At 42.7% G+C, this 57,671-nt stretch carries 46 protein-coding genes and 2 pseudogenes (2 of these 48 only partly in view); 20 read left to right on the top strand and 28 right to left on the bottom strand.

Going from position 1 to position 57,671, the window contains the following annotated elements; genetic code table 11:
* The 12 genes and pseudogenes from QK890_RS08790 to QK890_RS08845 form a co-directional block, all read right to left on the bottom strand.
* Positions 1-619: the start of a discoidin domain-containing protein gene (locus QK890_RS08790; RefSeq protein WP_032540316.1), read on the bottom strand. 1,295 nt of this gene lie to the left of the window's left edge; only the first 619 of its 1,914 coding nucleotides appear in the window; its start codon is at positions 617-619; its stop codon lies off the left edge, out of view.
* A gap of 107 nt (positions 620-726) precedes the next feature.
* Complete coding sequence (locus QK890_RS08795) at positions 727-1,848, bottom strand: BF3164 family lipoprotein (RefSeq protein WP_032540318.1); 1,122 nt, start codon at positions 1,846-1,848, stop codon at positions 727-729.
* 51 nt (positions 1,849-1,899) lie between these two features.
* Positions 1,900-3,000: a 6-bladed beta-propeller gene (locus tag QK890_RS08800; RefSeq protein ID WP_032540320.1), complete on the bottom strand. Its 1,101-nt coding sequence runs from the start codon at positions 2,998-3,000 to the stop codon at positions 1,900-1,902.
* A gap of 54 nt (positions 3,001-3,054) precedes the next feature.
* A complete protein-coding gene (locus tag QK890_RS08805; RefSeq protein ID WP_128900057.1) occupies positions 3,055-3,282 on the bottom strand; it encodes a hypothetical protein in 228 nt (75 codons plus the stop codon).
* 224 nt (positions 3,283-3,506) lie between these two features.
* Positions 3,507-4,673, bottom strand: a complete 1,167-nt coding sequence (locus QK890_RS08810; RefSeq protein WP_032531352.1) for a 6-bladed beta-propeller — start codon at positions 4,671-4,673, stop codon at positions 3,507-3,509.
* Positions 4,674-5,257: 584 nt separating this feature from the next.
* Positions 5,258-6,145, bottom strand: a complete 888-nt coding sequence (locus tag QK890_RS08815) for a DUF1573 domain-containing protein (RefSeq protein ID WP_032535541.1) — start codon at positions 6,143-6,145, stop codon at positions 5,258-5,260.
* Positions 6,142-7,320, bottom strand: coding sequence for a 6-bladed beta-propeller (locus QK890_RS08820; RefSeq protein WP_005810839.1), 1,179 nt, complete (start codon positions 7,318-7,320; stop codon positions 6,142-6,144). Before QK890_RS08820 ends, QK890_RS08815 begins: the two co-directional genes overlap by 4 nt.
* Positions 7,321-7,382: 62 nt before the next feature.
* Positions 7,383-7,676: an NVEALA domain-containing protein gene (locus tag QK890_RS08825; RefSeq protein ID WP_032531268.1), complete on the bottom strand. Its 294-nt coding sequence runs from the start codon at positions 7,674-7,676 to the stop codon at positions 7,383-7,385.
* Positions 7,677-7,810: 134 nt separating this feature from the next.
* The gene (locus QK890_RS08830) at positions 7,811-8,698 is read right to left on the bottom strand and encodes a DUF1573 domain-containing protein (protein ID WP_032540321.1); all 888 of its coding nucleotides are present in this window, start codon (positions 8,696-8,698) and stop codon (positions 7,811-7,813) included.
* Complete coding sequence (locus QK890_RS08835; protein ID WP_005779008.1) at positions 8,698-8,925, bottom strand: NVEALA domain-containing protein; 228 nt, start codon at positions 8,923-8,925, stop codon at positions 8,698-8,700. Before QK890_RS08835 ends, QK890_RS08830 begins: the two co-directional genes overlap by 1 nt.
* 65 nt (positions 8,926-8,990) lie before the next feature.
* A pseudogene (locus tag QK890_RS08840) lies at positions 8,991-9,362 on the bottom strand (hypothetical protein); the annotation flags it as partial.
* 58 nt (positions 9,363-9,420) lie between these two features.
* Entirely contained in the window at positions 9,421-9,843 is a 423-nt protein-coding gene (locus QK890_RS08845; RefSeq protein ID WP_032538175.1) for a hypothetical protein, read from the bottom strand.
* A gap of 238 nt (positions 9,844-10,081) precedes the next feature.
* Between QK890_RS08845 and QK890_RS08850 the strand changes: the two genes are divergently transcribed.
* Positions 10,082-10,147 carry a hypothetical protein gene (locus tag QK890_RS08850; RefSeq protein WP_234059408.1) on the top strand — a complete coding sequence of 22 codons (66 nt, stop codon included), beginning with the start codon at positions 10,082-10,084 and terminating at the stop codon, positions 10,145-10,147.
* Positions 10,148-10,201: 54 nt separating this feature from the next.
* Positions 10,202-10,519: a transposase gene (locus QK890_RS08855; protein ID WP_122296863.1), complete on the top strand. Its 318-nt coding sequence runs from the start codon at positions 10,202-10,204 to the stop codon at positions 10,517-10,519.
* Positions 10,520-10,573: 54 nt separating this feature from the next.
* Here the strand turns inward: QK890_RS08855 and QK890_RS08860 are convergent, their stop codons facing one another.
* The 7 genes and pseudogenes from QK890_RS08860 to folP all read right to left on the bottom strand — a co-directional run bounded on the left by QK890_RS08860 (position 10,574) and on the right by folP (position 15,750).
* On the bottom strand, positions 10,574-11,632 hold the full coding sequence (locus tag QK890_RS08860; RefSeq protein ID WP_005779014.1) for a BF3164 family lipoprotein: 1,059 nt from the start codon (positions 11,630-11,632) through the stop codon (positions 10,574-10,576).
* Between the two features lie 245 nt (positions 11,633-11,877).
* Positions 11,878-12,085 (bottom strand): annotated as a pseudogene (locus tag QK890_RS08865) (hypothetical protein); the annotation flags it as partial.
* Complete coding sequence (locus tag QK890_RS08870) at positions 12,085-12,312, bottom strand: NVEALA domain-containing protein (RefSeq protein WP_005779008.1); 228 nt, start codon at positions 12,310-12,312, stop codon at positions 12,085-12,087. The pseudogene QK890_RS08865 and the gene QK890_RS08870, both read right to left, overlap by 1 nt.
* Before the next feature lie 65 nt (positions 12,313-12,377).
* Positions 12,378-13,448, bottom strand: a complete 1,071-nt coding sequence (locus QK890_RS08875) for a hypothetical protein (RefSeq protein ID WP_005811871.1) — start codon at positions 13,446-13,448, stop codon at positions 12,378-12,380.
* Positions 13,445-13,672: a hypothetical protein gene (locus QK890_RS08880; protein ID WP_005811873.1), complete on the bottom strand. Its 228-nt coding sequence runs from the start codon at positions 13,670-13,672 to the stop codon at positions 13,445-13,447. The genes QK890_RS08875 and QK890_RS08880 overlap by 4 nt, the downstream gene beginning before the upstream one ends.
* Positions 13,673-14,091: 419 nt before the next feature.
* A complete protein-coding gene (gene cdaA / locus QK890_RS08885) occupies positions 14,092-14,856 on the bottom strand; it encodes a diadenylate cyclase CdaA (protein ID WP_005779023.1) in 765 nt (254 codons plus the stop codon).
* 33 nt (positions 14,857-14,889) lie between these two features.
* Positions 14,890-15,750 (bottom strand): dihydropteroate synthase, encoded by an 861-nt coding sequence (folP, locus tag QK890_RS08890; protein WP_032540322.1) that lies wholly within the window; start codon positions 15,748-15,750, stop codon positions 14,890-14,892.
* A gap of 110 nt (positions 15,751-15,860) precedes the next feature.
* Here folP and QK890_RS08895 point away from each other — a divergent pair, with 110 nt between their 5' ends.
* A complete protein-coding gene (locus tag QK890_RS08895; protein WP_317473375.1) occupies positions 15,861-17,873 on the top strand; it encodes an ATP-binding protein in 2,013 nt (670 codons plus the stop codon).
* Between the two features lie 77 nt (positions 17,874-17,950).
* On the opposite strand, the gene glsA is transcribed toward QK890_RS08895, so the two are convergent.
* Positions 17,951-18,916, bottom strand: coding sequence for a glutaminase A (gene glsA, locus QK890_RS08900; protein WP_005811878.1), 966 nt, complete (start codon positions 18,914-18,916; stop codon positions 17,951-17,953).
* A gap of 14 nt (positions 18,917-18,930) precedes the next feature.
* Positions 18,931-20,373: a glutamate decarboxylase gene (locus QK890_RS08905; RefSeq protein WP_005779031.1), complete on the bottom strand. Its 1,443-nt coding sequence runs from the start codon at positions 20,371-20,373 to the stop codon at positions 18,931-18,933.
* A 202-nt stretch (positions 20,374-20,575) separates the two neighbouring features.
* Between QK890_RS08905 and QK890_RS08910 the strand changes: the two genes are divergently transcribed.
* Both QK890_RS08910 and murF read left to right on the top strand, forming a co-directional pair.
* Positions 20,576-21,811 (top strand): MFS transporter, encoded by a 1,236-nt coding sequence (locus QK890_RS08910; RefSeq protein ID WP_367627306.1) that lies wholly within the window; start codon positions 20,576-20,578, stop codon positions 21,809-21,811.
* Positions 21,812-21,899: 88 nt separating this feature from the next.
* A complete protein-coding gene (gene murF / locus QK890_RS08915; RefSeq protein ID WP_032540323.1) occupies positions 21,900-23,198 on the top strand; it encodes a UDP-N-acetylmuramoyl-tripeptide--D-alanyl-D-alanine ligase in 1,299 nt (432 codons plus the stop codon).
* 4 nt (positions 23,199-23,202) lie between these two features.
* Here murF and QK890_RS08920 read toward each other — a convergent pair whose 3' ends face one another.
* Complete coding sequence (locus tag QK890_RS08920) at positions 23,203-23,595, bottom strand: VanZ family protein (RefSeq protein ID WP_005779039.1); 393 nt, start codon at positions 23,593-23,595, stop codon at positions 23,203-23,205.
* Between the two features lie 104 nt (positions 23,596-23,699).
* On the opposite strand from QK890_RS08920, the gene QK890_RS08925 reads away from it, so the two are divergent.
* Both QK890_RS08925 and QK890_RS08930 read left to right on the top strand, forming a co-directional pair.
* Complete coding sequence (locus QK890_RS08925) at positions 23,700-25,067, top strand: sodium-dependent transporter (RefSeq protein ID WP_005811883.1); 1,368 nt, start codon at positions 23,700-23,702, stop codon at positions 25,065-25,067.
* A gap of 2 nt (positions 25,068-25,069) precedes the next feature.
* Positions 25,070-25,972, top strand: a complete 903-nt coding sequence (locus QK890_RS08930) for a helix-hairpin-helix domain-containing protein (protein WP_005811885.1) — start codon at positions 25,070-25,072, stop codon at positions 25,970-25,972.
* Here QK890_RS08930 and QK890_RS08935 read toward each other — a convergent pair whose 3' ends face one another.
* The 3 genes from QK890_RS08935 to QK890_RS08945 are packed head-to-tail and all read right to left on the bottom strand — an operon-like array spanning position 25,973 to position 29,473.
* Entirely contained in the window at positions 25,973-26,623 is a 651-nt protein-coding gene (locus tag QK890_RS08935) for an ABC transporter ATP-binding protein (RefSeq protein ID WP_032540324.1), read from the bottom strand. It abuts the gene before it with no gap.
* A 4-nt stretch (positions 26,624-26,627) separates the two neighbouring features.
* Positions 26,628-27,356, bottom strand: coding sequence for a ThiF family adenylyltransferase (locus tag QK890_RS08940; protein ID WP_080715586.1), 729 nt, complete (start codon positions 27,354-27,356; stop codon positions 26,628-26,630).
* The gene (locus QK890_RS08945) at positions 27,338-29,473 is read right to left on the bottom strand and encodes a cation:proton antiporter (protein ID WP_032531108.1); all 2,136 of its coding nucleotides are present in this window, start codon (positions 29,471-29,473) and stop codon (positions 27,338-27,340) included. Before QK890_RS08945 ends, QK890_RS08940 begins: the two co-directional genes overlap by 19 nt.
* A gap of 198 nt (positions 29,474-29,671) precedes the next feature.
* On the opposite strand from QK890_RS08945, the gene QK890_RS08950 reads away from it, so the two are divergent.
* On the top strand, positions 29,672-30,682 hold the full coding sequence (locus QK890_RS08950) for an aspartate-semialdehyde dehydrogenase (RefSeq protein WP_005779051.1): 1,011 nt from the start codon (positions 29,672-29,674) through the stop codon (positions 30,680-30,682).
* Between the two features lie 54 nt (positions 30,683-30,736).
* Here QK890_RS08950 and QK890_RS08955 read toward each other — a convergent pair whose 3' ends face one another.
* From QK890_RS08955 to QK890_RS08965, 3 genes are all read right to left on the bottom strand, one after another.
* Entirely contained in the window at positions 30,737-32,596 is a 1,860-nt protein-coding gene (locus tag QK890_RS08955; RefSeq protein ID WP_032540326.1) for a RagB/SusD family nutrient uptake outer membrane protein, read from the bottom strand.
* 13 nt (positions 32,597-32,609) lie between these two features.
* Positions 32,610-36,092, bottom strand: coding sequence for a TonB-dependent receptor (locus QK890_RS08960; RefSeq protein WP_022011020.1), 3,483 nt, complete (start codon positions 36,090-36,092; stop codon positions 32,610-32,612).
* 462 nt (positions 36,093-36,554) lie between these two features.
* A complete protein-coding gene (locus QK890_RS08965; RefSeq protein WP_367627307.1) occupies positions 36,555-37,403 on the bottom strand; it encodes a hypothetical protein in 849 nt (282 codons plus the stop codon).
* Positions 37,404-38,546: 1,143 nt separating this feature from the next.
* Here QK890_RS08965 and QK890_RS08970 point away from each other — a divergent pair.
* From QK890_RS08970 to QK890_RS09025, 12 genes are all read left to right on the top strand, one after another.
* Positions 38,547-39,716 (top strand): exo-beta-N-acetylmuramidase NamZ domain-containing protein, encoded by a 1,170-nt coding sequence (locus QK890_RS08970; protein WP_005811900.1) that lies wholly within the window; start codon positions 38,547-38,549, stop codon positions 39,714-39,716.
* Between the two features lie 43 nt (positions 39,717-39,759).
* Positions 39,760-41,208 (top strand): sodium:solute symporter, encoded by a 1,449-nt coding sequence (locus QK890_RS08975; protein WP_032540327.1) that lies wholly within the window; start codon positions 39,760-39,762, stop codon positions 41,206-41,208.
* A gap of 12 nt (positions 41,209-41,220) precedes the next feature.
* Complete coding sequence (locus tag QK890_RS08980; protein WP_223129596.1) at positions 41,221-44,271, top strand: xanthan lyase; 3,051 nt, start codon at positions 41,221-41,223, stop codon at positions 44,269-44,271.
* Between the two features lie 111 nt (positions 44,272-44,382).
* Complete coding sequence (locus QK890_RS08985) at positions 44,383-46,254, top strand: PQQ-binding-like beta-propeller repeat protein (RefSeq protein WP_101604182.1); 1,872 nt, start codon at positions 44,383-44,385, stop codon at positions 46,252-46,254.
* Between the two features lie 416 nt (positions 46,255-46,670).
* Positions 46,671-48,137 carry a glycosyltransferase family A protein gene (locus tag QK890_RS08990; protein WP_005811909.1) on the top strand — a complete coding sequence of 489 codons (1,467 nt, stop codon included), beginning with the start codon at positions 46,671-46,673 and terminating at the stop codon, positions 48,135-48,137.
* Positions 48,134-49,066, top strand: a complete 933-nt coding sequence (locus QK890_RS08995; RefSeq protein ID WP_250712237.1) for a DUF4922 domain-containing protein — start codon at positions 48,134-48,136, stop codon at positions 49,064-49,066. The genes QK890_RS08990 and QK890_RS08995 overlap by 4 nt, the downstream gene beginning before the upstream one ends.
* Entirely contained in the window at positions 49,063-50,376 is a 1,314-nt protein-coding gene (locus QK890_RS09000; protein ID WP_122142933.1) for a SpoIID/LytB domain-containing protein, read from the top strand. Before QK890_RS08995 ends, QK890_RS09000 begins: the two co-directional genes overlap by 4 nt.
* A gap of 15 nt (positions 50,377-50,391) precedes the next feature.
* The gene (locus tag QK890_RS09005; RefSeq protein ID WP_005779073.1) at positions 50,392-51,690 is read left to right on the top strand and encodes an MFS transporter; all 1,299 of its coding nucleotides are present in this window, start codon (positions 50,392-50,394) and stop codon (positions 51,688-51,690) included.
* 44 nt (positions 51,691-51,734) lie between these two features.
* On the top strand, positions 51,735-53,009 hold the full coding sequence (locus QK890_RS09010; RefSeq protein ID WP_032540332.1) for an exo-beta-N-acetylmuramidase NamZ domain-containing protein: 1,275 nt from the start codon (positions 51,735-51,737) through the stop codon (positions 53,007-53,009).
* A 38-nt stretch (positions 53,010-53,047) separates the two neighbouring features.
* Positions 53,048-55,909, top strand: coding sequence for an FAD-binding and (Fe-S)-binding domain-containing protein (locus QK890_RS09015; protein WP_122330739.1), 2,862 nt, complete (start codon positions 53,048-53,050; stop codon positions 55,907-55,909).
* Positions 55,910-55,932: 23 nt separating this feature from the next.
* On the top strand, positions 55,933-57,096 hold the full coding sequence (locus QK890_RS09020; protein ID WP_032540334.1) for an acyltransferase family protein: 1,164 nt from the start codon (positions 55,933-55,935) through the stop codon (positions 57,094-57,096).
* Positions 57,093-57,671, top strand: partial view of a BadF/BadG/BcrA/BcrD ATPase family protein gene (locus tag QK890_RS09025; protein ID WP_005811925.1) — the 5' portion only. It continues 258 nt past the right edge of the window; the window shows 579 of its 837 coding nt (coding positions 1-579); the start codon lies at positions 57,093-57,095; its stop codon lies off the right edge, out of view. The genes QK890_RS09020 and QK890_RS09025 overlap by 4 nt, the downstream gene beginning before the upstream one ends.

A 57,671-nucleotide genomic window follows, 5' to 3' on the forward strand; every position in this document is an offset into this window, starting at 1 on the left:
GTATCCGAAAATCAGTATTGTAGATGTAATACAGCTTTCTCAGTTTCCCGTCAATGATCTTAGAAGCTTCAATAACATCATCCCCCTTATAAAGAGAATCGAGTAGAGTTCCATAATCTTCATAATACAATTTACGCCAATCCGATAAAGGTTCATCGGCTATTCTGTAAGGTAATATCAGTTCGCAAAAATCATCGAACGGCAAATTTCTATTCCAAGGATATTTCCTCCAAACTTCAAAAGCCAGGTCTATATTATCTATCAAATATTCCGCTGTTATCACTTGGGCGTCATATATCTTGGAGAGAGAGTCAAAGGAAATTCTGTTCCATTTATTCTTCTCCCTTTTAGATATAGGACGCCCTTCACAAACCCCAACTAATAAATGGTGAATAGAATCAAGTTCATTTCCTTCATAAGAATACCATCCCGGCATATTACGAATTAAAAAACGAGCTGCCTCCAATTTTTCCGGATCAGTTCTATAATGTTCTAATACCTTTTCAAGCTCCACGCGATTATCGCCGGCAAATTCCAAAGCATATTCCAACCGCCTATCTTTCTCCGATTGACAAGCTGCCAAAGTTAAAACTAACAGGATAAACAGTATATATTTCATAGTAAAAAAAATGCTTATTTTCTATTCAGACTTATTCATTCTAAGATATTCATGTTTTAGGATTGAATTTGACATCGGAGGCAATCCTATTATTTTAGTTGATGAATTCATAAGCCTGTGTTAGGAACCAAGAAATCATCCAGGTCTAAATAAAGCACGTCATCTATTTGGGGATTTGTCACATATAATCTATTTCGGATAGGATCTATCCACATCTGCCCAATGCTATAATCCGTCTCTATTTTTTGTATCAGATTCCCATCCCAATCATATACATGAATGATATTCATGTGTGGAGTCTCAAAACGTTCCCAACGCTCTTTTCCCCAATATACTGCATATATGTAATTGTCATCCGCCTGAACCCTTGTAAAATACGACTTTATTTTTTCATCACTTTTAAAAACAGAAAAGTCCGGTTCACCTTCCAAACGATAGCCGCTCACATGACCTGTTTCAAGATCCAGAATATTCAATTGCGCAAGATGAACCATAGCTTGCACCACTTTAGTTCCATCCGGTTTAATGGCATCATTCGAGTAGAAAAAAGACTCCGGCAGAATGGAAGCTTCATCATTCCTTATCGACTTCTTATAGCTTGAAAAGCTCTTCAGCAACTTATTCGTGTCAAGTGTCCGTTTTTGATAAGCGGGCAAAGTAGCTTCTTTATCATTAAGCGGGAACGACTGTAACTCTGTAATTAATGTATTTTCATCCTTCAGAAACATCAAATAGTATGGAGCACCTCCATTCTCCTCTCTCCAGGGATAGGAGATTTGCTTATCCATAACAGTGGTGTCCCGCTTGATCGACTGAGTTATATTCCAGATAAATAGCTTCTCTTCATTAGGAGCGAACAGTAGAGTTTTCAGATCCCCTTTTTCTTTAAAGAAATGAAAAATCGGACCCAAAGCGGCAACTTCCCCAGGACCACTTCCTCTATAACAAAAAGTGCCTATTTCTTTTCCGGTGTCTACATTAAATATATTATAAAAGCGATCCGGTAATTTAGGATTCATAAAAAACATCAGTGAGTCGTATGTGGATAGCCATCCAAAATTCGCTCCATCCAATGGAAGTATTTTCAATGTAGCTTTCTTCGTGTCTTTGATACTATCTTCAATCGTTTGAATTTTACCATTGAAGTATGCGGTGTCATCATTTTCATGACAACTAACGCAAATATTCAATATTAGTGCAAGACTAAATATCACTTTAATGATATGCATATCTTAAATTTAGTTTATATTGTGATTATTATTTAAAAATCAACAGAATAGTCATTTTAATCTCAAAAGACTAAGTATCGCAGTTTGCTCATTTATCTCCTGTTGCTGATAAGCGGACGGAAATGCATCATCCGGGAATTCATCCGTATAAACTGTGACAAATGTATTAGGGATATTAGATGAAACCGGACGTCCCATTTCCGAATATCCCGGAATATCCATCTTGGTCAAATTTCCTTGCTCTATCCGCCCATCCTTCTTAAAATAGACAGACCACATTCCCTTATTTGCTGAATTAAAAGACCAAAGAGAGAAAACAAGATTCTTTCCATCCACCGTGAAAAGACTGTATGTACACTCCTCTTTCGTCTCGTACAATTCCCGGTCCGAGCAGTGAAAATCCGCCAACATAGGCAAATTAGACTTCTGCCTCATGGTTCTTACCACTGTATCATTCACAGCATCATATTGATAATAGCTTCCATCTACCGGATTATAAATTTTTATGGTTCCATCCTCTTGAGCACACAGTGTATTCCAAGCAGAATGCACATAAGGAATCCCCTTTTCATATTCTAACAAATTCTTCACTCTTCTCCCTTTCTGATCCAGAATCCAAAGTCCCTTACAATTCTCATCTTCAGAAGGACGATGGCAGAGAAAACGGCCATCCGGCAACTCAACAACATCATTGAAAACAAGAGAATAAGGGAAGCTCAACGAATGACGAAATTCTCCATCAAAACCGTAAGAATAAATAGTCCGTTTACCCATATCACAGACATAAACACAATCTTTTCCTACGAAAAAAGAGTCCATCTCTCTATACTCTCCCGGTCCCTCACCCCGCTGACCAATCGTATTCAAAAAAGTACCATTCTTATCAAACCGGAATGCCATTTCTTGCTTTCTATCCGAAATGTAATAACAAGAATCTTTTGAAATTACATTATCGACCATACCCCAAAAATAAGGAGAAGGTAATTGCAGCCTGACAGACTCAATGGTGTCCACCAATACAGACATCGGCAGATATGGATTAGAAATAGACAGATCGACCGTCATTTCAAACCCCTTATCAATCTGTTTCTGACAAGATGAAACACAATACGTAAACAATATTCCCAATACTACTAAACTGAAGTTTCTCATAATATAAAAATTTAACCAGTAAATACTGTCAAACAGCCAATTCTCTTCTTCCTCCTATTCTTTTTTCAACCGATAACGATATAACGAATCTTTCGCCACACATGAAACGACAAAAGAAATACTTTCTTCACTATCTGTGAAAACAAATGGAAACGCATCGGCAGGAAGACTAACCAAATGGTCACAATCAGGTAATTTATATCTGTCATCAACTATAACCAGTACCGAATCTGAGCCTTCAACAAAGTTACTCGATAATTCCACATCATCAAGCTTCTTCACAAACCGAAAGTATTTATACCCCTCATGCTTTCTATATATCGAATCGATTTTAGCCGATCGAAAATAAATTTCTTCAGAAGTAGTGAGACTTTGACGTACTATTTCTGTTATCAACACCCGAACTGCATCTGAATAAAGAAGCAGATAACAAACGATTATCGTGATAGCAGACAAAGAAAAAACGAAATACCGTTTTCTATTCATAGTTATTATTTCTAAGATATCTATTCTTTTGCAGGATAATAAAATACCAATGGATTAGAATTCTCTGTCAAATTCTTCAGTTCTAAAATCCTATCCAAACTCTCATTCACTTGCCCCGATCTCACTAACGACAAAAACAAAGGCATAGTGTACATATCAAGACAGCCATACACTCCCTTCTCGTCATAAGTTATCAAATTAGGAATGATATGTACATCGTCCCCCTTCGCCCTGTACACCCAATCATCAACACACCCATTGAATATAGAACAAGAGTCCCGAGACGCACTCAATAAACCATAATAAGTTTGATAACCTTTCTGATACTTAAAAAGATAATCATTTTTCACATGAGCCAAAAATATCAAGCTATGTACCTTACCGGATTCTACTAAATACCGAAGAGTTTCTCCTTTATTCACATCTATTTTATCAAGTGTCTTTTTATCCATCCAAGCGTCCGTTACAAATTTCAGCCAGATATCTTCCCGGTCACCCTGTAAACATAATATATCCTTTGAATACAAAGGAGAAAAGCATAATTCCTTTTCCAAAGGTAAACAGAAAGGAGAATGCCCTTGAATCTGCCTCCATCCTTCATTATTAACATTTACAGAAAAATATTTTCTTTCTGTTTGCCCCCCCTTCAAATCAACTTTCCTCATCATGGCGTCTTCACCCGATTTTGAATGTAAATCTGTGTATAAATCACCCTGATTATAGTGTATATAATGGCTTTGACCTTCATCACGATTCAACGATGAAGAGCCGAAAAACTGACCGGATAAAGAATAACAATACACAATCTGCCTGGTAAAATCTAAGGCATAGACATTCCCTTCCTTATCAAGGGTAAAATCACACAGCAACGTATACTCTCCCGGACCACTCCCCTGGCTTCCGATATTATACTTAAATTCTCCGCTTCGATCAAATACGTGGAGAGCATTCAATTCTTTATCTAAAATAAGAAGCAAAGAGTCCTTTGCCAACAGTTTGTCAATATTGCCAACAATGGTATCATCATCCAAAATAATAATTTCCGGTTTTTCAAAAAGACTTGAGAATCGAAGCTCCTTTTGTATAACAATAGAATCCAAACAGATAGCTTTGTCTCCCGCCATCCTTCCTTTGTGCACACAAGAGAATAGACAAAAGCCTATAATTAAAAATAATACCGTTTTCATAAGCTAATAATTAGATTACGATCTAAAGATAAGCAATTGTACTAATATTTAAAAGAAAGTAATAAATAATAATCATTCAAACAATGTCAAAAAGAGAATCAACTTCCCCATCTTTTAGTTGATAATCGTTATTATCCCCTTCAGGAGGAAGAAAGTCTCAGTCACATTGCCAAAACGTTTCCTTTCGATAACACTTTAAAAACCCAAAAAACTTTTATTTTCCAATTGACACTTTCCAGTATTGAAAAAGAGAATAATTCCCCCATCCCCCCAAAAGAACCAACAAGGTACTGGTCTGTTGTCTCCAATGATACATAACTTATAGAATCTACAAAAGAAGAATATTTCAAAGTATCTTACACATTGGATAATAAATCAATCACAATTTGTTCTCGTAAGCGATTCTCTTTCCGATGACATGACGCACATAGAACAAATGCAATCATTATTTTTGTTTTCATTTTTTAGCCGATTATTACTTCATTAACTCCGTTTTATCATTTCCACGGAAAAGTAACCCCATTGCCTTCTAAAGCAAACTTTTTCCATAGGCTAACGTTCTCCATAATTTTTAAGGTTAACTATTAGTTTTCTTTATCAACCGCATTACCCCGAATCTTCAAACGTATTGGAGAGGTAGGAGTATTACAATATACAGTAATGGTCTTCTCAAAATGCTCAGGGAACTCAGCTTCATACTTTAATTTCAGTACCATGTTCTTACCTGGAAATACGGGATCTTTAGGATATTCTGCCATAAGACAACCACAAGATGTAATCACATCAATAATTACTAAAGGAAACTCTCCCACATTAGTTATCGTAAATTCAGCCTGAGCTCCCTGTTTCCAATCAAAATTTCCTAAGTTTACAGAAGATTTATCCAATTGTATAAGAGTATTTCGGGATTTCTCTATTTTGTTAGTATTATCTCCCTTAATAACACTCTTATACAACTCTTTCACTCTTGGATTATGAATTGGATTCCCGATAACCACAACTCTATTGTCTTTATCAAGGAGTAATGTCCGAAAATTATCGTCATCTAAAAATTCATTTATTTTATTAAGAGTATCAGGTTCATCAATATAAACAAAATAATTGAAACGAGCCTTTTTAAGAAGCTTGATAAGTTCTTCTTTATTCCGAGGGTTAAAAGCAAATATACAAGTTAATTTATGAGGAGAAACCGAATCCAATTCTTCTATAAATTTTTTCCATCCAGACAAATTAAGTTTGCAACTCAAACAACCTAAAGAATCCACATAACTTAATATTGTATAAGAGGATGCTTCTCTACTATATTTTTTTACAACCGAATCAGATACATAACAGGTAAGATCCATGCTGTCGGGATAGCAAATTATTTTCCCACTCCATTCATCCATTAAACGGATCAGTCTGTCATTTTCAGTCTCTTTACATGAAGCCAATAATACAAATATCAAAAATAAATTAACAAATCGTATCATCTCTTCAAATAATATTTTATAATAACGGGATTATCATCTTCCTTAAGTTGCTCCATCTTATGTATTTCTTCTGGAGACATGAGACGTCGATCGACAAGCCTGGACACATATTCAGGTTGACGTATAGAAAGCAAAACATTATCAACTATACCAAAACAGAAATTCATAATAAAAGGCTTTCCTTCCTTGGTCAGAAAACTTTTTTTCGTTTTCCTATTATAAATAAAGTTACTTCCGGCACCTTGAGTAGACTTTACAAAATAAACATAAACATAATCATCATTAAAGAATTTAATTAAAGGAACAAGATGATTGTTAGAATGCCTCAAAAATTGAGATCTTTCCTGTGCTTCTTTTACGATCCTCGCTCTCTCTGCATCTGAATCGACTCTTTTACCCATCGCACGCCCAGGTAAATCTTCTTCCTTTATCTCCGAATCACCAAAGTCAAGGTACATCATCGGAATAAGTTTCATTCCTTTTGTATCTATTCGATAGAAATAATAGTTAATACCATGAGGAATAAAATAAAAACTATCTCCAATTTTATAAAAACACTCTTTATCCATCGAATTTCCACTGGATATTGTACCGCTATAGTTAATATTATATATCTGTTGTGTTCCCAGATTTGCAAATGTTATTTCCTGATCTGTCCACAAAAATGGATAAGTAAAAATATATTCCTCAGAACTTAATGCCATAAGATGATCAACTGGAAATTCAGGCTTTATTTTTCTTTTGGCCAAAAACTTAAAATCAGAACTATACGTATATATTACACCATAGGGATTTAACAAATCAATTCCTTTTAGATAGGGATTAAATTTCATGTCTACTACCATATAATATTCATTAGGTCCTTGCCCTTGCATCTTTTTCGAATTACTTATAAAAGCGCCATTACCCGAGAATGTAAATATAACTTGTTCACGAGTGTAAACAGCATAAACATCTGTTTCTTTATCATACATGACTTTCCCATACTTATGTAATAAGGATGAATCATTTGTTTCTAAAGGTACAAGTTCAATTTTATCGATAAATAATGAAGCATCTTGAGAAACATTATGTACATCGACTGATATTCTTTCAACCCCATCATCCAATTTTGGATTCTTTGAAGAACATCCATAAATTAATATCAGCAATAAAACAATACTCGCTCTATTCATAACATTACATATTTTCGATGAGGTTATCCATCTTCTAAAGATAACCTCACCCATTTATTAATTTAATCACATGGTGTATGACACGAATCACGCATATAACCTGTAAATGCACAATCATCATAACGGAGCATCCAAGCAACAGAGCAATCACCCGATATTGCCCAACACTGCCCACCTTCTGCTCCACAAGTAATTACTACTTCAGGTAATTCATATGATGCCAAAGCTTCTACATTAGCTATTGCCAAAGCAGATAAGTGCATTTTCTTTTTTTGTGCTTTATACACATTATAAGTAGTAAACGATATGACTATCACTGCGATGAACGCAATCATTACTTTAACTTTCGTCTTCATTTTATTTTCTTACTTTAGTTGATTATCTTTTTATTTATTCCGCTTATCATTTCCACGGAAAAGCAATCCAATTGCCTTCTAAATCAAACTTTTTCCATAGGCTAACGTTCTCCATAATTTTTTAAGGTTAACTATTAGTTTTCTTTATCAACTGCATTACCCCGAATCTTCAAACGTATTGGAAAGGTGGGAGTATTACAATATACAGTAATGGTCTTCTCAAAATGTTCGGGATGTTCTGCACGGTAAGTAACCTGAATATCGGCAGACTTCCCCGAAGGCACAGGCTCCTTGCTGTAAGTGACGGATGTACAGCCACACGAAGCATTTATGTCCTCGATAATCAGAAGATGATCGCCAAGATTCCGCAAACTAAAAGTAGCAGTCTGGGGAGTTTTCCAATCAAAATCGCCCATTTCATCGAGGTTTTTATCCAAAACCACTTTTGTTTGGGAGGAGGTAGCGACTCCGGTTTGCTGTCCGGTAATAATTTGCAAATAAAGGTCACGCACCTTTTTATTATGGACAGGATTACCAATCGCAATCACCCTGTTCTGACTGTCCAAAAGGAAAGTTTGAAAGTTCACATCCGAAGGGAAATGATTCAAAGCATCAAAACCTCCCTTTTCATCGATAAAAACCGGATAAAGGAATCGATCTCTTTTCAATAGAAAAGAGATTTCATTTTTGTTTTTCGGATGGAAAGCAAAGAGAAAAGATACCTTTCCATTGGCCATTGTGTCGACCATAGAAATGAAATATTTCCATGTAGGAAGTTGCAATTTACAACTGGTGCAGCCCACCGAATCCACGTAAGTCATTATGGTATATTCATTTTGGGGAAATGAATAACCGGCACTGTCCTTTCCCAAAACATTGAATGTCATATCAGCGGGATAGACAATCGTTCTACCCTCCCATTCGTGGATCAAACGGGATATTTGCTGCTCTTTGGTCTCTTTACATGAGCAAAGTGCCATCAGAAAGCATAAATAGCCGATAAGTTTAATGGGCCGTCCCATTATTCTTCACGGTATACTACCTCAACTTTCAGATATGTGAACGGACAGTCCACAGATCCGTCACCGAAACAGGCTATTTCTCCATCCGGGAACGACTCTCCTGTAGCCAAAGCCTCCACATTTTGCAATAGTAAACCGGCTTCTTGTACCTTTCCTTCTTTTCTCACAGAAACAAGACCTATTAACAATAGCCCGATAAGTCCAATAGTAATTTTTGCGTTTTTCATACTCTATGTTTTTATTGCAAAGGTATGGCTTATCTCGGCCACCGCCAGTGAGAAAGACTGATTTCTCACTGATTTTTCACTGATTTCTTACTATTTTCTGAACGAAAGTGGAGTTGATAGCCTCCATTTACCAAAGTAACACCAAGATTAGCCCCTATTTTACTTAAATCGGTACGTAAATCAGTAATCAGTCGGTTCCTGCGTTCCATACAAGAATCTACATCCTCTAATTCTTTCCAGAATAGTTTTTTCAGATCTTCATTCAACAGCAAATGATCGGGTTTAAGAAATGCCAGCAATACCTCAGCAACTCGTTTTCGGAGTATACAAGTCTGTTTACGATAAGTGATACTCCTCTCCAGATAATCAAATGTAAGTCCATTGACTTCCCAAACAAATTCACCTTTTTGTTGAGCTGGCAGTTGTGATGATTCAATAAATTCAAAACAACCAGTAAATGCCATCACCACACAACAGTCAGCTCTTTCCTTCCTTCTATTCTCTTTTCAACCGATAACGATATAACGAATCTTTCACCACACATGACACAACAAAAGAGACATCCTCTTCACTATCTAGGAGAATAAATGGAAATGCATCGGCAGAAAGACTAACCAAATGTTCACAATCAGGTAATTTATATCTATCATCAACTATAACCAGTACCAAGTCTGAGCCTTCAACAAGGTTACTTGATAATTCCACATCATCAAGCTTCTTCACAAACCGAAAGTATTTATACCCCTCATGCTTCCTATATACCGAATCAATTTTAGCCGATCGAAAATAAATTTCTTTAGAAGCAGCAAGACTTTTACTCACCACTTCCGTCATTAACACCCGAACTGCATCTGAATAAAAAAACAGATAACAAACGACTATCATGATAGCGAAAAAAAACCTGACAATTCTTTCTATTCACAGTTATTGTTTTTAAGATATTTAGAAGCTGTTTTTGAATTATAAAACATTAATATAACATATTATTTATCAGCAGATTAATTAAATATCATTTCTTAACTTTATGGCTACCAAAACATAAGTTATGAGTAATTATCCAACCAACCTAACTGATAAACAGTGGTAAGTTATAAAAAATATAGTAGAAACCAAAGAAAGGAAACGAAAACATCCTTTACGTAAGATGATAAATGCTATGCTGTACCTTACTAAGACCGCCTGTCAGTGGCGAATGCTTCTCAAGGAATTTGGCCCTTGGTAAACCATTTACTTCTATTTCCGTAAATGGAAGTTGGAAAGAGTCTTTGAGGAGTTGATGCACCATCTCCGAGAATCGGTCCGAAAAGCTTTTGGCAAAGCTATCAGCCCCATAGATTCCAAAACTGTAAGAACTTCTCATCACATTGATACGCTTGGCATAATTCCGGTGGTAGTTATTCACACTGCAAACATACTCAGGCCTGATGCCGCCAAACAGTTCACAGTACCATCCAAAAGATGGATTGTGGACAGAACTTTTTCATGGTTCGAAAGTTTTAGAAGGCTCAGTAAAGACAACGAAGTACTTCCAGAAACTTCACAAACCATGATATACCTAACAATGATACAAATGATGCTTAACAGGACCAAATGATAAATTTGAATATAGGGACTTAGTCGCAGCGAAATGCCCCACTCTCTTCTGAAATTATGGAATGTTATCGAACGATACTAAAGTAGGTTCAGGCATATTACCCAATCCTATTATTTTATGCAACTTCGTGCATAAAGCTATCCGGTATATTCTTTTATCTAATAATAATTTTGCAATAGGCAATCCTTTATAGTCGAAAATTAATATTTTGTTTGCCATTGATTTATGTGGGTCTTTAAAATCATAATCACTTAATAGCTGGTCTAAATATAATACATAAATATACTTGTCATCCATTGCTAAATCTAATACTTGTCCAAAACTTCTTTCTTTACTAAACAGAAGGTCGCTGTTTTTACATTCATAAAAAGATTTATCAAAATAAAAACTCCAATCTTTTATCATGACATCGTTTTCCAAATGGTATTTTGCAAGGTATGGCAATTTGTTAGGAGTAAATACCATATTGCCCTCATAAGCAGATAAACACCCCTTTAAATTCATTCGTGACGATTGCATAGACAATTCTCCTTCAATAGGAGAATTTCCAAATCTTTGTAATGGTTGTAAATTACTATCTAACAGCGAAAAGAAACTTCCATCTTTTCCGCATAATAGCGAAACAAAATGTCTGTCATCCAATTTCACAAAGTTATAATCTGCCGGATTTAGTTCACCTTTCTTACGCTTATAAGGTACTCTATTTCTTGATAACTCTTTAATAACCATACCATCTTTACTATCATTCAAAGACATTACAGCCAAAGTTTGCGTATTGATATCGTTCAAACCAAATGTGTTTTCATGAGCGTATGTAATCATCGGTTGAAGAAATTCACCCGGACCATTTCCTAAAGATCCATAAGCATATATTTTTTTCATTCCTGAAGGTATCGAATATACACTGCAAAAGTCCTTTTGGGCGATATGGGTCATTACTAAAAAAGTATCAACACAACCAATCCATCCCATATTAATCAATAATTCTGTATCTGATTGTTCGCATTTTACTTCTATTACCTTATCGAATGTTGAGATATTCGTATTATCCCTCAAATTACAGCTCGACAATAAGCATGAAAAAATTACTATAAAAAAGAACTGTTTCTGCATAGGTTTACATACTATTAAACTACGTGTGGAAAAATTATAGACATTTGTGCCAAAACATGACACTCATTCCTTTTAAGGTGGAATCAAAAACCTTTTCCTGTTTTGATAGAATTTGCTACTTTTGCACACATCACCTCCTTTCGTATTGGTTGATAATGATGGGGTATGAGGAGCTTCATTAACAAAGGTTGCAAGTCTGTGTATGTGTATTGAAGCTTCCTTTTCTCCCTTTGAAATATGCAAATCATTATGGTATATTCATTTTGAGGAAACGAATAGTCGGCACTGCCCTTTCCCAAAACACTGAATGTTATATCAATCAGCGGGATAGACAATCGTTCTACCTTCCCATTCGTGAATCAAACGGGATATTTGCTGCTCTTTGGTCTCTTTACATGAGCAAAGTGTCATCAGAAAGCATAAATAGCCGATAAGTTTAATGGGACGGCCCATTATTCTTCACGGTATACTACCTCAACTTTCAGATATGTGAACGGACAGTCCACAGATCCGTCACCGAAACAGGCTATTTCTCCATCCGGAAACGACTCTCCTGTAGCCAAAGCCTCCACATTTTGCAATAGTAAACCGGCTTCTTGTACCTTTCCTTCTTTTCTCACAGAAACAAGACCTATTAGCAATAGCCCGATAAGTCCAATAGTAATTTTTGCGTTTTTCATACTCTATGTTTTTTTTGCAAAGGTATGGCTTATCCCGCCCACCGCCAGTGAGAAAGACTGATTTCTCACTGATTTTTCACTGATTTCTTACTATTTTCTGAACGAAAGTGGAGTTGATAGCCTCCATTTACCAAAGTAACACCAAGATTAGCCCCTATTTTCCTTAAATCAGTACGTAAATCAGTAATCAGTCGGTTCCTGCGTTCCATACAAGAATCTACATCCTCTAATTCTTTCCAGAATAGTTTTTTCAAATCTTCATTCAACAGCAAATGGCCGGGTGCTTTAAGAAATGCCAGCAATACCTCAGCAACTTGTTTTCGGAGTATACAAGTCTGTTTACGATAAGTGATACTCCTCTCCAGATAATCAAATGTAAGTCCATTGACTTCCCAAACAAATTCACTTTTTTGTTGAACAAGCGGTTGCGGCGATTTAACATGATTATCTACTATTCTGAACTTAGATAAAACTTGAACAAGAAAAAGACGAACACCCGGAACATAAAACAAACAAAAGATCAGTGAAAAAAGAACATAGCTCCAAGTCCAGATATTATTCCAATGCGCTTTTAAAATAACGCTCGCCCAAAAAGGTCTTATAAAAGCATCCATTTTTATACCATAACCGACCCCTGTACTATAGGCTAATAAAAAACAATCGGGTTCATTTAGCCCACTCGATGCCGATATCCGCTCTCCGTTCTTTAGAGAATTTGTTAGTTTTATTCCGGTCTTAGCACAGATTCCATCCATACGAAGTTTCAACTGCCATTTCTGATTCAGAGAATCTACATGAATAGGGTTTCGTTCTATCAGGAAAGATTGCTTGGCTTTCTGTATAAAAGATGTATCCGTATAAACAGTATCAATGGCAAATTGACATACATTGCAAGTCCCACTTTTATCTGTAAGGGTTACTTTCTTATGCTTTGTTTGTTTCTTTCCGGTAGCGTACGCATGATTGGGATTCAATTTTCGGAATCTACATTCCAAGTCTTCATCAATTGTACGCAACAAGAGTTTTTGTGCACTTGCATTTACAATAGGCAGACCCATACGATAAAGATAGGATCCAAAAGTAATTGTAACCCCTATCCAAAGTAAAGCAAATAAGATACTATAGATAAATTTCATTGTTCATCATTTTCTTTTGCAAAGAAAATCAAAAAAAGAGTTGATTGCAAATAAAATATAATTTTTCTACCTCCAGTTTCATCTATAAATCTTATCAATAACAGTCCGGCATTATCCAACTGAGCTACATGCAAATACACTATTGATTCATTACTCTTCACACAATTTCCCAAAGACCTTTCCCCCTGCACAAATAAGGAAGAGACCAACTTGATTTCCCCCATATCATAAACCTTTATGAACAAGATAATTACCATTTTTCATACGATCTTTACTCCGGCCCGCATACGTGGGCTCATGGGCCCGCATACCGGGGCTCATCGGCCCACGTACCCGGGCTCATGGGCACAGACATGCGGGCCCGGATAAGATTCAGACCATTTTCGCTAAAGATACTAAGGAAAACAAAATGCTTTTATAGGTATAAGCAGAAAGAACAGCCCACCCATCATGCTATATATAAATAGATTACGCTTATTTCCTTTACTAAAATGAAGGGTGGAAGATGGAAGATAGGGGTGGAAGATAAAAGCCCTTAAAAACAGCATCTTCCACCCGCTAAGAGTCTGTTTATCAGAACCAAAATTCTTAAAAGGTGGAAGATGGAAGATCGAAATGCATTTTTTGTATGAGAGCGTGATATTTAGCTTTCCTTTGTCAGCAGACTTTCAAGTTCTTCAGCACTCTGGCGAAGATAGAACTGTCCGCGCCATGCAACAGAAATTGCTCCGGTTTCTTCGGAAACGATAATGGCTAAAGCATCCGAGACTTGAGATATGCCCATTGCTGCCCGATGACGGAGTCCCAGTTCTTTGGGTATATCCAAATTATGTGACACAGGAAGAATACATCCGGCAGCTTTGATACGCTTCTTACTGATTACCATTGCACCGTCATGCAAAGGACTGTTCTTAAAGAAAATATTCTCTATCAGGCGCTGGTTGATATTGGCATCGATAATCTCACCGGTACGAATGACATCGTCAAGAGGGACATTACGTTCCATCACGATCAAGGCCCCCACCTTCTGCTTTCCCATACTGATACAGGCCATCACGATGGGCATGATATCATCATGCTGAAGTTTTTCTTTTTTATTTCCGGTAAGGAAACGTACCAAGGCACTGGCATGTTGATGCGAACCGAGCGTGAGAAGGAAACGCCTGATCTCATCCTGAAACAAAACGATCAGTGCCAATACTCCCACGCTTACCAACTTATCGAAAATAGAACCGAGGAGTTTCATCTCGAGCACTTGCGAAACAACCAGCCAGATAAGGATAAACACCAGAATACCGGTAAACACATTGATAGATCCGGAGGCTTTCATCAGCTTGTATGTATAGTAAAGCAGGAAAGCCACCAACAGGATATCAATAAAATCTTTTATGCCAAATTCAAAAAACACGGATTAAAATATTAAGAGTTAAATATTCGGATATCAGGAATGAAACGATACGCTTTTCAGTTTTTCAATCAACCGGACCGCCTCCACTGCTTCACGTACATCATGGACACGTAGTATATCGGCTCCCTTCATCAATGCCACCGTATCGAGCACAGTCGTCCCGTTGAGTGCCTCTTGCGGAGTAGCTCCGAACAAGCGATAAATCATCGATTTGCGCGAGACTCCTACCAACAAAGGCAATTCGAAGATACCGAACTCCTCCAGATGTGCCATCAGTTCGTAATTATGCTCCAGTGTTTTGCCAAAACCGAAACCGGGATCAAGAATAATATCTTTCATCCCCAAATCACGCAACTGCCGGACTTTCCGTGCAAAATACATAAAAACCTCTTTCAACAAGTTTTCATAGTGGGGTTCCTTCTGCATGTTCTGGGGAGTGCCCTGCATATGCATCATGATATAGGGAACGTTCAGACGGGCTACGGTTGGGAACATCTGCTCGTCCATCTCACCCGCCGAAATATCGTTGATAATGGCGGCTCCATACTCCTCGACACACTGCCGCGCCACTTCGGCACGGAATGTATCCACGGAAATAATAGCATCCGGGTGATTACGGTTCAATATTTCCAGCCCGGTACGCAGCCTTTGCATCTCTTCTTCCGGTGAGATATGCTCGGCATTGGAACGTGACGAATAAGCACCGATATCAATAATTGATGCACCTTCATCCAATATCTGACATGCACGCGCAGCGATCTCGGCTTCAGTCCGGCTACGGCTGCCTGCATAAAAAGAATCGGGCGTGACGTTGAGTATTCCCATGACCTGCGGAGTGGAAAGATCGAGTAAACGTCCGTTTACATTCAGACTTTTGAGAATCATTGAATCCATTTTCTGTTTTTACAGTTGATTGTCGCAAAGATAAAGAAAAATAAATGTCCTTATGCTATCTGCACACTAAAAATAAAGTTATCTTTGCAGGTATCAAGACTACTGAAACAATGTTTATCAAATTATGCCGTCACATCATATTACCTATACTGGTTTTGTTCTGCTTTCAATATCAGACAAGAGCTGAACACACGCTTACAAAGACGGACAGCGTTTTGCGTAGCTACTTCTTAAAATGTAAGGCAGAAATCAACAGTCCGGCTTTCCTGCAAATAAACGATACCCTTGCCCGCCTGTCAAAACAGAAAAAGGACAGACACATGGAAGCTGTTGCCGCTTCGCTGAAGCTGGACTATTATTATTATAAAAATGATCTCGACAGCATTCTGATTGAAGTAGAGAACGTGAAAAAGATAAGCAAACAGAATGGCCAGTTGAAATACTTCTATTTTGCCTGGGGAAGCCGGCTGATTACTTATTACATAAAGCAACATCAAACCAGTACGGCCATTTATGAGGCGCAAAAAATGCTCCGGTCGGCCGAAGCTGATAATTTCATCCCCGGAATCGTACAGTGTTATCGGGCATTGGCAACCATTTATATGACTCAGTCGAATCCCAAACTGGCATATGAGAATTTCAAAAAACAAATAGAGCTTATCGAACAAAACGGAATAGAAGACATTAACCTGCCTACCCAATACGCATCGCTTGCCCAGTGTGCCCTTGAATTGCACCAACCTGAGGATGCCCAAAAAGCGCTGGACGAAGGAAGCAAAAAGATAAAAAGTGCCTATCAGAATTTTACAATAAACAAGGCTTACATTCTGTACTACATCGAAACGAAAGAATACGATAAAGCGAAGAAAATACTTCGGAAGATGGAACAACTATTCGAAGAGGACAAAACACTTACCATCTACAGAAACGGATTATACTATGTACAGACTGAGTATTACCTGGCTACCGGAGAATATAATAAAGCGCTCGAAGTGATCGACCGGATCAAAGCCGACTCTCTCTTTTCAAACAAATACTTGAACTACAGCATCACTCAAAAAGAAGGAAATATTTACTGGGCAATGAACGATAGAGCACGGGCGGCCCAATTTTACCGGGACTACATCCTGGCTACAGATTCGATACGCACCCAGGAAATACAGAACTCTACCAGTGAGTTCTACGCCATCCTGGAGGTAGAACAGTTACAGAAAGAAAAAAGCGATTTGCTGCTTCACATGCAAGAGGAAAAGCTACAGACTATTTATACAATCCTGATCTCACTCGTTGTCGTCCTGTTAGTAGTAGCAATGATGTTCTGCCGCATTTCTAAACTGAATCAGAAATTAAAGAAGTCGGAAGCAATTGTGGTGCAACAGAACAAGGAATTGACAGAAAACGGTGAGGAGCTGCGCAAAGCCAAAGAACGTGCGGAAACTGCAAGCCAGATGAAAACAACATTCATCCAAAGTATGTCACACGAAATACGTACGCCGTTGAATGCGATTGTAGGATTCTCGCAAGTACTGAGTGCTTACTTTAAAAACGAAGATGAAACAAAAGAGTATGCCTCTATCATAGAGACAAGCAGCACTAACTTATTGCGGCTTGTGAGTGACGTACTCGACATTTCGTATCTTGATCAGTCGGAAGAATTGCCATACAATAAACCCGACGACATCAACAATTGCTGCCAGACAAGTATCGAGCGGTCAAGAGATTCTGTGAAACCGGGGGTCAGCCTTTACTTTGAGCCACAATGCAGACGGCTCACCATATTGACTAATCCGACAAGAGTAGCGCAAGTGCTGACCCATTTGCTACACAACGCAGCTAAATTTACGGATAGAGGAAGCATTATTCTGGCCTACACTATAGCGGAAAGTCCAAGCCGGATCATATACACCGTTACCGATACGGGAAAAGGCATTCCTGCAGAACAACAGGAATATGTATTCGAGCGTTTTGCCAAACTGAACGACTTTTCTCAAGGTACCGGACTGGGACTCCCGATATGCCGTATTATCGCAGAAAAGTTAGGTGGCAGCCTCATCATAGATAAGGAATATACAGGAGGATGCCGTTTTATCTTCACCCTTCCTTTGATCCGGGCCAATGTGTGAAAAGAAAAAGGTTGCCCCTCAGGCGGAAACCGCCCTCGGAGCAACCTAAACAAAAAAACGGTAAAGCGTTACCGCTACTACTCAACAATGGTTACCCTTGCACCATTGAATACATTCAACCCCAACTTGTTCATGATGTATTTAATGGCCAACTGTGCTTTCACTGAGTTGCCCGAACCATCCAAAGGAGGTGCAAAGGCAGAAATACCGAATACGCCCGGCAATACCCCCATCACACCACCACCTACACCGGTCTTGGCAGGAATACCGGAAGTATACATCCAGTCACCCGAATGTTCGTAGAAACCTACGGTGGCAATCATAGAAGTGATTTTAGGAGTCAGTTCGGCATCGAACACCTGCTTCTTGGTAACAGGATTCACACCACCATTGGCAACCGTACCGGCAGCCACCGACAACATCTGTGCAGTAACTCCCAAAGAGCACTGACGGGTATAGAGGTCGAGCGACATATTCGGATCATCATAGATGCGGTTATAATTCTTCAGCAGCCAGGCAATAGAACGGTTGTTGAAGTTGGTAGCTGTTTCCGACTTATAGAGTTCTTCAATCAGCTGTGGAGCAGAGCCGCAAAGATCGGTAATATTCTGTACAATCGCATCCCACTTCTTATCGGAATTACCAACCGGCGTCACCATGGAACAAGCAGAGATGGCTCCGGCATTGACCAACGGAGTAGACGGATGATCATTTTCCAATAAGATGGCGATGATAGAGTTGAAAGGCAGTCCGGTAGCATCCGCTCCAATCATTTCCAACACCTTCTGCGCCCCGTATTGACGGAGAATCAGAATGGCTGTATGTACTTTAGATACGGATTCGATACCGAAACGATAGTCAAAATCCCCTACGGTAATAGTTTGACCATTCAGCAAACAGACACTGATACCAAAAAGGTTCTTGTCAATATTAGCAAGATAGGGAATATAATCGGCATTCTTACCACCGGTATTACCCTTGACTTGCTCATAAGCCTGTTGTACTACCTCTTTTATTTGGGAAATAGATATTTTTTTGTCCATACCAATAATGTTATTTATTTCTTAGCAACTTGCGGTTTACCGGTATGATTAAACACTTTGGTTTCTACCGGCAGATTCTTTTCCTGGGCGATACGGGTGGTTGTCGGGTATTCCAGTTTTTCAAGTTCGGTAATAGCATTCTTGATATCTCCCAACAGCATATCGGCCATGTCCCGGCTGAATCCCTGACGAACTACCACACGCATAACCACATAATTCTCCAGTTTAGAAGGCAGTGTATATGCCGGAACCATCCAGCCGTGCTGAGCCAGTTTATCCTGCAAATCATAAAGAGTCCATTTGGCGTTCTTTGCATATTCCGGTTTCATGTACCAGATAAACAACGGGTTCACTACATCTTCAGAGTAGTTGACAAACGGAGCCATCTTAGCGATCTGGCTGTGGATATATTTAGCTATTTGCAGAGAGTTATACTGTACTTCCTTGTAACCCTGGAATCCTAAACGGATAAATTGATAATACTGTCCCAGAATCTGAGCAGCCGGACGTGAGAAGTTCAAACCTACCTGAGTAATGTTAGCTCCTAAATAGTTTACGCTGAAAGCCATTTCTTCGGGCAGATATTCTTTACCTTTCCAGACAACCCAACCTAAACCCGGATATACAAGACCGAACTTATGACCGGATACACTGATAGAGAGTACCCATTTCAGGCGGAAGTCCCACTTGGTTTCCGGATACAGGAACGGAAGGATAAAGCCACCGCTGGCGGCGTCTACGTGAATAGGAATGTCATAACCGGTCTTGGCGTTATAAGCATCGAGGGCTTTGTCAAGCGCTTCAACGTCGTCATTCAGGCCTGTCCATGTAACACCCTGGATAGGAACTACACAAATTGTATTTTCATCACACATCTTCAAGGCTTCTTCCGGATCGAGTGTGGTCTTGTCCAATGTCAGAGGAACCTGACGCATCTCAATTTGCCATAACTGCGCAAATTTCTCCCAAACTACCTGAAAGCCGGTTGAAATCACAAAGTTTGGTTTGTCAAACGGTTTGCCCTGTGCCTGACGTTTTTTACGCCAACGCAGCCAAGCTGCAACACCACCCAACATACAGGCTTCTGAAGAACCGATAGCCAGCGCACCTGTCTTCCAGGTATCTTTCTCCGGAGAATTCCACAAGTTGGCTACAATGTTGATACATTTACCATTCATTACGGCAATACGCGGGTATTCTGTCTCGTCAATATAGTTGATATTGATAGCTTCATTCATCAGCTTCGTTGCATAGTCATCCATATAAGTAGTCACGAATGTAGCAAGATTCAGACGGGGCTGAGTTTGAGCAAAAGTTTCGTCCTTCACCATCTGGTAGGCGATTTCCGGAGTCGTAGGTCCATCAGGTATTTTCTCCACCGGAGAGGGTTGCAACATTTTGTTTGAACCAAATACATCGGTTTTAGCATCACCTTTTCTGAAATTTAAATCTTCCATAATTACTCTTATTTTTAATTAGGTTTAGGCGATGGGGATTTTCCCCGTCGAATTTCCCACAACAACATCGAAAGGATATGAAAGTTCTTCGGTTTTACATTATTTGGCGTTTATTAAACACACTTTCTGCTGCTTAGATGCCGAACATTCTGACGAATCGTTTGTTCTTCACACACCTAAACTTTATAATACCTATACAACTATGCGTATTCAAACTGGCCAAGGGACTATACCCCTTATCACCCTTATCGGCATCTGGTCTATCTCGGCCCTGAATGCCCTACCCGGTCTGGCGGTTTCTCCTATTTTGGGGAAGCTATCCGTCATCTTTCCACACTCCACCGAACTGGACATACAGATGCTTTCGTCTCTGCCCTCACTACTGATTATCCCATTTATCCTTCTGGCGGGCAAACTGACCGAACGGGTCAATTTCATACATCTATTACAAGCCGGGCTTGCCATCTTTGCCTTAAGCGGAATACTTTATCTACTTTCGGGACAAATGTGGCAACTGATTGCTGTAAGTGCTTTACTGGGAGTAGGATCGGGGCTGATCGTTCCGTTGTCCACCGGCCTGATCTCAAAATACTTCACCGGTTCATATCGTGTGAAACAGTTCGGATTAAGTTCCGCCATTACGAATATAACCCTTGTGATAGCTACGGTGGTCACCGGATATCTGGCTGAAGTCAACTGGCATCTGCCATTTGTGGTCTACCTGTTGCCGATTGTCTCACTTATCCTGTCAGTATATCTGCAACGCAGCATGGCAAGCGAAGGAAGCACCTCACTTACCAATGATAAAGATACGGCAAGCCAAGAGAAGGATGTAGATACGGGAAACAGTAAATACGGCATTCATATCCGCCATCTTGCAGGAATCATGTCTGTTTACGGGCTTGCCACTTTCCTGGTACTGGTAGTCAGTTTCAACCTGCCGTTCCTGATGGAAGAATATCATTTCACCAGCGGTAACTCCGGCATTATGATCTCACTCTTTTTTCTGGCCATCATGGCTCCCGGCTTCTTTTTAAGTCGCATCGTTGGTACACTGAAGGAGAATACTAAATTCTACAGCTTCCTCAGTATCGGCATCGGGCTGGCACTGATCTGGATCTCACCCAAGGAATGGATGATAGCTCCGGGATGTATCTTGGTAGGATTGGGATACGGAGTCATTCAACCTGTTGTCTACAATCAGACAACCCACACGGCAATCCCCCGCAAAGTGACATTGGCATTGGCATTTGTGATGGCGATGAATTACCTCGCCATCCTGTTGTGCCCTTTCATTATCGATTTCTTCCAGTCGACCGTGTTTCATATCAAATCCCAACAGTTTGCTTTTGTATTCAATTTATGTATCAGCATTGTGATGCTCGTCATTTCTTATACCAAACGAAATTCGTTCCTGTTTAATGATAATCTGAAATAGAAAATGTAATTTTGCAGCAACAACAGAAGAGGGTGTTACTAAAGTCTGTGATGAGCTTTTGCAACACCCTCCGTAAAAACGGATTATTATGAAACTTTCTGCTCTCTACCAGATATTCCTGGATTGTGCCGTAGTGACCACCGACAGCCGTAACTGCCCTGAAGGTTCACTGTTTATTGCCTTGAAAGGCGAATCGTTCAACGGAAATGCTTTTGCCGCCCAGGCTTTGAAGGACGGTTGTGCCTATGCTGTGGTGGATGAAGCGAAATATGCTCCGGAAGATAATAAACACATCATACTTGTGGACAACTGTCTGCAAACCCTGCAACAACTTGCCAATTACCATCGCCGGCAGTTGGGTACGAAGGTGATCGGTATCACCGGAACCAACGGTAAGACGACGACTAAAGAATTGATTTCTGCTGTTCTGGCGAAAGCCCACAATGTGCTTTACACGGAAGGTAACCTGAACAACCACATTGGCGTACCGATGACCTTGCTTCGCCTAAAGGCGGAACACGACCTGGCAGTGATCGAGATGGGGGCTAACCATCCGGGAGAGATTAAGTTTCTGGTACATATTGCTGAACCGGATTATGGAATCATCACCAACGTGGGTAAGGCCCATTTAGAGGGTTTCGGTTCATTCGAAGGAGTGATTCGGACAAAAGGGGAATTATATGACTACCTCCGTGAGAAGGATGATTCTACCGTATTCATCCACCATGATAATGTTTATCTGATGGACATCGCACAGGGGCTGAACCTGATTCCTTACGGAAGTGAAAATTCGCTGTACGTCAACGGCCACGTAACCGGTAATTCTCCTTACCTGACTTTCGAATGGAAAGCAGGCAAAGATGGAAATTTACATCAGGTACAAACACAACTTATCGGTGAATATAACTTTCCGAATGCATTGGCTGCCGTCACGATCGGACGATTCTTTGGAGTAGAATCCTCAAAGATAGATGAAGCTTTGGCCGGATATACTCCCCGCAACAACCGTTCGCAACTAAAAAAGACCGCGGATAATACACTGATTATAGATGCTTACAATGCCAATCCGACCAGTATGATGGCCGCTCTGCAGAACTTCCGTAACATGACTGTGGAACGGAAAATGCTGATATTAGGTGATATGCGCGAGTTAGGAGCAGAAAGCGCAGCCGAACACCATAAAATTGTAGAATACCTGCAAGAGTGTTCGTTTGAAAAAGTCCTGCTGGTAGGAGAATTATTTGCATCAACCAATCCTCCCTATCCTACATATGCTAACGCACAGGAATTAATAAAGGACTTGCAAACGGAAAAACCCCAAGGCTACACCATCCTGATTAAAGGCTCAAATGGCATTAAGCTAAGTACGGTCGTAGAGTTCCTATAATAAGTTACTTTGGGTCTACCATCCGTGGACGAACTACAAAATACCCTATCAGACTGGCCAATACCGCTCCTGTGGTATTGGCTGCAAAGTCCAACCAATCTCCTCCGCGATAAGTAGTGCAATATTCCTGTAGCAATTCTACACATCCACTGAATAATACAGGACAAACGAAAGCTCCTACCCATGCATGCCATATCGGGGTATGATCTCTACGGTGTGCCCGCAAAAACTCCAGCCACAACATACCGGACATGCCGAAGTACATACAAATATGAACAATCTTATCGATATTAGGAATTTTACTGATCTCCGTTGAAGGAGGTTTAAAGAACGATAAATAGATGACCGCAAGAATAATAAAGAGCGATACGGGATATTTCTTAATATAAGATAGCATACCTAAATAAATTACAGATGAGTCGCAAATATAAGGAACATTTTCTATATTTGCACGTTTAAAACAATAAAATCTATCGAATTGTAAGATAACATACGCTTTCTATGACAAAAAAAGACAGGGGTAATTTTGGTAGTAAATTAGGTGTGATATTAGCTTCTGCAGGTTCAGCTGTCGGGCTGGGTAATATATGGAGATTCCCTTATGAAACAGGTAATCATGGAGGAGCTGCTTTTATCCTTATTTACCTGGGATGTATCCTTCTACTGGGATTACCTATTATGATAGCCGAATTCTTAATCGGACGACACTCACAAGCCAACACCGCCCGTGCCTACCAGATACTGGCTCCGGGCACTCAATGGCGTTGGGTAGGGCGAATGGGAGTTTTGGCAGGATTCCTTATTCTTGGCTATTACTCCGTAGTAGCAGGATGGACATTAGAGTATATATTTGAGGCTGTCAGCAATAGTTTTGCAGGTAAAACTCCGGCAGAGTTCATCTCTTCTTTCCAAAGCTTCTCCAGCAATCCCTGGCGTCCGGCCTTGTGGCTCACTCTGTTTTTACTCGCTACCCACTTCATCATTGTAAAAGGAGTGGAGAAGGGTATCGAAAAGTCATCCAAAATTATGATGCCGACCCTTTTCATCATTATTCTTGTATTGGTGGGATGTTCCGTCACTTTACCCGGAGCAAGCAGAGGCATCGAATTTCTACTGAAACCGGATTTCAGCAAAGTGGACGGTAACGTGTTTCTGGGAGCTATGGGACAGGCATTCTTTTCGCTTAGTCTGGGCATGGGATGTCTATGTACCTATGCTTCTTATTTCAGCAAAGACACCAACCTAACCCGGACTGCTTTCAGTGTAGGCATTATCGATACATTTGTAGCTGTACTGGCGGGATTTATCATCTTCCCTGCGGCTTTCTCGGTAGGCATCCAGCCGGATGCAGGTCCAAGCTTGATCTTCATCACCCTGCCCAATGTATTCCAACAGGCTTTCAGTGGAATACCTGTCCTGGCATACATCTTTTCGGTGATGTTTTACGTATTGTTGGCATTGGCGGCCCTTACTTCTACCATCTCGTTGCATGAAGTAGTAACGGCCTACTTACACGAAGAATTCAACTTTACCCGGGGAAAAGCGGCCCGGTTGGTGACTGCCGGTTGTATTCTGCTGGGGATACTCTGTTCACTCTCTTTGGGAGTTACCAAAGATTTCACCATATTCGGATTAGGCATGTTTGACTTATTTGACTTCGTGACCGCCAAACTGATGTTGCCGTTAGGAGGATTGCTTATCTCCATCTTTACCGGATGGTATCTGGACAAGAAGCTTGTCTGGTCGGAAATAACCAATAATGGTACACTGAAAGTACCTATCTATAAACTGATTATCTTTATTCTGAAATATGTAGCCCCGATTGCCATTTCAGTAATCTTCATCAATGAACTGGGGCTGCTGAAATAAAAATGTGGAAAAACTTCTTTTACTTTACACGTACAGAACGGCAAGGTATCCTGATACTTGCCGTTTTGTGTATACTGGTATTCATTGGCGGATGGTTGATACCCGACAAAGAGAATACCGCCACGAACGATACTGAGAAATTCAAAAAGGAATATGCAGAGTTCATGGCCTCCATACAAGAGAAAAAAGAAAGAGGATATACACACAACAGCCACTTCCGGCACCGACGGGAAATAGTTCTGGCACCTTTCGATCCTAACACAATAGATTCTACAGGATTTCTCAACTTAGGGATTCCTGCATGGATGGCAAAGAATATACTCAGATACAGAAATAAAGGAGGAAAATTCCGCCGGGTAGAAGACTTCCGGAAAGTATATGGACTGACACAAGAACAATACGCCACTCTCCAGCCTTATATCCGTATAGCTCCGATCATAGAACAAAAAGATACATTTCACCTCTACATCCGGAAAGCGGAGAAGGATACACTGAAAGACTTTAAATACGAAGCCGGAACAGTAGTCGAACTGAACCAGGCAGATACTACAGAATTGAAAAAGATTCCCGGCATCGGTAGTGGGATTGCGCGTATGATAACAGGATATCGCAAACGATTGGGTGGATTCTACGATATAGCCCAGTTGGAAGAGATACATCTCGATGTGGATAAACTCCGTCCCTGGCTCTGTGTGACAGCCGGAACGACTCAACGAATAAACCTCAACAAAGCCGGCATTGAACGACTCAGAGCTCATCCCTATATCAACTTTTATCAAGCCAAAGTAATCGTAGAATACAGAAAGAAAAAAAGAACATTGAAGAGCCTGAAACAATTATCCCTTTACGAAGAATTCACGACTCAAGATCTGGAACGGATCAGTCATTACGTCTGTTTTGAATAATCAGATGATCTTTCCATCCACCATATGAATCGTACGGTCGGTGATTTTTGCTAATGTTTCATCATGTGTCACAATCACAAAGGTTTGTCCAAACCGGTTTCTCAGGTCAAAAAAGAGTTGATGCAGTTCTTCCTTGTTATGGGTGTCCAGACTTCCCGAAGGTTCATCGGCCAGAATAACCGCCGGCTGATTGATCAATGCACGAGCTACAGCCACCCGTTGTTTTTCTCCGCCCGAAAGTTCATTAGGCTTATGTGATGCACGCTCCGTCAATCCCATAAAATCAAGTATCTCCATGGCATGTATAGAAGCTTCTTTGGTAGACACACCCGCAATAAATGCAGGGATCATCACATTTTCCAATGCCGTGAACTCAGGCAGTAATTGATGGAACTGGAACACAAAGCCAATGTGTTTGTTCCGGAAAGCAGAAAGTTCCTTCTCCTTCATCTTGCTTACGTTCGTACCATCAACATTTATCGTACCTGTATCCGGACTATCCAAAGTCCCCATAATCTGAAGCAGTGTGGTCTTTCCGGCTCCGCTGGGACCTACGATACTTACTATCTCTCCTTTGGCTATCTCCAGATCTATCCCCTTCAACACCTGCAACGAACCGAAACTCTTGGTTATACCTTCTAAATGAATCATAATCTTACAATCTTTTTATAACGTACTCTGCCAGATAACAGCCAAACACAGCCGGCATATAACTCACTGTTCCACAAGTCGATTTCTTATTTCTCTCGTCCTCCGTCAGCAATACTGCTTTCGGATCGGCTTGTTCCGTACTAAAGACGACGGGCAACTTACGTTTCACTCCCATCTTTTGCAGACGTTTGCGGACAGCTTTGCTAAGACCGCAATGATACGTATCCCAAAGATCGGCAAAACGCACCTGAGTGATATCACTTTTCGCTCCGGCACCCATACTCGATACTATCTTTATACGGCGCTGAAGAGCGTGATAAATCAAGTAACACTTCGGACTGATGGTATCAATGGCATCAACTATAAAATCGTATTTTGAGGCATCCAGCAACTCCGGTATATTTTCGTCTTTCAGATAAACAGGCAATACGTTCAACTCTATCTCCGGATTAATATCCCTGAATCTTACTTCCAGCACCTTTGCTTTCTCCATACCCAAGGTGGCATGCGTAGCCAGTAGCTGGCGGTTGATATTAGTAGGTTGCACAGTATCGGCATCCACTATCGTCATTCGGCCTACACCTGCACGGCAAATCATTTCGGCCGCATAAGCGCCTACTCCACCTAACCCAACAACCAACACATGTGATTTTCTTAAACGTTCCGTTTTCTCTTCTCCTAAAAGAAGTTTAGTTCTCTGCTGCCAGTTTTCCATCAATTCTTTTTTAACCATTTATAGAACCATTTACCTACCTTATCGTAATGCTGAGATTCGTTGTACCCCCGTGGATCAGAAAAAGAAACTATCTCCTGAGGCTCGCCAAACTGATCGGGATACAGGATGATCAAGCTGTTGTTAGAAAAATATTTGCTAAGCTGGTTGGGTAACCGCTCAAACGCAGGATCATACGAAATAGATCCGCGCCGCGCACTGATAATCACTAACAAATGATCAAAATTCACTTGCCCGGTCAGCAAAAGCAGGTCGTCCCATTCATCCAGTCTGGAAAATTCGGTGGGAGTACTTCCATACTTCTTCTTCACTAACTGCTGCAACCGCATCAGGGTCTGCTCATTGGCAAAAAAATGTACCCGACAACCCAACAGACTTCCCATACGGCAGAAATGTTCCACCCATTTAGAGAACCCGGTCTCGTATTCAGCTTTTGGGGGTACGGCAATAATGATCCGCCGAAGTGTATTGACCGGCATAAGGAACTTGGCAATAATCACTTCCCGGTGAGTACCTTTCAGCAAACTCTCAGCCAGATTACCAAAGAATGAATCGACAATATTTGCCTTACGGTGCAGACCGATTACTACGTCCGTCGCATCATACTCTTTAATGGTATGGATAATGCCTGAAGCAATATTAAGGTCGTAACGACTCACCATATTAACCGAAACATCGGCAGCGGCAGCAATCATTGCTGCTTTTTCCAGATTCCGTTTACCCTGTAACTCCTTATTTTCCGAGTTGTTATTATCATTAATTACGTTGAGTGCAATCAGTTCTTTCTTCTGTTTGGTATCTCTGATAACCAATGCGAGGTTAATCAGCTCTTCAATAGTATCCGGATTCGCTACCGGAATCAGGATTTGTTCCTGTTCTGTTTTCTCCTTGTTATCTTCGAACTGCATCTCTTCATGCAAAGCGAAACGTCGTGCAGAGCGTTCGGTCACAAGTGAGCTGATTACGCATGTAAAGAGAATCATCACCACCGTACCGTTCAGCACATCGTCATTCAGCAAACGTTCCCCATTCTCCATTATAATGCCATGCCCTATCAGCACTGCTGCCAGAGTAGCAGCCGCCTGCGCATTGCTCAAACCGAACATCATGCTCCGCTCATTGGGCTGCATACGATAAATCTTCTGTGTAATCCAGGCAGCGAGCCATTTACTCAAAGTAGCGAATACCGTCATCACTACCGCAACCTTTAAAGCTTCGCCTCCGGCAAACAAAGTGCGGACATCAATAATCATCCCCACACCAATAAGAAAATAGGGAATAAACAAAGCGTTTCCGACAAATTCCAAACGATTCATCAAAGGAGAGACATGCGGAATGAGACGATTCAGTACCAACCCTGCAAGGAAAGCCCCCAAAATGCCCTCCATGCCAACAAACTCCATCAAGCCGCTACCCAAAAACACCATTGCAAGTACAAAAACAAATTGCATCACGCTATCATCGTACTTACGGAAAAACCAACGGCCGATACGCGGAAAAAAGAATACGATCAAAAAACTCAGGAATGCAACCTTTGCCACCAGCAGAATCCAGAACATGCCGTCGACAGTCCCTTTATACATACCTCCAATGACAGCCAGAATAATCAAAGCCAAAGTAACGGTTACGGCTGTCCCCCCAATCGTTATATTTACACTTCTTAGCTTAGATAGCCCATAACGACTGATAATGGGATAGGCAATCAATGTATGGGAAGCATACATGCTGGCCAAGAGCACAGCTGTGGTAAATCCATACCCCAACAACTCCATACTGCTCCATACGCCCAATGCCATCGGAATAATAAATGTAAACCATCCGAAGACCAGCCCTTTGGTCCGGTTCTTCTTAAAATCTTCCATGTCCATCTCCAGCCCGGCCAGAAACATGATATAGTAGAGTCCCACTTTCCCAAACAGCTCAAAACTACTATCCCGTTCGAGAACATTGAAACCATATTCACCAATAACTACCCCGGCCAGAATCATACCAATGATATGGGGGATATGCAAGCGTCCCAGTATCATCGGCGCAAATAGAATAATGATCAGAACCAAGAAAAACACCCATGTAGGGTCTGTTATCGGAAGTTGTAAACTGAGATCAAACCAGTGCATATATCGGGATTTTTGTATTTAACTGCAAAATAACAAAAAAGTTATCACACCGCCAATTCATTAGGAAAGAGATTTTCAATGAGAAATCTTCTCCCTAAAATGCTTATTATATTGCAAAATGTTATAATTTTGCAGCCAAATCCTTACGATTGATTTAAATTGTAGAGGATGAGTATTCACATAAAACAAAAGAAAAAGATGAAAGTAGCTATTGTTGGCGTAAGCGGAGCCGTAGGACAAGAGTTCCTGCGCGTGCTCGATGAGAGAAATTTCCCGTTGGACGAGTTAGTTTTGTTCGGCTCTAAACGTAGTGCCGGGACCAAATATACTTTCCGCGGTAAACAGATCGAGGTCAAACTTCTGCAACACAACGATGACTTTAAAGGGGTGGACATTGCTTTCACTTCGGCCGGTGCAGGCACATCTAAGGAGTTCGAGAAAACCATTACCCAATATGGTGCGGTAATGATCGATAATTCCAGCGCTTTCCGTATGGATGCAGATGTACCTTTGGTGGTGCCCGAAGTGAATGCAGCCGATGCTAAAGATCGTCCGCGCGGCGTGATCGCTAACCCGAATTGCACAACCATCCAGATGGTTGTCGCACTGAAAGCCATCGAAGAGCTTTCTCATATAAAAACCGTGCATGTATCTACTTATCAGGCAGCCAGTGGTGCCGGCGCAGCCGCTATGGACGAACTTTATGAACAGTATCGCCAGGTTTTGGCCAATGAACCTGTCACTGTTGAGAAGTTTGCATACCAACTGGCTTTCAATCTGATTCCTCAGATTGACGTATTTACAGAAAACGGATATACAAAAGAAGAAATGAAGATGTTTAACGAAACCCGCAAAATCATGCATTCTGACGTAAAGGTTAGTGCTACTTGCGTACGTGTTCCGGCACTTCGTGCACATTCCGAAAGCATCTGGGTAGAAACAGAACGTCCTATTTCCGTAGAAGAGGCTCGTGAAGCTTTTGCCAAAGGCGAAGGATTGGTACTTCAGGACAATCCGGCAGAAAAAGACTATCCGATGCCGCTGTTCCTGGCAGGCAAAGACCCTGTTTACGTTGGCCGTATCCGCAAAGACTTGACCAATGACTGCGGACTGACTTTCTGGATTGTAGGTGACCAGATTAAGAAAGGTGCCGCACTGAACGCTGTTCAGATTGCCGAATACCTGATTAAAGAAGGAAATATCGGATAAGCCAAAATATTCATATCAAATCAAAAAAGGGGAAGCGGTGCTTCCCCTTTTTATTTACTTATTCTCCCAACCGGGAGTTTGACTCAATTTATAACCCTGATCGGCATACTGATCGATTTGTGCTTTGCCCACAGGAGCCAAATAACATTCATCGCCAAACACATCACGGGCTACCGCCTTCAGCGGAACAAAGAAGCCAACCATATCGTCAGCATTACTACCATCATAAGTAACCACGGTACCGTCCATCTTACGAACCTGATAAGCGGTATACTTTCCGTCTTTACCCTGTTCCAGATATGAAGGAAGTTCTTCTTTCAGGTTAATCCACAATCCTAACATCGTATCCGGGTATTTATTATTATCCATATAGTCGAGTTTCTTCCAACGTCTGATATCAGCCAAACGAGTATGCTCGTATACAAATTCCATACGACGTTCACGACGGATCTCCCAAATCAAAGCAGGCACATCGGCATCACGATCGGGTGCAAAAGCTTCAGTGATATCGGCAAGTTTCATCGGAGCTGTTTTCTGTACCCCTTTAGCAATAGCCTCAGCGTCCAGATCTCTATTGCGAATCGCATTGATTGAAATATCAATATCACCTTGTGTGACTGCCGCTTCTCCCATGATTGCCAACTCTGCTTTAGCTTCTATCCAGTTCAAAAGCACTTCGGAATAACGCATAACAGGAGCATCGTTGGTGTTGGTCATGCTTCCGTACTGAGGTGGTATAGTTGCAGCATTCCAGTATGTTGGCCCGGTGCGGTCGATAAATTTACAAGCGTATAAAAGCGTACTGGCCTGTACTCTCGGTTCATCCCAGAAGGTAGCTTCAAAACGGGGATCACGGGTTTTAACCATGTGTTTGATATCCAGTTTCGCGGCATCAGGCACTGCTGATGCTTCATACGGTTTACCATCATTACATAAGAATGACTTAGCCAATGCCAGATTAGGAGACGGGGACTGCCCCTCGTAACCATTCGAATAAGAAGCCACGTGATGTGTCGCATTCGCAGCATCATAGTGCCTGTACATCAACATCTCTTTGTGTCCCTTCAAGTCCTGAGAACCGAACAGGCTTCTGAAATCTCCGGAAATCGCATATTTCCCGGTACCAATCACATAATCACCCGCTTCCTTGGCAAATTCCAGATATTTTTTTGCCAATGCCTGATCTAAATTATGATATTTCTGCCAAGTGCCTTCATACAACATAATCCGGGTAATAAAGCCGGCTGCTATGTCTTTATTCAAATACATCGCACCGTCTGACAAACGAAGATTCTCAAAAGCAAACTTCAAATCGTCATAAACCTTCTCCATGACTTCAGCTCTCGGCGTCCTGTCTTTATACATTTGAGCTGCGTCTGTCTCCAAAAAAACCTTATCAAAATAGGGGACGTCTCCAAAAGACCAGACCAAACGATGATATTCGAATGCCCGGAAGAAGCGGGCAACCCCCATCCAGTGATTGTATGCTTCTTCTGTCAGATTTACTTTGCCATACATATCAAGTCTGTCGATCATCGTATTAATTTTACGTACCCATGCAAAATTCCAAGTTGCACTTCCATACTTAGTCAACCAAAGGTCGCTACCAGTAGACAAGCTGCTCGATCCCCTGCTGGACGGAACGGCATTTTCCATCACAGACTGCTTTCCTGCCCATGCGTTATCATCCGAAAAATAATATCCACGCAACGGAGCATAATCCACTCCCCATGTATTGTTATAGCCAACAAAGTAATTAGGATAACATTCATTGGCATACAGACGGAAATCTGTTTCGCTTCGCCAATAGTTCGTATCAACCGGTTTTGTCAACTGAGGACGATCTAACACATCATCGCAACTGGTGAAACTCAGTGCGGCAAGTGAAAGTAAAGTAAATATATATTTTTTCATATTCTTCTTTATTTTAGAAATTCAACTGAATACCAACGGACAAGCTCTTAAAGGTAGGAGTTCCGACACCGGTACGACCCGAATTATAATTATCTGTATTAAACATCGAAAATCCTTGTACCTCTTCCGGATCGATAGGCAGACCATTCAAATTATCCCAAGTCACAAAGTTCTCTAAAGACATATAGATACGCGCTTTCTGCATCCGCACTTTTCGTAGGATATCGGCAGGTATGGAGTAACCTATCGTGATATTTTTCATTCTCAAATAAGACATATCGAGAAGGTAACGCGACTGAGTTACCATATTCAAAGAGTTATTGGAACCGGCTAAATTGTAAGGACGCGGATAAAAAGCATCAGTACGGTCTTCCCGCCAATAATTTCCGGCAATAGCCTGAGGCATGGCACCATCCGAAGAGTTATATCCGGCAATGGCAAGAAAACCATTACCCCAAACTTCGCGTTTGCCAACACCTTGGAAGAATACAGAAAAATCAAACCCCTTATAGTCGGCTCCCAAACGGAAACCATATTCGTAGCGCGGAGTAGAATTACCGATTACTTTACGGTCACCCGGATCATCGACTGTTCCACTTCCGGAATCAATCAATCCGTCGCCATTCAAATCAGCAAATTTTACGTCACCCGGACCAAAAACAAAGTTGCCACTCTGCAAAAAGTCCTGATAAACAGGATTATCCCCTTTCAGTTTATTCACTTTTTTAGCACCTTTAGTTCCCTGAGCAACTTCTTTACCATTCAAAGCCCAAGTTGTCACAATCTGATCTCCATTATATACGAAATCATCTTTCTGATATAGACGTTCCGTCTGATATCCCCAGATCTCTCCATACTTTTTACCAACATACCAATCACTAACGACCCGGGTATCACTATATTTTGTAATCTCTGTTTCAGCATCAGACAGGGTAGCCATCGCATTTATACCTAATCCGTTAGAAAAACGGTGATTGTAATCAAGTGCGATTTCCCATCCTCTGGTTCTCAAAGATCCAAAATTTCCTTTCGGGGCTCCGGTACCAAACGCCAAAGTAACACCGGCACCCGGGACAATCATATTTTTTGTATCACGTTGATACCAGTCAACAGTTAAACCGAGTTCGCCATCCAGAAAACGTGCATCCAAGCCAACATCGACAGTCTGAATGTCCTGCCAAGTGATGTTACTTGCCACTGCACTGGGTGTACTTACATAAACCAGCTTATTTCCACTCTCGTCCAGCCAATTCAGTTGACCGGTAGACATGGTGGGGATATATAAAGAATTGGATACAGTCTGGTCACCGATAATACCCCACGACCCTCTGAATTTCAATGATGTGACAGCAGGTTTCATCCACTGCATGAAAGCTTCTTCACTTGCACGCCATCCGGCTGAAAAAGATGGGAACCATCGCCATTGCAAGTTATCCGGAAATTTGGAAGTTGCATCATAACGGAGATTAGCCTCCAATAAGTATCTATCCTTTAAAGCGTAATTGATACGTCCGAAGAACCCGAGTTGACCCTCCCAATCGTATCCTCCACTTGCCTCTTGTAAACCTACAGCGAGGTCAAACTGTGGATTGGTAATATCAGATAAGTCACCTTTCCGCGACCAGTTGTATTCTTCATCATAAGTCACCCGGTTCATGCCGACCAAGAACTTAAACGCATTATTCTTATCCACTTTCCAGTCATATGTAGTAGAAATATTCCAAGTGTCCTGATTCGTTGTCTCAGAACGTCGATACATATGGTCAGGATTCGCTCCATGAGCCGTATACTCTGTCATACCTAATTTATAGGCAGGCATTGCTCCCGGAGTTCCGGCAGCAACTGTTTCACCGGCTTCATTGACATAAATACGATTACCACTGGCATCATTTTTAGCTACTGCTCCACCCCATGAATTAAGAGCTGTATAGCGGGTACCAGGAGTTTTAAGTACATATTCATTGGCAGCATGTGTATAGTCAATATCCAACTTCCAGTTTTTCATAATATTGACCGTAGCCCCTACGTTTACATTTATATAGTTGTATGCACGTGATGCCGTATTGGCTTGAGCTACTTCCGAATGCGGGCTGCGGATAATATTTCCTTCATCATCATACCCCATCGGCATGTTCGGTCCCCAGCGGTATAAATACAACCAAGGATCAGCAGTAGTAGAGGAGGTAGCATAGGCGTATCTCTTTTCACGTTTAGAATACATGGCTCCAGCTCTCACTGTGACATATTTATTAATATCGGTACTGATTCTCAAAGAACCATTATAGCGCTTAAAATCATCATCTTTCGCCGGTTTCATCAGTCCTGTTTGATCCAGATAACCGAAGCCAATATTATAAGTCGTACGTCCGCTTTTACCATTAACCGAGAGATTATGAGTCATTGAGGGAGTCCACTCTTTAATCATATAATCATATGGATCGAAAGTTCTCAAACCAATCTTACGGTTATTAGCGTCTACATACCAGTCACGACCATACACGTAAGGATCATTAGGACCTAACTTGCCACCATACTTTTGGTCCCACTCTTTGGCTTTGACAAGACCCTCTTCAGTAATCTGAACAAATGCACCGGCTACGGTTCCTCCCACACGTTTAAAAGCTTCGACCGAATACTCCAAGGCATCAATTCCTCCCATCTCCATTTTCTTGGAAATATTCTGCCAAGAAAAGTTTCCGGAGTAGCTCACATTTATACTTTCCTGCTTAGCTCCTTTTTTAGTAGTAATCAATACAACACCAAACGCAGCTTTTGCACCATAAATAGAAGATGCTGCCGCATCTTTCAAAACTGAAATAGATTCAATATCGTCCGGATTGACCATCTGAATACTTGGAATCTCAACATTGTCCATTAAAATAAGCGGAGCGGAACCTCCGTTAATAGACCCAATCTGGCCACGGATCTTCATGGTAGGATCCGAACCAATTTCTCCACTCGGGATTACAACAGAAAGTCCCGGTGTCGTTCCTTGCAAGCCACGTCCAACATCCGCAATCGGACGGCTACTTAGTGTTTTATTCACATCTACTGAAGCCACTGCACCTGTCAGGTTCTCTTTCTTTTGAGTGCCATAACCTACAACGACAACTTCATCCAAAAGCTCACTGTCCTCTTTCAAGATGATTTTCATTGTTCTTGTAGCTTTCACTTCATGTGGCTTATAGCCCACAAATGTGACTTTCAAGACAGCCCCGGGTTTAACATTTAAACTGAATTTGCCATTAATATCTGTAATAGTACCATTTGTTGTCCCTTTCTCTGAAACACTGGCACCAATAACAGGCTCTCCGTTTGCATCAGTCACTACACCACTAATAGCTTGCGACTGTAATTGTTCTGTCACTTCATAAGCACTGCCGGAAGCAGTTGAAGCAGCCACCGCATTACCACTGCCTATAAACAAAGCAGTTATTGCCACGGCCGTAAGGAGCTTGCTGTTTGCTAGTCCTCGTTTCTTGCGATCTTCATTCATAAAAGATAGATGATTAAATTGTTTGTTAATCGATTGATTTCTCAAAATGCAGGTAAGGTAAAATTAGGAAGTGGGAATCATCCCACCACAAGAGGTTGTTTATTCATCATAGGCTTCTTGTCATTTAAAGGTTTTAATTTTTATATTATCTCTATTATTAACTGAGTTAAAGTTCCATTAGAACTTTGGTTTTCGCCAGTTTAATTAATGTCAATTAGCTTTATGGTTCTTTTAAGAGATAAATTGTCCATTATTAACAAAGGTTCAAAACCCTTCCGAGTTTCATCATAGCAAAGATATATATTATTTTAATATCAAGAACAAATATTTATTATATTTTAGATTTATATCTATATATTCACATAGAGAGTGATTTGACTTTAAGAGTTTTGGCTCATACTGACAGATAAAAATGCGGTATTTAAGAGTTCGAAACTATTATTTAGATATAGCTGTGTATTTTTAAGGTTCTTCAATGTTCATTGAATGAAATTCAATTAAGCCATTCATTGGAGTTTCTTCTATAACGTCAATCTCCACTCCAAATTCTCTGGCTACTTTACGCAAAGTATCTGAATACGCATAGGCAAGTGATCCTACAAACCGAATAGGATAATTCATATAATCGTATTGGCACATGCTACGGTTAAAGAAGCTTCGCAGATTATTGGTTAACAAATTATATACGTATTCATTGTCCATATAATCTCCTAAAAAATATGCAATCGTACCTAAAAAACGGTTAGGGAAAGGTAAATTATATACAGATTCCATCACATCATTGGCAGATATGCGAAATTTTTCATGGAATTCACTCGCCAATTCTTTGGGAGCTAACCCTTTAAGAAGATCAGCTAAAAATAGTTTTCCGAGAACAGCTCCACTGCCTTCGTCACCGAGAATATATCCTGCAGCTTTCACATTTTTGACAACGATTTTACCATCGTAAAAACATGAGTTCGATCCGGTACCTAAAATACAGGCAATTCCAGATTCACATTTGAATAGTCCTCGAGCCGCTGCCAACAAGTCACTTTCAACTTGGATAGGAGTTTTAAACTGTGCTACTAAGGAAGCACCTAAAATGTTTTTCTTTTCATATGAACTACATCCGGCACCATAATAATATACTTGGTCCAGTTTCTTTTTGAAGAAAGACTCCGGTAATCCTAGTCTGACACTTCTGCTAATTTCTCTTCTGGTCTGAAAGAAAGGGTTTAACCCCTCGGTAAACACACGTTGTACGAGATGATTGTCTTCAACCAATGCCCACTCTGTTCTTGTAGAACCACTTTCCGCAATAAGTTTCATTTCGCAGTTTTTTTTGATTTGGATACAAATATATAACATTTTTTGTAATTTAATTTATTTTGATCGGAAAGTTTTTCTATAACGCAATAACCACCCCAAAACTTTATTTATAGTTGGTAGAAAAATCCATGTGTTTTTTCTGCATATGCCGAATATTTGAGATCGTCAAAAACAATATTATCTAATATACTCTTTTATCCATAACCTAATATCCGAGAATCTTTTATATATATAATAATGTGATGATTATCTATATGCAATAGAAGTCATCAGTTCATTAGAAGACACTTTGATTTAACATAACATTGATATATTATGACTTATTTTAAAACTATCAATATCAAAAAACAGGTTGCCAGATACTTACAGGACCTGTGTTGGATTGGACGCATATTATTAGTGCTAATTAGAAGATTCACTACTCAGAACAGATGCAGATATATAAGTACACTAATTTTCATATAAGTTCTAATGGGACTTATCAGGAAGTTGGCATAAAGAACATTGCCTCATATCCTCAAGCAAACAGTAAATGACTAAACCAACAGTTCTTATACCCATATGGAAGCTTTCCTTAAAGCAAATATTATCAAAGGATTAACTTCAAATGCCAACTATATATTTAACTTCAATAATACAGCCATTAAACCAGTAGATTGCCGACAGTGTATTGAAATTCCCAGGGAGAAAAAAATAAATACTTCTCCCCCCAACAGAAGTCAATGAAGATACAGAGTAGATCAGAACTCAGTACGTGACAATTCTCATGAACTAAATGCCCCAATGAAAGAAATATATCCGGCTATGTGAATACATTTTATGAACAACTCTTAGGATATGATAATGGCACAGGCTGCGGAGAATTATACTTTAAGACATTATCAATTGCGTAAAATCCGCAATTAGGCCTCAACATCCCCGGTTGGTAATCAGGGATACTCAGCAAAATACAAAGCCCATTCTATTCCTATAACGATTTGAACCATAGAAATAGGAAGAGTTTTATATTTTACCTTATAGCTTCAGACAAAGATTCAATTTGCAAATTATTGATTATAATATAAAATATATCTGAATATATGTTTTTGATATTAAAATAAAGACTATCTTTGCTACAAAGAAATTCCTGCTAATACTATTTTTATGAAAAAGATCCTACTTATACTCACTTTATTATGCAGTACTCTCTTTTGTCAGGCACAAAAGAAGGAGGTAATTGTAGGTGCCGAGCAAACCAATGAATACTTTCCTATCCTGAAAAATAAGCGAATAGCTATTTTTTCCAATCATACCGGAATGATAGGAAACAAGCATCTTCTGGATGTTTTGCTGGAAAACAAGTTCAATGTAGTCGCTATTTTCTCTCCCGAACATGGTTTCCGAGGGAATGCCGATGCCGGTGAGCATGTATCCAGTACAGTAGATTCAAAAACAGGAGTCCCCATTCTTTCTCTCTACGATGGAAAATCCAAGAAACCCAGTGAGAGTTCCATACGAAAGTTCGACATATTGATTGTAGATATACAAGATGTAGGGCTGCGCTTCTATACTTATTACATATCCATGGTACGGCTGATGGATGCCTGTTCTGAATACAACCGCAAGGTTCTTATCCTGGATCGCCCCAATCCGAATGGGCATTATGTCGATGGACCAATATTGGATATGAAATATAAATCAGGAGTAGGCGGATTACCTATTCCCATTGTACATGGAATGACACTGGGTGAGTTAGCCCTGATGGTCAACGGTGAGGGTTGGTTGCCCTCCTCACGGACTTGTGATGTGACAGTCATTCCTTGTAAGAACTACACTCACCAGACGATGTATCGCCTGCCCATTCCTCCTTCACCTAACCTGCCGAATATGAAAGCGATCTACCTATATCCTTCTACCTGCTTCTTTGAAGCGACCCCGGTAAGTCTGGGACGCGGGACCAGTTTACCTTTCCAAGTTTACGGACATCCTAATATGACCGGATACAACTACAGTTTTACTCCTCGAAGTGTCCCAGGAGCAAAGAACCCACCACAACTCAATAAATTGTGTCATGGAGTAAATCTAAGCAATCTCAGCGACGAAGATATATGGAAAAAAGGAGTAAACCTAACCTACATAATCGATGCCTATCGTAATCTAAATATGGGGGACCATTTCTTCAGACCATTTTTTGAGTTGCTGATCGGTACGGACTATGTACGTAAAATGATAGAAGAGGGCAAAAATGCCGACGAAATAAAAGCAAGATGGAAAGAGGATGTCGAAAAGTTCAAAGTACAGCGAAAGCCTTATCTACTCTATCCAGACAATTGATTAACTCTTAACCGGAAATATTATATTCATTAATCTGAAAAGCATGACACCTATAGCGGTATTAATCACTATTGCTGCTTATTTCCTGATATTGTTTACCATTTCATACATTGCAGGAAGAAAAGCTGATAACGAAGGGTTCTTTGTGGGTAACCGCAAGTCGGCTTGGTATGTGGTAGCCTTTGCCATGATTGGTTCCAGCATATCCGGAGTCACCTTTGTATCGGTTCCCGGCATGGTTGGAGTCAGTAATTTCTCATACTTGCAAATGGTACTTGGTTTTGTAACCGGACAAATCGTTATAGCCTTTGTTTTGATACCCTTGTTCTACCGGATGAATTTGGTATCCATTTATGAGTACTTGGAGAGCCGTTTCGGGACCTCTTCTTATAAGACAGGAGCATGGTTTTTCTTCATCTCCAAAATGCTGGGAGCAGCTGTACGGTTATTCCTCGTATGCCTCACATTACAATTTCTGGTTTTCGAACCTTTTCACATGCCTTTCATCCTGAATGTCACTCTCACAGTAACATTGGTCTGGCTCTACACATTCCGTGGAGGAGTGAAATCATTGATTTGGACTGATTCACTGAAAACATTCTGTCTGGTAGTATCCGTCGTATTATGTATTTACTACATTGCCACCGATCTGCGGCTCAGTTTCACAGAGATGATTTCCAGTATCTCCGACAGTTCCCTGTCACGTATGTTCTTTTTTGACGACGTAAATGACAAACGTTACTTCTTCAAGCAGTTTCTTGCCGGTGTGTTTACAATGATAGCCATGACAGGACTCGACCAGGACATGATGCAACGTAACCTAAGCTGCAAAAACTTCAAAGACTCACAAAAGAATATGATTACCAGCGGCATCTCCCAATTTTTCATCATCCTCTTATTTCTGATGCTGGGAGTACTGCTCTACATCTTCACGTCACGCCAGGGCATCACAAATCCGGCAAAAAGTGACGAGCTTTTCCCTATGATCGCTACAGGTGGATATTTTCCAGCCATTGTGGGCATCTTGTTCATCATTGGGTTGATTTCAGCAGCTTATTCCGCAGCAGGATCAGCCCTGACAGCACTGACTACCTCGTTCACCGTAGACATACTGGGAAGCAAAGGGAAAACAGAAAAGACTGTACAAAAGATACGTAAACGAGTACATATCGGCATGGCGGTCGTCATGGGAATTGTCATCTTCGTATTCAATCTACTGAATAATACCAGCGTTATTGATGCTGTCTACATCCTTGCCAGCTATACATATGGCCCTATTTTAGGCCTGTTCGCCTTTGGCATTTTTACTAAAAAACAAGTACGTGACCGATATATCCCCCTGGTAGCCATCCTCTCACCCATCCTCTGTTTCATTTTGCAAAAGAACTCGGAGACCTGGTTCAATGGTTATCAATTCAGTTACGAACTACTGATATTTAATGCTTTGTTCACTTTTATAGGACTATGCCTCCTGATTAAGAAAACCAATTAACTTAACATCACAATGAAACCAATCCGCACTTCCCTGATTCTGCTGCTTGCAGCCGGCTTATTCCCACAAGCCGCAGCAGCGCAAGACCTGCCCAAAGACCTACGGTCCCAAGTAGGTGAGCTCCTGAATGAAACTGCCCGGAAAGAAGTTTCTATCGGGAAAATCCTTATCGATTCTATCAGTATGGAAAAAAACGAACTGATATTTTTCGCTAACATGAACTGTTCATACATTCCTTTCCGCGAAAACAACGTAGCCGAAATCTATCAGAGCGTAAAAGCGCTGCTCCCCCCAGAGTTGAGCAAACGGAAATTACAGATCCGGACAGACCACCATGCCATCGAAGAACTGATCCCCCTGGCACTTCGAAGTAAAAAGGGCAAGATGAAAACTCTGACATTCAGCCACAAAGTAGACAACCCCCTGATTACCCGGTTATCTGCTCCGTATGCCCCCACAAACGGATTACAGAACCGGCACATCGCTTTATGGCAAAGTCACGGCTTTTATTACGAACCGAAGCTAACCCGTTGGGAGTGGCAGCGTGCACGTATTTTTCAGACCGTAGAAGATCTCTACACTCAAAGCTATGTACTCCCTTTCCTTGTTCCGATGTTAGAAAATGCCGGAGCGACTGTCCTTCTTCCTCGTGAAAGAGACTGGCAGACAACTGAAATTATTGTCGACAACGATGGATGCAGAGACGGACACTCAGTTTATACAGAACAAAACGGCAGTAAGGCATGGAGCAACGGAGCCAAAACAGGATTCGCCCACCTGAGGGCAACGTACAAAGACTTTGAGAATCCCTTTTGCGAAGGCAGTTACCGCCAGACAGAAACGATTAAGAAAGGAACTGCAAGCATTGCCGAATGGATCCCCGCAATTCCCCGGTCAGGCCGATATGCTGTTTATGTCTCCTATAAAACGGTGGACAACAGTACAGACGATGCCCTATACACCGTCTATCACCAAGGCGGCACATCACAGTTCAAAGTAAACCAGCAGATGGGAGGAGGAACCTGGATCTACTTAGGCACTTTTAGTTTCAGTGCAGGCAAAACCGATCACAAAGTCGTCCTCAGCAACCAATCCTCCAAAGCGGGCCGTCTGGTGACAGCCGATGCTGTAAAAATAGGCGGTGGTTATGGAAACATCGCCCGCAGTATCTCTGAAGAAGGGAGTGTAGATTATCCCTATGAGATCAGTAACTACCCTCGTTTCTGCGAAGCAGCACGCTACTGGATGCAATGGGCAGGCATACCGGATAGCGTTTACTCAGACAGTCGCGGTAAGAACGATTATACCGATGACTATAAATCACGTGGAATTTGGGTGAACTATCTCGCCGGAGGTTCGGCTGCCAACCCCACTGAAAAAGGACTGAATATTCCCATAGACATGGCTTTCGCCTTCCATTCAGATGCCGGCACCACCTATGGTGACACCATTATCGGCACATTAGGTATTTTCCAAACCTCTGCCTATGACGGGATATATGCAAATGGCACTTCACGGTATGCCTCCCGGGACTTGTGCGACCTGATACAGTCCAACATCGTGAAAGACATCCGCACTTTGCATGAACCGGAATGGACCCGCCGCGGAATGTGGAACCAGTCCTATTATGAGGCCCGTGTGCCACGAGTACCAACCATGTTGCTTGAACTCCTGTCTCACCAGAACTTCGCCGACATGCGTTACGGACTGGATCCTCGTTTTCGTTTCACCGTCAGCCGTGCCATCTACAAAGGAATGCTGCAATTCCTCTGTTCCCAATATAAAATGGATTATGTGGTACAGCCTTTGCCCGTCGATTCTATAAGCCTGCGCTTCATAGAGGGCAACCGGATAATGCTTTCATGGCAACCGGTAGACGATCCGCTGGAACCTACCGCAAAAGCAGACCAATACATCGTATATACCCGCATTGGAGAAGGAGACTTTGATAATGGCGTGATCGTAGACACTCCGGATTACCAGACAAACATCCCTTCAGGCGTAGTTTGCAGTTTCAAAGTAACCGCCCTCAACAAGGGAGGTGAAAGTTTCCCGTCCGAAATTCTTTCTATCGGGAAAGCCCTCAACGAAAAGGGAACAGTACTGGTAGTGAACGGGTTTAGCCGAGTCAGTGGTCCGGCAGACTTTACGGCAGATGCAGACACCCTGGCCGGATTCCTTGACGAACTGGACCACGGAGTACCTTACCAGACAGACATCAGCTATATTGGTCCGATGAAAGAGTTTCGTCGACAGATCCCATGGATGGACGACGACGCCTCCGGATTCGGCGACAGCTATGGTACGCACGAGACAATGGTAATTGCCGGAAACTCATTCGACTATCCGGCTGTACATGGAGAGGCGATTCTGAAAGCAGGATATTCATTTGTATCGTGTGGTCTCACTCCCTGCTCTTCACTCAAGAAGAAAAACGGGAGAGATAGTATCGCCAACCAGACGGATGCTGCGTCAGGGGGCATTCCTGTCCTGCGGATGAACGACTACAAATACGTAGACCTGATTTTGGGTAAACAATGTCAGAGCAAGATGGGACGGGAAGGAGTAAAACCATTGGAGTTTAAGACTTTTAGCGAAGAAATGCAGAATGCCATCTCAGATTATTGCCGGACAGGGGGTAATTTCTTCGTATCGGGAGCCTATGTAGCATCGGACCTATGGGATAATCGTTTAGCGAAAGCGGACGAAAAAGACAAGAAGTTCGCGATGGAAGTATTGAAATACAAATGGCGCACAGGACAAGCCGCCCGTAACGGAAAAGTGAAAGGCGTTGCTTCCCCATTCCCTGCAATCAAGGGAAATTACACATACCATCAGGAGTTGAATCCGGAATCGTATGTCGTAGAGTCGCCCGATGCCATCGAACCGGCCGTCCGGGGAGCATTCACCGTATTGCGATATTCGGAAAACAACCTGAGTGCCGGTATAGCCTATAAAGGAGATTATAAGACCTGTGTATTGGGATTCCCGTTCGAATCGGTACGTACCCCCGAAGAGAGAGAACAGTTAATGAAAGCCATACTGGCTTTCTTTGAACAATGATAACACAGGTGGAGTAACTGCACGTATAGGGTGCATACCCTCATCAAGGCAGCAACCGTTCCACTGACAAGAAACTGAAAAGTGTAGTAATAATAAATAAAATCATCATCTATGAATAGAAGGCTTTCTATATTCGTAATCATTTTGTTTTTCCTGTTGCCTGCCGCCGTGCAGGCACAGGCAACAGGTTCTTTCCGCTTTGCACAACTGACGGACATACACCTCAGTCCCAACAACCCGAAACCGGCAGAAGATTTGAAGCGTTCTGTCGAACAGATTAACACCACGCCGGGAATAGACTTTGTATTAGTCACCGGAGACCTCACCGAAGAAGGTGACCGTGCCACCATGTTGCTTGTAAAGTCCATACTCGACCAGTTGAAGGTGAAATACTATGTCATACTGGGTAATCACGAAACCAAATGGAGCGACTCCGGATGCACCGCGTTCAGCGATATTTTCGGAGGAGAGCGATTTGAATTTGAACACAAAGGCTTCCTGTTCCTTGGATTCAATTCCGGTCCGCTAATGCGCATGGCCTACGGGCATGTAGTGCCGCAAGACATCACATGGATGAAACAGGAAATGAACAAAGCAGGGAAAGACAAGCCTGTGATTCTGGTCACCCACTACCCCATGCTGGATGGAGATGTTGACAACTGGTATGATGTCACCGATGCCGTGCGTCCCTACAATATCCGCACCTTTATCGGAGGGCACTATCACCGTAACCGTCTCCTCTCGTACGACGGGATTCCGGGCATTCTCACCCGCTCGAACCTGCGGGACAAAGATGGCATAGGCGGTTATGGCATATTTGATGTCACTCCGGATTCTATTATCACTTACGAACAGCGTATCGGTGAACCGATGAAACGGTGGGCTGCCTTGTCACTCACTAAACCTTATTACGACCGTTCCGGAAAAGCAGTGAAATATCCCAGTTTCGCGGTGAACGAAGAATATCCACAAGTGAAAGCAGACTGGTTAGTGCAGACCGGAGCCGGTATTTACTGCTCACCTGCTGTCTGGAAAGACAAAGTCTATGTCGGTGACGACTTGGGTTTTCTGACCTGCTATACCTTGAAAAGCGGACAGAAATTGTGGAATTTCCAATCCGGGAAACGTATTGTAGGCACTCCCGATGTAGCCGACGGAGTCGTCGTCTTTGGCTCTGCCGACCATAACATTTACGGTCTGGATGCCCGAACCGGTAAAGAACGTTGGCGGGTGACCGCAGGAGAACCGGTATTGGGAGCCGTAACCATTGAAAAAGGAGTTGCCTATATCGGTGCCAGCGACTCCACCTTCCGTGCCATCCACATCAAAAGCGGAAAGGTGTTGTGGAGCTATGCCGGCATCAAGGGCTATGTTGAGACAAAACCTCTGATAGAAGGAAACAAAGTCATATTCGGTGCATGGGACAATACGCTCTATGCCCTTGACAAGACTAACGGCAAGGAACTCTGGAAATGGACCGGAGGACTCACCCGCATGCACTTCTCACCCGCTGCCGTATGGCCGGTAGCTGCACACGGAAAAGTATTCATCACCGACCCGCAACGTGCCATGACTGCCATCAACCTGGAGACAGGAGAAACTGTATGGCGTACCTTCCAGTCGATGGTACGCGAAACCATCGGATTATCCGCCGACAAAAAAAGGATCTATAGCAAAACAATGAATGACAGCGTAGTCTGTTACTCCACCATCGGAGACGTCCCGAAAAAGCTCTGGGCCTCTAATGTCGGTTTCGGCTATGAACATGCCCCATCCATGCAGATGGAAAAAGACGGCGTAGTGTTCAGTAGTACCAAAGAAGGACTTATCTTTGCACTGGAAGCAAGCACCGGGCAGGTACTGTGGAAACATAAGATCGGTAATTCACTGATTAATACCGTGATTCCCGTCAGTCGCCACCAGGTACTGTTTACAGCTACCGGCGGCGAAGTGGGAAGACTCAACTGTTCTCCCCTCCCGTAATGAGGAGAATAGAGAGATTCATCCGGTAAATGCGTAGTTTAATAAATGACTCTATTTATCAACGCTTTACATTTACCGGCTTTTTCGAACGGATGTAAAAGCATTTACCTCGGCGTGTAACGGCTTTTACCCCGGCGTGTAAAACCTTTTACCCCGGCATGTAAAGCTCTTTACTCCGGTATGTAAATGGAGTGATCATGCGGAGTGAATGGAGTGATCGTGAAAAGAAACGAACGCTTTATTCCGGTTATCGGAATTATGCATCTATCGGATGAATAAAAAAGAGACTACCTGCCTTAGTGACAGGCCGGAAGACAATAAAGAGAGAAAAAAATGAAATAATAACAATAATAATCGGCAGTATCCCTCCTCCCCTCCAATGTAGGAGAGATTGTGGGAGAGGCCGTCAATCGCTTATGGAATCAACAATCAATTGCTTCATCCCCTATGCGGGAGTGGCACAAGCAGAAAAAACAGTTCAAGGATTACAGGCTACAGATTTAGTGAAGAAAATCTACCTCCTCGCCACCTCTCCCGACATCGATCCACTGCCGGGATGCGAACTGCTCTATGTGGACAAACTCACTGACAGTGCTGCCATGTACGCCATTGCTGAGCGTTCCGATGCAGACTATGCATTACTCTATACCAAACATACCACACTCGAGTTGGGCATGTTCGCACTCGAACGGATGATTCATATCGCCAAAGACTCGGGAGCCGGCATGGTATATGCCGACCACTATCAGGTGACGGAAGGTAAGCAGAGCAATGCCCCTGTCATCGACTATCAGTTCGGAAGCCTCCGTGACGATTTTGACTTCGGCTCTGTACTCCTATTCAAGGCCTCAGCCCTGAAAGAGACTGTCAAGAGGATGAAAACCAGTTACGACTTCGCCGGTCTCTATGACCTGCGCCTCAAACTATCGCAGAAATATCCGCTGGTACACATCAACGAATATCTCTACTCGGAAATAGAGAATGATACCCGCAAGAGTGGTGAAAAGATATTCGATTATGTAGACCCGAAGAATCGTGAACGGCAGATCGAAATGGAAGCAACTTGCACCGAACACCTGAAAGAGATAGGCGGTTATCTGAAACCGGAGTTTGAAAAGATAGAGTTCAGTGCCGATAACTTTGAATACGAAGCTTCCGTGATAATCCCGGTACGTAACCGCATCCGCACCATACGCGATGCCATCCGTTCGGTGCTCAGCCAAAAAACAGAATTCAAGTTCAATCTGATCGTTATCGACAATCATTCTACCGACGGCACTACCGAAGCCATCGACGAATATAAAGAGGATGACCGCCTGATTCACCTCATTCCCGAGCGTAACGACCTGGGTATCGGCGGTTGCTGGAACCTGGGCGTGTACCATCCCCTGTGCGGCAAGTTTGCCGTGCAACTGGACAGTGACGATGTATATGCTCACGAGAGAGCGCTGCAACTGATGGTCAATGCCTTCTACGAACAGAACTGTGCCATGGTAGTAGGCACCTACATGATGACAGACTTCGATATGAACATGATTCCGCCGGGCGTCATTGACCATAAAGAGTGGACCCCGGAAAACGGACGCAACAATGCGCTCCGTATTAATGGTCTGGGTGCTCCCCGTGCATTCTATACACCGATGCTCCGCGAAGTGAAAGTGCCCAATACCAGCTATGGTGAAGATTACGCATTGGGACTGAATTTCTCACGCCGCTACCAGATCGGCCGTATATACGAAGTTGTCTACCTCTGCCGCCGATGGGACGATAACTCGGACGCCTCACTCGACATTGTGAAGATGAATGGACACAACCTTTACAAAGATCGCATCCGTACCTGGGAATTGCAGGCACGGATCGCATTAAACAAAAAACAAAGATGAACAAGGAATTACAGAACCTGCTGAATGAGCAGCTCACCTCGTGGGAAATGGCGCAAAAGAATTACGATGCGTTGAAGCGTGTACGTGTAAAAGAGGTAGAAGTGAATGGCTGTCTTTACAAAGTGCAGTTCAACCCGGCACGCATTGTTTCATCGGCAGCCAAAGTAGACAGCAAGTCGATTCAGGAACGTAAGTGTTTCCTGTGTCCGGACCATCTTCCGCCAATGCAAAAGGGGATTCCTTTTGGAGACCATTATCAGATATTGGTCAATCCGTTTCCCATATTCCCCAGGCACCTGACAGTTCCCGAACTACAGCACGTCGATCAGCGCATCTTGTACCGTTTTGCTGATATGCTCGATCTGGCTGATTGTGCGGAAGATTATATTGTCTTCTACAACGGCCCCCAATGTGGCGCATCAGCCCCCGACCATATGCATTTTCAGGCCGGTAGCAAAGGCTTCCTTCCCATCGAACAAGAATGGAAGGAGAAAAGGGCAGAGAAAATAATTACCAATGAAGCTGCCACTCTATGGGCACTGGACGACTCTCCCCGTACAACACTCTTAATTGAATCGGAAAGTAAAGAGGCAGCCGTCACACTGTTCAACGCCGTATACGGAGCCATGAATCTCAAATCCGGCGAAGAGGAGCCGATGATGAATGTATTGGCATGGAAAGAACGAGGCAAACAGATTGTCTGTATCTTTCCCCGCGCCAGACACCGCCCTGCATGTTATATGGCCCAAGGGGATACCAATATACTGATCAGCCCGGCGTCAGTAGATATGGGTGGCGTTTTCATCACCCCATTGGAGAAGGACTTTGAGAAAATCACAGCAAATGATATTGCCGACATTCTCAGTGAGGTATGCTTGAAACCGGCAGACTTCCGTGCATTGATAGAACGCATAAAACAACGATCATGAAAGAACCTAAAGTACAGGTCGGCATTTTGTCCGAACCTCAAATCGAATTCATACTGCTGAACTCTTACCATATCAAAGGAAAAGAGATTGCCGGCAGACAGGTCGTGACCTATGTTGACGGACAAATCCGCTGGCAAGGACACCTTTATGACGAATTGCTGTTTGAACCCATGCACGAAGAAAGTGATGCTTTCGAATTACTGAATGTCACCATCGGCATTAACTTCCATTGGGAACGGAAAGAAGACCAACGCTTTATGGGAGCATTGAAAATCATTGTCGAGAACGAAAAGCTGACAGGGATCAATGTAATTCATGTGGAAGACTACCTGACCAGTGTCATCTCATCGGAGATGAGTGCAACGGCAAGCCTCGAACTGCTGAAGGCCCATGCAGTGATCTCAAGAAGCTGGTTATTGGCCCAAATTCATAAGAACAAAGCAATTACGGCATCTCAAAGCCTCTATTCAGCTTTCACACAGACCGACCAGGAGCTTATCAGATGGTACGACCGTGAAGATCACACCCACTTCGACGTTTGCGCCGACGACCATTGCCAGCGCTACCAAGGCATCACCCGTGCCTCAACCGAAATGGTGAGGCAAGCCATCGCTGCCACCCGCGGACAAATACTTATGTGGGAAGGAAACATTTGTGACGCCCGTTTCTCAAAATGTTGCGGCGGTGCTTTCGAAGAGTTCCAATATTGTTGGGAAGGTATCAAGCATCCGTATCTTTCCAAGCAAAGAGACAGCAAAACAGGATCCGGACTGCCCGATCTACGGGTAGAGTCCGAAGCCGACCAATGGATTCGAACCTCCCCCGAAGCTTTCTGTAACACAAAAGACAAGAAAATATTGTCTCAGGTTTTAAATAACTACGATCAGGAAACCACCGACTTCTATCGTTGGAAAATAGAGTATAAACAAGACGAACTTTCCGAGCTTATCCTGAAACGTTCGGGCATTGATTATGGACAGATACTCGACCTGATTCCGGTGGAACGGGGAACCTCCGGACGGCTTGTCAAGTTAAAAATCAGAGGGAGCAAACGGACCATGACTATCGGTAAGGAACTGGAAATACGCCGTACACTCTCTACATCTCACCTTTACAGTTCCGCTTTCGTCATCGACAAGGCAGATATCGTGGATGACGTACCGGGACGGTTTATCCTCACCGGTGCCGGATGGGGGCACGGAGTAGGACTTTGCCAAATAGGAGCAGCCGTCATGGGCGAACAAGGTTACCCATACGATACTATTTTATTGCATTACTACATCGGTGCAACGATAGATAAACTTTATTAAACACACACTCTTATCATGAAAAACAAGACCATATCACCATGGGCATGGATTCCGACCCTGTACTTTGCACAAGGATTACCTTATGTAGCCGTAATGACTATTTCGGTAATTATGTACAAGAATCTGGGTATCTCCAACACGGATATTGCACTCTACACCTCCTGGCTCTATCTGCCCTGGGTCATCAAACCCTTTTGGAGCCCGTTTGTCGACTTATTGAAAACCAAGCGCTGGTGGGTAATCAGCATGCAGTTGCTGGTTGGTGCCGGACTGGCAGGAATCGCTTTCACCATACCCATGCCAAATTTTTTCCAGACCACCCTTGCCATCTTCTGGCTGGTGGCCTTCAGTTCGGCTACGCATGACATTGCTGCCGACGGATTTTATATGCTGGCACTGAACGTACAAGACCAGGCACTTTATGTAGGGATACGCAGTACTTTCTATCGCATTGCCACAATTGCCGGACAAGGTTTGTTGGTGATGCTTGCCGGCGGCCTGGAAATATGGACAGGCAGTATTAAATACGGATGGAGCATCACCTTCTTTATCCTTGCAGGACTGTTCCTTGCTTTTTGCCTCTACCACAAATGCGTATTACCGAAACCTGACAGTGACAAAGCAGTAGTAGGTGAGAACAGCGCAAGCGCCATTTTCAATGGATTCATAGAAACCTTTGCCTCTTTTTTCCGCAAAAAACAGGCTGGAGTAGCCATCCTCTTTATGCTATTCTATCGCTTCCCTGAAGCACAGTTAGTGAAGCTCATCAACCCATTCCTGCTCGATCCTGTCGAGAAAGGCGGATTAGGACTGACTACCGCCGAAGTAGGATTGGTTTACGGAACCATCGGCATCATCGGACTGACATTAGGAGGCATCGTCGGCGGTATTTGTGCAGCCAAAGGAGGACTGCAAAAATGGTTGTGGCCAATGGCATGGAGCCTGTCGCTGACCTGCCTCACCTTTGTATATCTGGGTTACTTCCAGCCACAGAACTTTGTGATCATCAACCTGTGCGTATTTATCGAACAGTTTGGTTACGGGTTCGGATTCACAGCCTATATGCTTTACTTGATTTACTACTCTGACGGAGAACATAAGACGGCGCACTATGCCATCTGCACTGCTTTCATGGCATTAGGCATGATGCTGCCGGGCATGGCCGCCGGCTGGTTACAGGAACTGATCGGATACGAAAACTTCTTTATCTGGGTAATGGCTTGTTGTGCCGCCACAATTGCCGTATGTGCCTTCATCAAGATAGACCCCGATTATGGGAAGAAAAAAGAGAATATTGCCGAGGAGAAGAAATAAAGTTACTCCAGGCATTGGTAGGATAACTAAAAAAAGATAAGATTATGACACATAAAAGAAGTATATTGAGACTTTTGCTCATTCTTTTTATCCTTGTTTCCAATACTCCCCTTTCCCAAGGGATGGAACCAGGTGTAAAACCTCCGGGAATCCGTATCAAAACAGGTATTGAAGTCCTAAAAGAACAAAACTTCAAATGTCTTGAAGGAAAACGTGTAGGACTGATCACCAACCCGACCGGTGTAGACAATCAGTTGCGGTCCACTATCGACATTCTTCATGAAGCGCCCAATGTCAACTTAGTGGCTCTGTACGGACCGGAGCATGGTGTACGGGGTGATGTGCATGCCGGCGACAAAGTGGATAACACGAACGACCCCACTACCGGACTACCCGTTTATTCACTCTATGGCAAAACGCGTAAACCGAGCCCTGAAATGCTAAAAGACATTGATGTATTGGTATATGACATACAGGACATCGGCTGCCGCTCGTTCACCTATATCAGCACCATGGGAGTGGCTATGGAAGCTGCCGCCGAAAATGGTAAAGAGTTTATTGTCCTTGACCGCCCCAATCCGATAGGCGGATTAAAAATAGAAGGGAATCTCGTAGAAGATGGATACATATCTTTTGTCAGCCAATTTAAAATTCCGTACCTTTACGGACTTACTTGTGGCGAGCTTGCACTGATGCTCAATGGAGAACAAATGTTGGGCAGGCCATGCAACCTGCATGTTGTGAAAATGAAGGGGTGGAAGCGAAAAATGGATTATGTACAGACAGGACTCCAATGGATTCCTTCGTCCCCACACATCCCGCATCCGCATTCCGCTTTCTTCTATCCCGTTTCGGGGATACTCGGCGAACTGGGCTATATGTCGATTGGTGTGGGTTATACCATTCCGTTCCAAATGTTTGCCGCTCCTTGGATAGAGGCAGACAGATTGGCTGATAACCTGAACCGTCTGAACCTGCCGGGAGTGATATTCCGTCCGATGCACCTCAAACCCTTCTATTCGGTAGGCAAAGGGGAACATCTGCAAGGCGTACAAGTACATATTGTGGACTTTAATAAAGCTGCACTAAGCGAGATACAGTTTTACGTGATGCAGGAGATAGCTGTACTCTATCCGGGCCGGGCCGTATTCGACCATGCCGATAAAGGACGTTTCCGTATGTTCGATCTCGTCAGCGGCTCCAAAGAAGTACGCGAACGTTTCAGTCAGCGCAACCGCTGGGAAGACGTCCGCGATTATTGGTACAAAGACGTTGACGACTTCCGCCGGCTGTCGAAGAAGTATTATTTGTATAAATAAAAACTGGGACCGAGGAGTGCCCGACAAACAAAGAAACAATGAAAACGGAAAGAAACTATGACGAATTCCTGCGAGACATCAGCCGATTTATCCCACAGGATAGAATATTTACCGACGAGCTCCATCGCCTGGCATGGGGGACAGATGCGGGTTTCTACCGACTGATTCCTCTAATTGTAGTTAACTCGATCGACGACGATGAAGTATTCGAAATGATCTATCTGGCCGACAGATATAATATACCGGTAACTTTCCGCGCTGCCGGAACCAGTCTTTCGGGACAGTCCATCAGTGACTCTGTTTTGATTATAGCCGGCAAAGGCTGGGATCACTACGAACTCTCACCCGATCACGAACAGATTTACCTGGAGCCCGGTATCATCGGACAACGGGTAAACGAGATCCTCGCACCTTACGGACGTAAATTTGCTCCCGATCCGGCTTCCATAAAAAGCGCCATGGTAGGTGGAATCGTAATGAACAATGCTTCGGGCATGAACTGCGGGACACATGCCAACAGTGATAAGATGCTGCTGTCGGTACGTATCATACTCCCTGACGGATATTATCTTAATACCGCCAGCCAGGAATCCCGAGAAAACTTTGAAGAAGATCATCCCGATTTCCTCCGCCGCATCTGCGAGCTACGTGACCAGGTACGTAGCAACAAAGAACTGAGTGCACGTATCCGTTATAAATATTCAATCAAGAACGTAACAGGGTTGAATATTCTTCCCTTCCTCGTATACGATGATCCGTTCGATATTATTGCCCACCTGATGGTAGGCTCGGAGGGCACATTAGCTTTCCTTTCCGGTGTGACTATGAAAACGGAATACGACTATCCGCACAAGGCAAGCGCCATGCTCTATTTCAGCGACATCAAAGAAGCATGCCGTGCAGTGGTAGCCATGAAAAAACTCGTCAACACAGATGGGGAGTGGATTGTAAAAGGTGCGGAACTGCTCGACTGGAAATCCCTGGCTTCTGTGAATGATCCGACGGGAAAAGGGCTAACAGCCGTATTGACCGAAACCAAAGCACGCACACAGGAAGAGCTCAACCACAACATCACTGTCATCGAAGATACATTAAAGGCATTTAAAACCTACATCCCGGTCCACTTTACCGACCGTCCCGAGGAATATTCCAAATATTGGGCAATCCGTTCGGGCATTTTCCCCTCTGTAGGAGGAACCCGTCCTCCGGGAACAACCTGTCTGATTGAGGATGTGGCCTTCCACATTGAAGACCTCCCCGAGGCGACAGCCGAACTGCAACAGCTCATTGCCCGGCACGGATACGATGACGCCTGCATTTACGGTCATGCGTTAGAAGGCAATTACCACTTCATTATCAACCAGTCATTCAGTAATGAAGTTGAAATAAAACGGTATGAAGCCCTGATGAACGACATAAAAGAACTGGTAGTGGACAAATATGACGGCTCATTAAAGGCAGAACACGGCACAGGACGAAACATGGCTCCGTTCGTAAAGCAGGAATGGGGAGAAGAAGCTTTCGCTATCATGAAGGCGGTAAAACAACTCTTTGACCCCAAAGGATTATTTAATCCGGGTGTTATCTTCAACGACGACCCTCAATGCCATATCAAACATTTCAAGCCTCTCTCACCATTGGCAATAGGAGAAGGCTCCGAAGTGACACGCCAGATAGACCGGTGTATCGAATGCGGATTCTGCGAAGTGAACTGTCTCTCGTGCGGATTCACGCTCTCCTCACGCCAGCGCATTGTCATACAGAGGGAAATCTCACGCCTGAAAAAAAGCGGGGAAAATCCGCAGTTACTGGAAACACTGTCCAAGTTATACCGGTATCCGGGTAATCAGACCTGTGCCGGTGACGGCCTGTGTGCCACGTCTTGTCCGATGGGTATCAATACCGGTGACCTGACCCACCTCCTGCGTCAGGCAGAGCTACCGTCCAACAGCACCGGTTATAAGGCGGGAAAATTTGCCGCCAATCATTTCGCAGGAATAAAAAATGCCCTGCGACCGGTACTGTCACTTGCCAATACGACACACAGCCTGCTGGGAACTTCCAGGATGACTTCCATTACTCGAAAGATGCACAACGTATGGGGACTTCCGCAATGGACACCGGCCATGCCTATGAGCTATAAGATACACAAGAAGGACAACAACAAGGCACCGGATGCAAAGAACAAGGTGGTCTACTTCCCCAGTTGCATCAACCAAACTATGGGATTGGCAAAAAATTCTCCCGTAGAGCAACCTTTGGTTAACAAAATGCTCTCTCTGCTTCAGAAAGCGGGATACGAAGTCATCTTCCCGCCCAAGATGGAGAAACTCTGTTGCGGAACCATTTGGGAAAGCAAAGGTATGCTGGATATAGCCGACAGCAAATCGGCTGAACTGGAAGCCGCCTTATGGGAGGCCAGCGAACAGGGACGGTATCCGGTACTTTGCGACCAGAGCCCTTGTCTGCACCGTATGCGTGCCACTATCCAAAAGATGAAGCTATACGAACCGGCTGAATTTATCTATACGTTCCTGCGGGATAAACTGGAATTCACTCCCACAAACCGTCCCGTAGCCGTACACATCACATGTTCCATGCGTAAAATGGGATTGTCGAATACACTGATTTCACTGGCCGGACTATGTTCAACGCAAGTGCTTGTTCCGGAAGAGGTGGGTTGTTGCGGCTTTGCCGGAGATAAAGGATTCACCCGGCCGGAACTCAACACTTATGCTTTACGCAAACTGCGTCCGCAACTGGAGAAAGCAGGAATCAGTATCGGCTATTCAAACAGCCGCACCTGTGAAATCGGTTTAGCCACTAACACCGGCATCCCCTATGTATCGATTGCCTATCTGGTGGATCAGTGCACTCGTCCACGTGAAACAAAAGAATAACTTAACACTTAAATAAGAATGCAATGAATCAAACAGCCAACAAACGTCTACTTGCCCTCGATGTGTTGCGGGGTATCACTATCGCAGGAATGATTATGGTCAACAATCCCGGCAGCTGGAGCTACGTATATGCTCCCCTCGGACATGCGGCATGGATCGGTCTGACTCCGACCGACCTGGTCTTTCCTTTCTTCATGTTCATCATGGGCATTTCCACCTATATATCATTAAGAAAGTATAACTTCGAATTCAGTCATTCTGCAGCCTTGAAAATACTTAAAAGAACCATTGTGATCTTTGCCATCGGTTTGGGAATCGCATGGTTCTCCATGTTTTGCCACACTTGGAATTCACTATCCGGCGAAGATATTCCATTCTTCTCCCGTCTGGGGGAATCAGTCTGGACTTTCAGTCACATTCGCATCCTGGGTGTCATGCAGCGATTGGCCCTCTGCTACGGCGCAACGGCTATCATCGCTTTAATCATGAAGCATAAATACATCCCATACCTGATAGCCGCCTTGCTAATCGGTTACTTCATCATCCTGATCACCGGAAACGGATTTGAATACAACAGTACCAACATCCTGGCGGTGGTGGACCGTGCCGTATTGGGCGAGGCACATATGTACAAAGACAACGGCATCGATCCGGAAGGTGTATTAAGCACCATACCTTCGATAGCCCATGTGCTGATAGGCTTCTGCGTAGGCAAACTGCTGATGGAAGTAAAAGACATCAATGAAAAAATAGAACGCCTGTTCCTGGTTGGCACTATCCTCACCTTTGCGGGTTTCCTGCTCAGCTACGGCTGTCCAATCAGCAAGAAGATCTGGTCACCGACATTCGCGATTGTCACTTGCGGACTGGCATCCAGTTTCCTGGCACTCCTCGTATGGATTATCGACGTGAAAGGTTATACACGATGGAGCCGGTTCTTCGAATCGTTCGGAGTCAACCCACTATTCATCTATGTGACCGGAGCCGTTCTCTCTATTCTGTTGGGCAACATACTGATACCTTATGACGGTCATACCATCAGCCTTCACGGATTTGTGTATAAGATCATCCTCCAACCCCTGCTCGGCGATTATCCCGGTTCTTTAGCATTCGCCATCTTATTCGTAGGGCTGAACTGGTGTATCGGATACATCCTGTATAAGAAAAAAATATATATAAAGATATGATACTAATAGCAGACAGTGGTTCTACTAAGACCGATTGGTGTGTAGTAGAGCATGGACAGTTAGTCCAGCAGATTTTTACGAAAGGCACTAACCCTTTCTTTCAGTCTGAAGAGGAAATCAGTAATGAAATAGCAACCGCCCTGATTCCTCAATTAAAGACAAACAAGTTCGAGACTGTTCACTTCTATGGAGCCGGTTGCGCTTTCCCCGACAAAATAGAAACGGTGCGCAAAGCCATAGCTGCGCATCTGCAAGTAAGCGGAGAGATTGAGATCAGTACGGACATGCTTGCTGCCGCCAGGGGACTGTGTGGCCATCAACCGGGCATCGCCTGCATCATGGGCACAGGATCGAACTCTTGTTATTATGACGGTAAAAACATAGTCAGCAATGTATCGCCATTAGGATTTATTCTGGGTGACGAAGGCAGTGGGGCGGTTTTGGGTAAGCTGCTGGTAGGCGATATCCTTAAGAATCAAATGACTCCGGGACTTAAAGAAAAGTTCCTGGAACAATACAACCTGACGCCTGCCGAAATTATCGACCGGGTATATCGCCAACCGTTTCCAAATCGT

Source organism: Bacteroides sp. NGMCC 1.200775, assembly GCF_040798045.1.
Lineage (GTDB): Bacteria > Bacteroidota > Bacteroidia > Bacteroidales > Bacteroidaceae > Bacteroides > Bacteroides hominis.

Bases quoted from the DNA above. Each gene is read 5' to 3' on its own strand.
- QK890_RS08965 (WP_367627307.1), bottom strand. From the start codon at position 37,403: ATGAAACTTATTGCGGAAAGTGGTTCTACAAGAACAGAGTGGGCATTG.
- QK890_RS08905 (WP_005779031.1), bottom strand. From the start codon at position 20,373: ATGGAAGATTTAAATTTCAGAAAAGGTGATGCTAAAACCGATGTATTT.
- QK890_RS08855 (WP_122296863.1), top strand. From the start codon at position 10,202: ATGCACCATCTCCGAGAATCGGTCCGAAAAGCTTTTGGCAAAGCTATC.
- QK890_RS08870 (WP_005779008.1), bottom strand. From the start codon at position 12,312: ATGAAAAACGCAAAAATTACTATTGGACTTATCGGGCTATTGCTAATA.
- QK890_RS08925 (WP_005811883.1), top strand. From the start codon at position 23,700: ATGACAAAAAAAGACAGGGGTAATTTTGGTAGTAAATTAGGTGTGATA.
- QK890_RS08875 (WP_005811871.1), bottom strand. From the start codon at position 13,448: ATGAAATTTATCTATAGTATCTTATTTGCTTTACTTTGGATAGGGGTT.
- QK890_RS08975 (WP_032540327.1), top strand. From the start codon at position 39,760: ATGACACCTATAGCGGTATTAATCACTATTGCTGCTTATTTCCTGATA.
- QK890_RS08970 (WP_005811900.1), top strand. From the start codon at position 38,547: ATGAAAAAGATCCTACTTATACTCACTTTATTATGCAGTACTCTCTTT.
- QK890_RS08995 (WP_250712237.1), top strand. From the start codon at position 48,134: ATGAACAAGGAATTACAGAACCTGCTGAATGAGCAGCTCACCTCGTGG.
- QK890_RS08800 (WP_032540320.1), bottom strand. From the start codon at position 3,000: ATGAGAAACTTCAGTTTAGTAGTATTGGGAATATTGTTTACGTATTGT.
- QK890_RS08795 (WP_032540318.1), bottom strand. From the start codon at position 1,848: ATGCATATCATTAAAGTGATATTTAGTCTTGCACTAATATTGAATATT.
- glsA (WP_005811878.1), bottom strand. From the start codon at position 18,916: ATGGACAAAAAAATATCTATTTCCCAAATAAAAGAGGTAGTACAACAG.
- QK890_RS08910 (WP_367627306.1), top strand. From the start codon at position 20,576: ATGCGTATTCAAACTGGCCAAGGGACTATACCCCTTATCACCCTTATC.
- QK890_RS08880 (WP_005811873.1), bottom strand. From the start codon at position 13,672: ATGGGGGAAATCAAGTTGGTCTCTTCCTTATTTGTGCAGGGGGAAAGG.
- QK890_RS09020 (WP_032540334.1), top strand. From the start codon at position 55,933: ATGAATCAAACAGCCAACAAACGTCTACTTGCCCTCGATGTGTTGCGG.
- QK890_RS08935 (WP_032540324.1), bottom strand. From the start codon at position 26,623: ATGATTCATTTAGAAGGTATAACCAAGAGTTTCGGTTCGTTGCAGGTG.
- QK890_RS08960 (WP_022011020.1), bottom strand. From the start codon at position 36,092: ATGAATGAAGATCGCAAGAAACGAGGACTAGCAAACAGCAAGCTCCTT.
- murF (WP_032540323.1), top strand. From the start codon at position 21,900: ATGAAACTTTCTGCTCTCTACCAGATATTCCTGGATTGTGCCGTAGTG.
- QK890_RS08825 (WP_032531268.1), bottom strand. From the start codon at position 7,676: ATGAAGACGAAAGTTAAAGTAATGATTGCGTTCATCGCAGTGATAGTC.
- QK890_RS08815 (WP_032535541.1), bottom strand. From the start codon at position 6,145: ATGATACGATTTGTTAATTTATTTTTGATATTTGTATTATTGGCTTCA.
- QK890_RS08985 (WP_101604182.1), top strand. From the start codon at position 44,383: ATGAATAGAAGGCTTTCTATATTCGTAATCATTTTGTTTTTCCTGTTG.
- QK890_RS08860 (WP_005779014.1), bottom strand. From the start codon at position 11,632: ATGCAGAAACAGTTCTTTTTTATAGTAATTTTTTCATGCTTATTGTCG.
- QK890_RS08895 (WP_317473375.1), top strand. From the start codon at position 15,861: ATGTTTATCAAATTATGCCGTCACATCATATTACCTATACTGGTTTTG.
- QK890_RS08820 (WP_005810839.1), bottom strand. From the start codon at position 7,320: ATGAATAGAGCGAGTATTGTTTTATTGCTGATATTAATTTATGGATGT.
- QK890_RS08940 (WP_080715586.1), bottom strand. From the start codon at position 27,356: ATGGTTAAAAAAGAATTGATGGAAAACTGGCAGCAGAGAACTAAACTT.
- QK890_RS09010 (WP_032540332.1), top strand. From the start codon at position 51,735: ATGACACATAAAAGAAGTATATTGAGACTTTTGCTCATTCTTTTTATC.
- QK890_RS09000 (WP_122142933.1), top strand. From the start codon at position 49,063: ATGAAAGAACCTAAAGTACAGGTCGGCATTTTGTCCGAACCTCAAATC.
- QK890_RS08835 (WP_005779008.1), bottom strand. From the start codon at position 8,925: ATGAAAAACGCAAAAATTACTATTGGACTTATCGGGCTATTGTTAATA.
- QK890_RS08830 (WP_032540321.1), bottom strand. From the start codon at position 8,698: ATGGGACGGCCCATTAAACTTATCGGCTATTTATGCTTTCTGATGGCA.
- QK890_RS08945 (WP_032531108.1), bottom strand. From the start codon at position 29,473: ATGCACTGGTTTGATCTCAGTTTACAACTTCCGATAACAGACCCTACA.
- QK890_RS08955 (WP_032540326.1), bottom strand. From the start codon at position 32,596: ATGAAAAAATATATATTTACTTTACTTTCACTTGCCGCACTGAGTTTC.
- QK890_RS08950 (WP_005779051.1), top strand. From the start codon at position 29,672: ATGAAAGTAGCTATTGTTGGCGTAAGCGGAGCCGTAGGACAAGAGTTC.
- QK890_RS08990 (WP_005811909.1), top strand. From the start codon at position 46,671: ATGGAATCAACAATCAATTGCTTCATCCCCTATGCGGGAGTGGCACAA.
- QK890_RS09015 (WP_122330739.1), top strand. From the start codon at position 53,048: ATGAAAACGGAAAGAAACTATGACGAATTCCTGCGAGACATCAGCCGA.
- QK890_RS08980 (WP_223129596.1), top strand. From the start codon at position 41,221: ATGAAACCAATCCGCACTTCCCTGATTCTGCTGCTTGCAGCCGGCTTA.
- QK890_RS09005 (WP_005779073.1), top strand. From the start codon at position 50,392: ATGAAAAACAAGACCATATCACCATGGGCATGGATTCCGACCCTGTAC.
- QK890_RS08810 (WP_032531352.1), bottom strand. From the start codon at position 4,673: ATGAAAACGGTATTATTTTTAATTATAGGCTTTTGTCTATTCTCTTGT.
- QK890_RS08920 (WP_005779039.1), bottom strand. From the start codon at position 23,595: ATGCTATCTTATATTAAGAAATATCCCGTATCGCTCTTTATTATTCTT.
- QK890_RS08930 (WP_005811885.1), top strand. From the start codon at position 25,070: ATGTGGAAAAACTTCTTTTACTTTACACGTACAGAACGGCAAGGTATC.
- folP (WP_032540322.1), bottom strand. From the start codon at position 15,750: ATGGATTCAATGATTCTCAAAAGTCTGAATGTAAACGGACGTTTACTC.